The organism is Herbaspirillum sp. CF444, assembly GCF_000282135.1.
Lineage (GTDB): Bacteria > Pseudomonadota > Gammaproteobacteria > Burkholderiales > Burkholderiaceae_D > Herbaspirillum.
The window spans coordinates 56,273-100,159 of sequence record NZ_AKJW01000065.1 but is presented as its reverse complement, the minus strand read 5'-3'; the positions used below and the strand labels follow the sequence as shown (position 1 = coordinate 100,159).

46 protein-coding genes (1 of these 46 running past the window's edge) are annotated in these 43,887 nt (G+C 58.9%); 22 read left to right on the top strand and 24 right to left on the bottom strand.

All coding sequences use genetic code 11. The features are described 5' to 3' along the window. Together PMI16_RS15130 and PMI16_RS15125 are read left to right on the top strand one after the other, a co-directional pair. Positions 1-203 (top strand): SRPBCC domain-containing protein (locus PMI16_RS15130; protein WP_007880982.1); only part of this gene is annotated, 203 nt, incomplete at its 5' end. Between the two features lie 49 nt (positions 204-252). Further along, positions 253-657: an SRPBCC family protein gene (locus tag PMI16_RS15125; RefSeq protein WP_007880981.1), complete on the top strand. Its 405-nt coding sequence runs from the start codon at positions 253-255 to the stop codon at positions 655-657. A 166-nt stretch (positions 658-823) separates the two neighbouring features. Here PMI16_RS15125 and PMI16_RS15120 read toward each other — a convergent pair whose 3' ends face one another. Further along, on the bottom strand, positions 824-1,300 hold the full coding sequence (locus PMI16_RS15120; protein WP_007880979.1) for a TIGR02594 family protein: 477 nt from the start codon (positions 1,298-1,300) through the stop codon (positions 824-826). A gap of 65 nt (positions 1,301-1,365) precedes the next feature. Between PMI16_RS15120 and PMI16_RS15115 the strand changes: the two genes are divergently transcribed. From PMI16_RS15115 to arsH, 7 genes are all read left to right on the top strand, one after another. Next, positions 1,366-3,108 (top strand): HAMP domain-containing methyl-accepting chemotaxis protein, encoded by a 1,743-nt coding sequence (locus PMI16_RS15115; RefSeq protein ID WP_237719871.1) that lies wholly within the window; start codon positions 1,366-1,368, stop codon positions 3,106-3,108. Positions 3,109-3,177: 69 nt separating this feature from the next. Then, a complete protein-coding gene (locus tag PMI16_RS25955) occupies positions 3,178-3,315 on the top strand; it encodes a hypothetical protein (RefSeq protein ID WP_157212654.1) in 138 nt (45 codons plus the stop codon). Positions 3,316-3,395: 80 nt separating this feature from the next. After that, positions 3,396-3,764 carry a hypothetical protein gene (locus tag PMI16_RS15110; protein ID WP_157212653.1) on the top strand — a complete coding sequence of 123 codons (369 nt, stop codon included), beginning with the start codon at positions 3,396-3,398 and terminating at the stop codon, positions 3,762-3,764. A gap of 159 nt (positions 3,765-3,923) precedes the next feature. After that, positions 3,924-4,220, top strand: coding sequence for an ArsR/SmtB family transcription factor (locus PMI16_RS15105; protein WP_007880972.1), 297 nt, complete (start codon positions 3,924-3,926; stop codon positions 4,218-4,220). A gap of 25 nt (positions 4,221-4,245) precedes the next feature. Further along, the gene (gene arsB / locus PMI16_RS15100) at positions 4,246-5,316 is read left to right on the top strand and encodes an ACR3 family arsenite efflux transporter (protein ID WP_007880971.1); all 1,071 of its coding nucleotides are present in this window, start codon (positions 4,246-4,248) and stop codon (positions 5,314-5,316) included. A 96-nt stretch (positions 5,317-5,412) separates the two neighbouring features. Next, positions 5,413-5,844, top strand: coding sequence for an arsenate reductase (glutaredoxin) (arsC, locus tag PMI16_RS15095; RefSeq protein ID WP_007880970.1), 432 nt, complete (start codon positions 5,413-5,415; stop codon positions 5,842-5,844). Beyond that, entirely contained in the window at positions 5,825-6,547 is a 723-nt protein-coding gene (gene arsH, locus PMI16_RS15090; protein ID WP_007880969.1) for an arsenical resistance protein ArsH, read from the top strand. The genes arsC and arsH overlap by 20 nt, the downstream gene beginning before the upstream one ends. 41 nt (positions 6,548-6,588) lie before the next feature. On the opposite strand, the gene PMI16_RS15085 is transcribed toward arsH, so the two are convergent. Next, the gene (locus PMI16_RS15085) at positions 6,589-7,530 is read right to left on the bottom strand and encodes a LysR family transcriptional regulator (RefSeq protein ID WP_007880964.1); all 942 of its coding nucleotides are present in this window, start codon (positions 7,528-7,530) and stop codon (positions 6,589-6,591) included. 100 nt (positions 7,531-7,630) lie between these two features. Here PMI16_RS15085 and PMI16_RS15080 point away from each other — a divergent pair, with 100 nt between their 5' ends. Then, positions 7,631-8,647 carry an aldo/keto reductase gene (locus tag PMI16_RS15080; RefSeq protein WP_007880963.1) on the top strand — a complete coding sequence of 339 codons (1,017 nt, stop codon included), beginning with the start codon at positions 7,631-7,633 and terminating at the stop codon, positions 8,645-8,647. Positions 8,648-8,715: 68 nt separating this feature from the next. Here PMI16_RS15080 and PMI16_RS25345 read toward each other — a convergent pair whose 3' ends face one another. Both PMI16_RS25345 and PMI16_RS15070 read right to left on the bottom strand, forming a co-directional pair. Continuing rightward, the gene (locus PMI16_RS25345) at positions 8,716-9,486 is read right to left on the bottom strand and encodes a type 1 glutamine amidotransferase (protein ID WP_007880960.1); all 771 of its coding nucleotides are present in this window, start codon (positions 9,484-9,486) and stop codon (positions 8,716-8,718) included. A gap of 244 nt (positions 9,487-9,730) precedes the next feature. Beyond that, complete coding sequence (locus tag PMI16_RS15070) at positions 9,731-10,417, bottom strand: glutathione S-transferase (protein ID WP_007880959.1); 687 nt, start codon at positions 10,415-10,417, stop codon at positions 9,731-9,733. A gap of 115 nt (positions 10,418-10,532) precedes the next feature. Between PMI16_RS15070 and PMI16_RS15065 the strand changes: the two genes are divergently transcribed. Then, on the top strand, positions 10,533-11,102 hold the full coding sequence (locus PMI16_RS15065; protein WP_007880958.1) for a TetR/AcrR family transcriptional regulator: 570 nt from the start codon (positions 10,533-10,535) through the stop codon (positions 11,100-11,102). A gap of 412 nt (positions 11,103-11,514) precedes the next feature. On the opposite strand, the gene PMI16_RS15060 is transcribed toward PMI16_RS15065, so the two are convergent. The 6 genes from PMI16_RS15060 to PMI16_RS15035 form a co-directional block, all read right to left on the bottom strand. Next, positions 11,515-12,648: a serine hydrolase domain-containing protein gene (locus tag PMI16_RS15060; RefSeq protein ID WP_051994658.1), complete on the bottom strand. Its 1,134-nt coding sequence runs from the start codon at positions 12,646-12,648 to the stop codon at positions 11,515-11,517. Between the two features lie 133 nt (positions 12,649-12,781). Beyond that, entirely contained in the window at positions 12,782-13,192 is a 411-nt protein-coding gene (locus PMI16_RS15055; protein ID WP_007880956.1) for a GNAT family N-acetyltransferase, read from the bottom strand. 746 nt (positions 13,193-13,938) lie between these two features. Beyond that, positions 13,939-14,250, bottom strand: coding sequence for a DUF2628 domain-containing protein (locus PMI16_RS15050; RefSeq protein ID WP_034380749.1), 312 nt, complete (start codon positions 14,248-14,250; stop codon positions 13,939-13,941). Positions 14,251-14,355: 105 nt separating this feature from the next. Continuing rightward, on the bottom strand, positions 14,356-15,258 hold the full coding sequence (locus tag PMI16_RS15045; protein ID WP_007880952.1) for an NAD-dependent epimerase/dehydratase family protein: 903 nt from the start codon (positions 15,256-15,258) through the stop codon (positions 14,356-14,358). Positions 15,259-15,268: 10 nt separating this feature from the next. Next, positions 15,269-16,246 (bottom strand): prolyl aminopeptidase, encoded by a 978-nt coding sequence (pip, locus tag PMI16_RS15040; RefSeq protein ID WP_007880951.1) that lies wholly within the window; start codon positions 16,244-16,246, stop codon positions 15,269-15,271. 51 nt (positions 16,247-16,297) lie between these two features. Then, on the bottom strand, positions 16,298-17,263 hold the full coding sequence (locus tag PMI16_RS15035) for a threo-3-hydroxy-L-aspartate ammonia-lyase (RefSeq protein ID WP_007880950.1): 966 nt from the start codon (positions 17,261-17,263) through the stop codon (positions 16,298-16,300). Between the two features lie 238 nt (positions 17,264-17,501). Between PMI16_RS15035 and PMI16_RS15030 the strand changes: the two genes are divergently transcribed. Further along, entirely contained in the window at positions 17,502-17,969 is a 468-nt protein-coding gene (locus tag PMI16_RS15030; protein ID WP_007880948.1) for a PAS domain-containing protein, read from the top strand. A gap of 155 nt (positions 17,970-18,124) precedes the next feature. Here the strand turns inward: PMI16_RS15030 and PMI16_RS15025 are convergent, their stop codons facing one another. From PMI16_RS15025 to PMI16_RS15005, 5 genes are all read right to left on the bottom strand, one after another. Beyond that, positions 18,125-18,931 (bottom strand): transporter substrate-binding domain-containing protein, encoded by an 807-nt coding sequence (locus PMI16_RS15025; protein WP_007880947.1) that lies wholly within the window; start codon positions 18,929-18,931, stop codon positions 18,125-18,127. 51 nt (positions 18,932-18,982) lie between these two features. After that, on the bottom strand, positions 18,983-19,738 hold the full coding sequence (locus PMI16_RS15020) for an amino acid ABC transporter ATP-binding protein (RefSeq protein WP_007880946.1): 756 nt from the start codon (positions 19,736-19,738) through the stop codon (positions 18,983-18,985). Continuing rightward, entirely contained in the window at positions 19,722-20,375 is a 654-nt protein-coding gene (locus PMI16_RS15015) for an amino acid ABC transporter permease (protein ID WP_007880945.1), read from the bottom strand. The genes PMI16_RS15020 and PMI16_RS15015 overlap by 17 nt, the downstream gene beginning before the upstream one ends. Further along, positions 20,372-21,154 (bottom strand): amino acid ABC transporter permease, encoded by a 783-nt coding sequence (locus PMI16_RS15010; RefSeq protein ID WP_007880944.1) that lies wholly within the window; start codon positions 21,152-21,154, stop codon positions 20,372-20,374. Before PMI16_RS15010 ends, PMI16_RS15015 begins: the two co-directional genes overlap by 4 nt. 468 nt (positions 21,155-21,622) lie before the next feature. After that, complete coding sequence (locus tag PMI16_RS15005) at positions 21,623-22,501, bottom strand: NAD-dependent epimerase/dehydratase family protein (RefSeq protein ID WP_007880943.1); 879 nt, start codon at positions 22,499-22,501, stop codon at positions 21,623-21,625. A 537-nt stretch (positions 22,502-23,038) separates the two neighbouring features. On the opposite strand from PMI16_RS15005, the gene kdgD reads away from it, so the two are divergent. Both kdgD and PMI16_RS14995 read left to right on the top strand, forming a co-directional pair. After that, on the top strand, positions 23,039-23,950 hold the full coding sequence (kdgD, locus tag PMI16_RS15000) for a 5-dehydro-4-deoxyglucarate dehydratase (RefSeq protein WP_034380740.1): 912 nt from the start codon (positions 23,039-23,041) through the stop codon (positions 23,948-23,950). Between the two features lie 48 nt (positions 23,951-23,998). After that, on the top strand, positions 23,999-24,457 hold the full coding sequence (locus tag PMI16_RS14995) for a nuclear transport factor 2 family protein (RefSeq protein WP_007880941.1): 459 nt from the start codon (positions 23,999-24,001) through the stop codon (positions 24,455-24,457). A 173-nt stretch (positions 24,458-24,630) separates the two neighbouring features. Here the strand turns inward: PMI16_RS14995 and PMI16_RS14990 are convergent, their stop codons facing one another. Beyond that, positions 24,631-26,226, bottom strand: a complete 1,596-nt coding sequence (locus PMI16_RS14990; RefSeq protein ID WP_034380737.1) for a hypothetical protein — start codon at positions 26,224-26,226, stop codon at positions 24,631-24,633. Positions 26,227-26,526: 300 nt separating this feature from the next. Between PMI16_RS14990 and fnr the strand changes: the two genes are divergently transcribed. Beyond that, on the top strand, positions 26,527-27,240 hold the full coding sequence (gene fnr, locus PMI16_RS14985) for a fumarate/nitrate reduction transcriptional regulator Fnr (RefSeq protein ID WP_081493427.1): 714 nt from the start codon (positions 26,527-26,529) through the stop codon (positions 27,238-27,240). Between the two features lie 109 nt (positions 27,241-27,349). Here fnr and hemN read toward each other — a convergent pair whose 3' ends face one another. Beyond that, positions 27,350-28,780 (bottom strand): oxygen-independent coproporphyrinogen III oxidase, encoded by a 1,431-nt coding sequence (gene hemN / locus PMI16_RS14980; protein WP_007880936.1) that lies wholly within the window; start codon positions 28,778-28,780, stop codon positions 27,350-27,352. A gap of 309 nt (positions 28,781-29,089) precedes the next feature. Here hemN and PMI16_RS14975 point away from each other — a divergent pair, with 309 nt between their 5' ends. Both PMI16_RS14975 and PMI16_RS14970 read left to right on the top strand, forming a co-directional pair. Beyond that, positions 29,090-29,704, top strand: coding sequence for an OmpW/AlkL family protein (locus PMI16_RS14975; RefSeq protein ID WP_007880935.1), 615 nt, complete (start codon positions 29,090-29,092; stop codon positions 29,702-29,704). Positions 29,705-29,954: 250 nt separating this feature from the next. Beyond that, the gene (locus PMI16_RS14970; RefSeq protein WP_007880934.1) at positions 29,955-31,073 is read left to right on the top strand and encodes a fatty acid desaturase; all 1,119 of its coding nucleotides are present in this window, start codon (positions 29,955-29,957) and stop codon (positions 31,071-31,073) included. On the opposite strand, the gene PMI16_RS14965 is transcribed toward PMI16_RS14970, so the two are convergent. Next, a complete protein-coding gene (locus PMI16_RS14965) occupies positions 31,070-33,502 on the bottom strand; it encodes a DUF3141 domain-containing protein (protein ID WP_007880933.1) in 2,433 nt (810 codons plus the stop codon). The two genes, PMI16_RS14970 and PMI16_RS14965, sit on opposite strands and share 4 nt — an antisense overlap. A gap of 187 nt (positions 33,503-33,689) precedes the next feature. Between PMI16_RS14965 and PMI16_RS14960 the strand changes: the two genes are divergently transcribed. From PMI16_RS14960 to PMI16_RS14945, 4 genes are all read left to right on the top strand, one after another. Further along, a complete protein-coding gene (locus PMI16_RS14960) occupies positions 33,690-34,550 on the top strand; it encodes an HDOD domain-containing protein (RefSeq protein ID WP_007880932.1) in 861 nt (286 codons plus the stop codon). A 263-nt stretch (positions 34,551-34,813) separates the two neighbouring features. Further along, positions 34,814-35,521, top strand: coding sequence for an N-formylglutamate amidohydrolase (locus PMI16_RS14955; protein WP_034380693.1), 708 nt, complete (start codon positions 34,814-34,816; stop codon positions 35,519-35,521). A 97-nt stretch (positions 35,522-35,618) separates the two neighbouring features. Beyond that, positions 35,619-36,428, top strand: a complete 810-nt coding sequence (locus PMI16_RS14950; RefSeq protein WP_007880928.1) for a transglutaminase-like domain-containing protein — start codon at positions 35,619-35,621, stop codon at positions 36,426-36,428. Between the two features lie 213 nt (positions 36,429-36,641). Beyond that, a complete protein-coding gene (locus tag PMI16_RS14945; protein WP_007880926.1) occupies positions 36,642-37,070 on the top strand; it encodes a response regulator in 429 nt (142 codons plus the stop codon). Between the two features lie 90 nt (positions 37,071-37,160). Here PMI16_RS14945 and PMI16_RS14940 read toward each other — a convergent pair whose 3' ends face one another. The 6 genes from PMI16_RS14940 to PMI16_RS14920 all read right to left on the bottom strand — a co-directional run bounded on the left by PMI16_RS14940 (position 37,161) and on the right by PMI16_RS14920 (position 43,520). Further along, positions 37,161-38,474 carry a PepSY-associated TM helix domain-containing protein gene (locus PMI16_RS14940; RefSeq protein ID WP_007880924.1) on the bottom strand — a complete coding sequence of 438 codons (1,314 nt, stop codon included), beginning with the start codon at positions 38,472-38,474 and terminating at the stop codon, positions 37,161-37,163. A 101-nt stretch (positions 38,475-38,575) separates the two neighbouring features. After that, entirely contained in the window at positions 38,576-41,035 is a 2,460-nt protein-coding gene (locus PMI16_RS14935) for a TonB-dependent siderophore receptor (protein ID WP_007880922.1), read from the bottom strand. 85 nt (positions 41,036-41,120) lie between these two features. Next, positions 41,121-42,221, bottom strand: coding sequence for a FecR family protein (locus PMI16_RS14930; protein ID WP_007880920.1), 1,101 nt, complete (start codon positions 42,219-42,221; stop codon positions 41,121-41,123). Further along, on the bottom strand, positions 42,218-42,700 hold the full coding sequence (locus PMI16_RS14925; protein ID WP_007880919.1) for a sigma-70 family RNA polymerase sigma factor: 483 nt from the start codon (positions 42,698-42,700) through the stop codon (positions 42,218-42,220). The genes PMI16_RS14930 and PMI16_RS14925 overlap by 4 nt, the downstream gene beginning before the upstream one ends. Positions 42,701-42,757: 57 nt before the next feature. Then, on the bottom strand, positions 42,758-42,910 hold the full coding sequence (locus PMI16_RS25950; RefSeq protein ID WP_157212652.1) for a hypothetical protein: 153 nt from the start codon (positions 42,908-42,910) through the stop codon (positions 42,758-42,760). Positions 42,911-42,929: 19 nt separating this feature from the next. Then, entirely contained in the window at positions 42,930-43,520 is a 591-nt protein-coding gene (locus PMI16_RS14920) for an NUDIX domain-containing protein (protein ID WP_007880917.1), read from the bottom strand. A 200-nt stretch (positions 43,521-43,720) separates the two neighbouring features. On the opposite strand from PMI16_RS14920, the gene PMI16_RS14915 reads away from it, so the two are divergent. Beyond that, a protein-coding gene (locus PMI16_RS14915) for a DeoR/GlpR family DNA-binding transcription regulator (RefSeq protein WP_007880915.1) crosses the window boundary here: on the top strand, positions 43,721-43,887 show its start. 589 nt of this gene lie beyond the right edge of the window; the window shows 167 of its 756 coding nt (coding positions 1-167); it begins with the start codon at positions 43,721-43,723; its stop codon lies beyond the right edge, outside the window.

The window sequence follows — 43,887 nt, the reverse complement described above, 5'->3', positions numbered from 1 at the left end:
CCGGCGGCTGGCGCCCCGCCACGCCATGGCTGGGCTTCACGGCCATCATCACGATGACCGACGAAGGCGCGGGAAGCCGTTATATCGCCACCGTCATGCACCCGGACGAGGCCACGCGTGAACGACATGAACAGATGGGCTTCTTCGACGGCTGGGACACCGTCATCACCCAACTCGACGACTTCGCATCCGCATTGCGCTGACTGCCCCCTGCCCCTTCTTCCCCTCATCAAAGACGAAAGGAAAGCCTTCATGAAAATCACTGTGGAAACCACCATCTCCGCCCCTGCAGGAAAAGTCTGGCACGCCTATACGACGCCGGCAGACATCAAACAATGGAATGCCGCGTCCGATGACTGGCACACGACCGCCGCCGCGGTGGATTTGCGCGTCGGCGGCGCCTTCTCCTCGCGGATGGAGGCCAAGGACGGCAGCATGGGATTCGATTTCGCGGGGACCTATACAAAAGTCGTGGAGAACCAGCTGATCGAATACGCTTTCGGCGATCGCACCGCGCAGGTTGAATTCACCGATACGTCGGACGGCGTCAAGATCAGCGTGAGCTTCGAAGCCGAGACGCAATATCCGGTCGAGCAACAACGACAAGGATGGCAAAGCATCCTGAATAACTTCAAGAAGTACGTTGAAGCAAAATAAGCCTCCGCCCGCAACCCAAAACAGCCCTCGCTCAGAGGGCTGTTTTCGTTTCAACCGAACGGATAGTCACAAGGGGCACGACGCGTATTGCCGATCTTGTCAGCGGAGAAAAAACGCACAGGCCGGAAGCTTGCCGTCCGGCCTGTTTCCGGCCGATTGCAGGCACCTACACTTCAGGCCAACGATAGCCAAGCAAGGACGCCAAGGGGTAGCCGTTTTCACAAACCTTCCCTAATTGGTTGCCGCCCAGAAGATAGATATATTCTTCATCTGCCCGCAAGAAGAATCCGACATGTCCTTTCCAACCGGAAGGATCGTCGCGGGACAGAATGGCGATGCATCCCAATTCAGGAGTGTCCAACGTTTTTCCCCATTCCAGCCATGATCGGGCAAGCGCCGATCCGGTACCCGCGATGCCGGCCTGAACCAGGCTCCAATTGACAAACGACGAGCACCAGGATGCTTTGTCGTCGTATCCGCGAATGTTGGTATCGTGATGGTATTCCGTAATTCTCGGATTACTTTCGCCATCCGGATACTGCGCAACACCCACTTCAGAACGCGCTATCGTCAGCCATTCCGGCGCCCCTGCATCGACTTGGCACGCTTGAGACTCTTCCATGCTTCCATTCTGTATTTTCATCGCCCGCTCCTGGCCGGCTGCAGTGAAACTTCTTTAATACGCCGGTCATAGTCCCGGCGTAACCTTTGATCATCAAAGAGCGCTGTCATTGCTCCCTTGAAATATTCTTTCCGACGCCAATGCCTGATGCCGGAGAGATCAAATGCTCCCAACAAAACCCATTAAAGATACCAGCATCTTTAAAAATGAGAGAAAAAATGCTTCACAAAATGACGGTAGGCGCGCGTCTGGGCATTCTGATTGCACTCATGTCCGTGGCGCTCGTATTTGTCGGGGTCCAGAGCATGTTTGGAATGCGCTATAGCAACGAACGGCTCAAATCGGTATATGAAGATCGCACGATTTGTCTGGTCCAGTTATCGCGTGTCATGGACTTCAGCTATCGCATCCGCAATAGCCTGAACGACGCCGTGAATGCCAACTCCCCTCCCGATGCGGCCAGGCGCCTCCAGGAAATGGAGGTCTTTGAAAAGAAATTCGAAGAACAATGGCGAGCATATCGGGAGAGCTATCTGACCACCGAGGAGCGTCGCCTGGGCGACAGCTTCGCCAAATCGTGGCAGACCTATTCGGAGAGCAGGTCTCATATTGCAGCACTGATCAAGGCCGGCGATTTGTGGGATGCGGGAAAAGAGATGGTCGTCGCCGATGAACAGCTAAGGCTGCCGCACGATATACTCAGCCAGCTGAACGACATCCAGGCAAAGATCGCCAGAGAAGAATACGAAAAGGCCGTCGAAACGAGTGCGCGCATCTTGAACACCAACCTTGTTTCCGTCGTGGCAAGCATACTGTTCGGCGTATTGTGTTCTGCGTTGATCGCCCGCGGACTGATATCGCAATTGGGCGGAGAACCGACTTACGCAGCAGAGATCGTGCGTCAGGTCGCGGAAGGCAACCTGGCCGTCGACATCCGCCAGAGAAAGGCCGGCGAAGTCAGCCTGCTGGCCGACGTGAAAAAAATGACGGAAAAATTGTCTCACGTGATCGATGAGATCATTTCCCATGCAGAGGCTTTGGCCAGTTCCTCCGGTCAGGTCAGCGCAGCGGCGCAATCGCTGTCCCAGGCCGCCAGCGAACAAGCCGTCGGCATAGAGGAGACGAGCTCCTCTCTCGATCAGATCAGCCTCACCATCGCTTCCAATGCAAAAAACGCCAAAGTGACCGACACCGTTGCGCTCGTTGCCGCCGAAAGCGCCGCGGAAGGCAATCGCAAGGTGTGTTCGACGCTGACGGCGATGAACTCGATTGCAAAACGCATCGCCATCATCGACGACATTGCCTATCAAACCAATTTGCTGGCATTGAACGCGGCCATCGAAGCCGCCCGGGCCGGAGAGCATGGCAGAGGATTTTCCGTCGTTGCCTCGGAAATACGCAAGCTTGCGGAACACAGCCAGGTCGCCGCGCACGAGGTCACCGAACTGGTCGACAACAGCGTCAAACTGGCGGAAGACGCCAGCCAGTTGATCGAACAGGCCGTCCCGGCCATTCAGCGCACGGCGACGCTGGTGCAGCAGATATCGCGTTCCTCGGAAGAACAGTCGAGCGGCGTCGAGCAAATCAACTCCGTCATCAGCCAGTTGAGCGAGGCCACGCAGCACAACGCGGCGAACTCGGAACAACTCGCGGCGACCGCCGAAGAATTGAGTTTTCAGGCGGAAAAACTGACCAGGGGAATGTCTTTTTTCAAGACGAATCGTTCTGTTTCCACGCAGAACGGCGAGAACCTGCCGACCACGTTCAGTCGATTTTCATCCATCAAAAGAACCGTCGCCAACCTGATTCCTGTTTCCGGTCGCGGGTGAGCATGGGATGGCGGGATTTTTGCTGCCGGCTCATCGACAAAATGCACATCACAATCAAGCACCATTGCCATGGAGAAAAAGCATGACCGGCGCTTTCGCGCTATCCTCAAGATTCCTTGCAATGAAAAATTCTTTTATGCTTCTCTTTTATGCTTCTTCCTGATGCCGGCAGATGCCCTGGCGATCCACACAAAAAAAGCCCGCTGACCGGAAGGCCGGCGGGCTGAATCCATGTCTTCGATAGACCTGGAGGAGACACCGGCACGCTATCTGGTTTTTGTGACTTCATGATTACGCCTTGCCTTGCTGATCCTGCGCCTGCGCGCGGAATGGCGAGATCACCAGAGAAAGTTGTTATGGATAATTACGAATACTTCGGCATTCCGGAAACCAATCTGCAAGCTGCACACCAATTCCGAAAAAAACAGAAAAAACATGAATTCAACGTCGATGTGCCGAGCCGCAAGGATGTGGCGACGCTGTCGCCCCTGCAGATCAGGCAAGTGATGGTGGCCTGGATGTGCAACAGCGTGACGGAGATCATTCCAAGCCGCGCTCAGATCGCTGAAGCCAGACTGATCATGCTGGCCCGGGAAGACGCCGCGAGCTTGTCCGGATTGATCGAGATGTGCGATCACTATATTCGCGGCGAATGACCTCTCGCGCCATCGCCTGGCAATGCTGTTGTTCACCGTGAGTCGAAATCCCTGATGGCTGCCCCTGAGTAAGGCGGAACGCTGATTGTTGCCTTGCCTCTCGCATTAATCCAATATTTCAATTATTATTGAAATATTGGATTAATCAGGCGCATGACCATGGATACCAAAGAAACCATCTCGGCCCTTGCCGCCCTGGCGCAAGAATCGCGACTCGCCGTATTTCGCCTGCTGGTGCAGGCGGGTCCCGAAGGCATGGCCGCCAGCAAGATCGCCGAACGGATCTCGGCGACACCTTCCGCGCTGTCCTTTCACATGAAGGAGTTGTCGCATGCCGGGCTGGTGACGTCGCGGCAGGACGGCCGATTCGTGATCTACTCCGCCAACTTCGACACGATGAACGGCCTCATCGCTTTTCTTACTGAAAACTGCTGCAGCGGCAAAGCCTGCTGCTGACGAATGGCTTAAGAGGAGCGAATCCATGTCAATTCCCGTCGAGAGCGGCGCCGTTCGCGAAATGCCCGCGTCGCTCGGCACGTTCGAGCGCTATTTAACGCTGTGGGTGGGGCTTTGCATCGTCACCGGCGTATTGCTGGGACAAGCGTTCCCGGCCGTCGTGGAGACGATCAGCGGTCTTGAAGTCGCCAGGGTCAACTTGCCGGTTGGCCTGCTGATCTGGGTGATGATTATTCCCATGTTGCTGAAGGTCGACTTCGCCGCCTGGAAACGGATAAGAGGACACGTACGCGGCATTGGCGTCACGCTCTTTATCAACTGGGCCGTGAAGCCGTTTTCGATGGCTTTTCTCGGCTGGTTGTTCGTCCGGCATTGGTTCGCGCCCTATTTGCCGGCGGCGCAACTCGACTCCTATGTCGCCGGACTCATCCTGCTTGCCGCGGCGCCATGTACCGCAATGGTGTTCGTGTGGAGTCGCCTGACCGGCGGCGACCCTTATTTCACCCTGTCGCAGGTGGCCATGAACGATCTGATCATGGTGTTTGCCTTCGCACCGCTGGTCGCTTTATTGCTGGGCGTATCGAGCATCGCGGTTCCCTGGGCGACGCTGATCACTTCGGTCCTGCTCTACATCGTCGTGCCGGTCATCATTGCCCAGGTCTGGCGCACTGCCGTGTTGCGGCGCGGGCAACGCGTCTTCGACGAATTGATGGCGCGCATTCAGCCGTGGTCGATGGCGGCCTTGCTGTTGATGCTGGTGCTGCTGTTTGCATTTCAAGGAGGCGCGATCCTCAGGCAACCACTGATTATCGGCTTGCTGGCGGTGCCCATTCTGATTCAGGTGTTGTTCAATTCGGCCCTGGCTTATTGGCTCAATCGCGCCGTCGGAGAAAAGCACTCCGTAGCCTGTCCTTCGGCCTTGATCGGTGCATCCAATTTTTTCGAACTGGCCGTCGCTGCCGCCATCAGCCTGTTCGGCTTCGAATCGGGCGCCGCGCTGGCAACGGTCGTCGGCGTGCTGATCGAAGTGCCGTTGATGTTGCTCATCGTCGGCGTCGTCAATCGCACGCGCGGCTGGTATGAGGCGGGCCAATGACGGGAAGTGCTTCGCCGCATCCATTTGCATTTACCGCATTCATTTACATTTAATTTCGCAACGGCAGAGGCCGCTTTGCAACCATGAGGAGCTATCATGCCTATTCAGATTTATCACAACCCTGCATGCGGCACGTCCCGCAACACGCTGGCGATGATCCGCAACTCCGGCGACGAGCCGGAAATCATCGAATACCTCCGGCATCCTCCCTCACTGGAGACCTTGATCAAACTCATCCGCGACGCCGGCCTGACGGTGCGTGATGCGCTCCGTCAGAAAGGAACGCCTTACGCAGAACTTGGCCTCGACAATCCGCAGCTGAGCGACGACCTGTTGCTGGACGCCATGCTTGCGCATCCGGTTCTGATCAATCGTCCGTTCGTCGTGACGCCAAAAGGAACCCGCTTGTGCCGGCCGTCGGAACTGGTGCTGGATATCCTGCCGAATCCGCAAAGAGGTCCTTTCAGCAAAGAAGACGGAGAAGTCGTGATTGACGCGGAGGGCCGACGTGTCGCCGACGCTTCCTGACTTGCCCAATATCGCCCCGGGCTTGTTTCATCGGCCTGCTGCGACCGACTTTGCGAATGCCGACCGGGTCACGCATGCACCGCGTTTTTTGCTGTTGTACGGATCATTGCGCGAACGCTCTTACAGCCGCCTGTTGACGGAAGAAGCCGAACGACTCTTGCAGGCAATGGGCGCGGAAACGAGAATCTTCGATCCTCGCGGCCTGCCGCTACCCGATGCCGAACCGGACACGCATCCCAAAGTAGCCGAATTGCGCGAACTCGCCCAATGGTCGGAAGGCATGGTCTGGTGTTCCCCCGAACGCCACGGCGCCATGACGGGCATCATGAAGGCGCAGATCGACTGGATTCCGCTGGCCGCCGGCGCCTTGCGCCCGACCCAGGGAAAGACGCTGGCGGTGATGGAGGTATCCGGCGGGTCGCAATCGTTCAATGCCGTCAATCAGATGCGCATCCTGGGACGGTGGATGCGCATGCTCACCATTCCCAATCAGTCTTCCGTTGCAAAGGCCTTTCAGGAATTCGACGAGGCCGGACGCATGAAGCCGTCTCCGTACTATGACCGCGTCGTGGATGTGATGGAAGAGTTGTACAAGTTCACCCTCCTGACGCGCGACGCCACGGCATTTTTGACGGACCGCTATAGCGAACGGCGCGAAAGCAGAGCACTGCTGCAGCAGCGAGTACGTCAGGATGCGATCTGATGATCGGTTGATGTCGCATCTCGGGCATCCGTTCCAAGGCGTTAAACAAGAGCGGCAGATTTTGTTTTGGCGGCCCTGGCAATCGGGACGATCATCCGGGAGCGCTGAAGCAGCTCACGGAAATGCGTCACCAGCGGGCGCAAGGCCACCTTATGCCATGCCACCCACAGCGAAGCGCGATAGTTAAGCCAAGGAATGTCGTGTAGCACCACGCCCTCTGGCCCTTGCTGATGCAGGCTTTTCTGCACCATCGTCACGCCCAACCCTGCCGCCACCAAGCCCAGCGCGGCCAAGGGCTCGCTGACCTCCAGCGTGATGCTCGGCGCGAACCCCGCCTGCGCGCACGCAGCGATGAAATTGTCGTGCGTGCGGACGCTTTCCTTGTGGATGACGCCGATCCACTTCTGCGCCGCCAAGTCCTGCGGCGTGAATTTCCTTGCCTTGGCCAGAGGATGGCTGACCGGCAACGCCAGCAACATCGGGTCGCTCAAGACCTGATAGGACACCAGCTCCGGATCATCGGGGGAAACCGGTTCGCAGATAAGTCCGACGTCGAGGCTGCGTTGGCGCAGGCCTTCGAGCTGGGCCGTGTTCGAGTAGTTGTAGAGCGCGATGTGGATCGACGGCCGTTCGGCCAGCAGTTCACGCAGCGCGCCGTTCAGCACGCCCGAGTGCATGGCGTTTTCCAGGTAGCCGATGCACAAACCGCCGTCGTCGCCGCTGCCGAGCCGGCGCGCCATCGATTCCAGGCGTTTGGCGTGCGTCAGAAACGCCTGCGTCTCCGCCAGGAATGTCCGCCCATCCGCCGTCAGTCTGATGCGCTGCTGGCTGCGCTCGAACAGCGTCAGCCCGAGCCTGTCTTCGAGCTGGGCGATCTGGCGACTGAGCGGAGACTGCGAAATATGCAGGCGCTCAGCCGCGCGCCCGACGTGCTCCTCCTCCGCCACCGTGACGAAATAATGTAATTGCCGAATATCCAACATTTCAGACCTCCAAGGACTCAACCAGGTCATATTATGTCTTGGACAGACTCAATTAGCCACTCTAAACTCGCCTCACCTTAACCAATTTCAGGAGTTGATCATGAGCATCAAGGACAAACTTGCAGGCAGTGTTCTCGGATTCGGCACGGCACCGCTGGGCAACATGTTTCGCGACATCCCCGAGGCGGAAGCAGCCGCAACGGTGCGCGCCGCATGGGAACACGGCATCCGCTATTTCGACACCGCGCCCTTCTACGGCGCCGGCCTGGCGGAAATCCGCCTGGGCCAGGCCCTGGCCGAACACAAGCGCGACGACTACGTCATCAGCACCAAAGTCGGCCGCATCGTGCTCGATGAAATCGTGACGGGCCCCCAGGAGTTCGGCGAAAAGGGAACGGTGTTTGAGCACGGTCGCAAGAACAAGGTCATCAACGACTACTCGGCGGACGCCACCCTGCGCTCCATCGACGACAGCCTCAAACGCATGGGCACCGACCGCCTGGATATCGTCTGGGTGCATGACATCGCCCAGGACTTCTATGGCGACGAGTGGCTGGCGCGTTTCGAAGAGGCGCGCACGGGCGCATTCCGCGTCCTCACCCGCCTGCGCGACGAAGGCGTCATCAAGGCCTGGGGCCTGGGCGTGAACCGCGTCGAACCGGTGGAACTGACGATGGACTTGCAAGAAGCCAGGCCGGACGGCTTCCTCCTGGCCGGCCGTTATACCCTGCTCGACCACGAGCGCGCCTTGCAGCGCGTGATGCCGACCGCCGCAAAACTGGGCATGGAAATCGTCGTCGGCGGCCCCTATAGCTCAGGCATCCTCGCCGGCGGCGCCAACTTTGAATACCAACCGGCATCGGCGGAGATCATCGCCAAGGTTGCCCGCATCAAGGCGGCGGCCGGGCGTCACGGCGTGAGCATCAAAGCGGCGGCGCTGCAGTTCTCCCTCGCCAACCCCGCCGTTGCCGCAGTCATCCCCGGCGCCAGCAAACCGGAGCGCATCGCGGAAGACCGGCAGGCCTTGTCCGCATCCATTCCCGCGGACTTCTGGCATGAGCTGCGTGAGCAAGGGCTGGTGGCGCCGAATGCGCCGTTGCCGGGGGATGGTCGCTAAGGGCTGAAATATGGGTATCTGCGTCAGGCCGAGAGCGGATACCCGTTTTGTTCACGCTGAGCATTTCATCAGCGCAAACCAGCGCTCCGGATGATTGTTGTTCGGGCATATGAAGAAGCGGAGCCCAGTGCAACAAAGGCTGGTCTGTCCAACTGACAGGTCCAGGCTCGATAAGTTTGATCCGCTATCACGTGCAATGCCTCAATGCGATCATGCAATTCTTTCAGAATTTGCGTCTCGCCTTGCACGGCAGGTCCATGCGCGCGAAGGAGTTCGGCTCGCCCGGCTGCACACCAATTCCTGATGCTTTCTTCGGTCACTTCCAGATGACCTTGAAATGCCCAATGGCGACCACGGCTGAAACCCTTGTTCAGGCAATGACTGCCGTACATGGTGCGGACGGCGCCAACGGGAATTTCAAAAGTATCGTAATGCCAGTTGAAGATCGTCGCTTGCCTGGGCAGCCCCATAAGCTGTTGCGCGTGCGGGGTGATCCATATTTGGCTCCAGCCGATATTCGGACAGATATTGCGGCTGACCTTCGCGCCCATGGCGCGCGCAAGCATCTGCGCGCCAAAACAATGCCCGAGAACCGGAACGTCACGCCTTATGGCATCTTGCAGCAATGTCCGCTCGTCCTCGATCCACGGCAAAGTCTCATTAACGCAGTGATCGCTTCCCAACACGACAATGCCGCCAAACTTGCTTGCATCGACGGGCGCTTTTCCATCCGACGCAGGAGAAATGAGTCGGTACGGAATGCCGTTTTCATCTAAATGATCGCGCAGTACACCCGGCCCTTGCGTTGATTCGTGTTGAAGAATAGCGATTGGTCTCATAGAGTCGCGGCTTGCATCAACAAGCCTGTAGTGATGGAGACCTCAATTTAGAATCTTCAGCATAAAAACCGGATTCTATTTAATGTGATTTGCGTAAAAAATACGTAAATAATCTCCCTGTCTGATCGAAAGAGACCGGCATCTCAATCGCGAAAGAGATGCAGGAATGACGGTCCGCTTCTGGCCGATGGCGAACATGCTTTGGGCATGCCGCTTCGGCCAGGTTGCTTGTTCGCGCCGGTGCTCAGAATCCCAGGCGACGGAGATCCTCCGCTTCGAAATGCTGACCGCTACGGTTTTTGACCGCGGGAAGTTCGGAAACCTTGGCCCGCCAAGCCTTCAATGCAACCAGCTCCTCGGCGATAGGGATGCCCGCTGCGTCCGCGAATGCCAATCCGGCGAAAACCGTGATGTCGGCCATCGAGAAAATATCGCCGGCAACAAACGCTCGATCACGCAATACCTCGTCAAAATAGCGCATGCCTTTTATCGCTTTATCGCCTTCGCGCTCTCCCCATTCCTTTCGATGCTCCCATTCCGGGCTCTTGTGTTTCTGCAATTCCGAACCTAAGCCAGGCGTAGCGTGATGGAAATAGATCCCCACGGCGTCCAGCAATTCGCTTTCGGCACGGCGCTGCATCATGTGAATCAGCCCTTTCTCCTTGGGCGTCTTGCCGGTCAGAACGGGATTTCCATCGAGGTTATCGAGATATTCGGTGATGGCGGTGCTCTCCGCGATTAGGGTGCCATCGTCCAACTCCAGCAATGGCAATACTCCTGAGGGATTCTTGGCAAGAAAGGCGTCCCCTTTGTGCTGGGCGCCAATCAGATCCACGGATTCAAAGGCGATGTCGGAATCCAGCCCTTTTTGCGCAAGGACAATGCGAATCCTGGTCGGATTGGGAAAACCTGGGCGATCATAAATCTTCAATTTAAAACTCCTGTTCATTTATTGGACATCGATTTGCAAACTGACCTATCGATAGATAGACAATAGTCGGGTATAATCTCATTGTCAACAACTATCTATCGATAGAGAGATTTTCATGAGCGCTGCCGATACCAGGGAAAACATAATGAGTGCCGCCCGCAAGACGGTGCAGGCGCGAGGCTACAACGCTTTGAGCTTCAGGGATTTGGCCGCAGAAGTGGGCATAAAGAGCGCGAGCGTGCATTACCATTTCCCGACGAAAGGAGATCTGGGGGCCGCCCTTGCACGACGCTACTCGGAGGATGGAAGCGAGTGCCTCGCCGCGATCAAGGCAAGCAGCAGGAGTGCGCGAGCAGCGATGCAGCAGTACACCGCTATCTTCCGATCGGCGTTGTTGGACGATAACCGGATGTGCCTGTGCGGAATCATGTCAGCCGAGCACGATGATCTACCGGGAGAAGTACGCGCGGAGATTCATCGCTTTAATCAAGTGAATGTTGATTGGTTGAGCGAATTGCTTGCAGGCGGCAGCAATGACGCCAGGGAACTCAAACAAACGAAAAACCGTGCGCTTGCCATTTTTGCCGCGATCGAAGGTGCTCAGCTGATTGCACGCGGTCAGGGAGATATTGCTGTCTACGACCAGATCATCGAGGGCTATCGCCAAGCGGGACTGTTTCCTTGATGCTTTCAAAATGAGAAGAATCCGCTTCAGTAAAATTTGCTCCTTCCTGACCGGCAAGGGTGATAGCGAACATCGCGAAACTGTCTCTCAAGGCGCCTGGATCCTGTTGAGGCCAGGAGAATTGCCCGATATGCGGGCGGTGATGAGATGCATGCATCTGTGAACACGTCTCCTGAATCCTGTGGGATTGAGAAACGTCAGCATGTGGCCGATGGCGGGCATCCCTGGAAACTGACAGAGCCACCTCTCCATCCGTATTCGCGGCGGAAAATCCATCTGCAATTCCACAGCTTCTACACTTCCCAAACGTGGCTCTCAAACATCGGCACGTTGGCCTTGATTTCAAGAACGGATACTTGCGCTACTTGAGACTCGATTCATGCCAGCCCAAGTAAAACGGCTATTCTGCCATCTAGTTCTGCTGAGTTGGCGTAACCGATAAATCGATGCGACCTGGCTCCGAACCGATATCGGGGACACCCGCTGCATGCTCAACCAGCCACATCAGCTCTTCCATTTGCGATTGCCCCATGTGCTTGGATGTCAATCGCGCGTCAACCAAATTGACCACCACGAGGTCAAGCGACGGAACCACCACCGCATATTGACCTAGATGCCCGTCGGCCCAGAAGGTCGGCCGCAGCAATGCCATCTTTTTTGTTCTCTGGCCGTGTGCAGGCATGCTTGTCCACCACATGTAACCATACCCTCCGGTTGATGTGTCGGAATAAGGACGAGTCGATTCATCCACCCAGTTCGCCGGCACGATTTGCTGGTCTCGCCAGCGCCCACGGTGCAGGTAAAGCAATGCAAAGCGGGCCAGATCACGGGCGCTCATATTAAATGGATATGCCGGGTAACGCGTGGTAAAGCCTCCGCCAACATATCGACCATCGGATGGCAGGTAGTCTTGCATATTGAGCGGATCGGCAAGCAGGACCTTGATCGCATCAAAGATACGCTCGCCAGTCGCCTTCTCATAGATTGCCCCGATGGTGTTGAAGTCCCAGTTGTTGTAGTACCAAAAGGTACCTGGATCATGGCTGTATCGCTGTGGCCTGGAAGCTTTCATTCCAGCTGTTTCGTAAACGGTGGGATGATAGATCCCAGATCGTGCCTGCAAGAGCATGCGCACCGTTGCTTGTTTTTCCGTTGAAGTCAGCGATGGCGTCTCATCATCGATGCCGAGTTCTTGCAACGTTGCATCCAGGCTGAGTTGCCCTCGCGAAACGGCGATACCAACCAAAGCGCTCATGAAGCTTTTGCGCGCCGAATGGAGATTGGACTTGCGCGCTATATCGCCCCATTCGGCCATCACCAAGCCATGCACGATGACCAGTCCTGCTGTCGAACCTTCATTCTTGGCGTAAGCGAGTGCACGATCTATTCCTGGCTGAGAAAAGCCCTGTGACTCAGGACTGGCACGGCTCCAATCTTTTCCCGGAAAAGATTGCTCCTCATGGTTGCGCTCGGCAGGAAGTGCCACTGACGGAGACGGAATGGGAGACAACATCAATGTTGCGCCCACCAGGGCAAGCACTATCATGCACGACTTTTTCATTTATTCAGGGCTTCCAGTCAGTACTGAACGACGATCCTTTGTTAAGCAACGAGTCAAAATTAACCTGCGTGGCCATGCCCGCTCCTGGCCGGTTGCGGGCTTCCTTGCCGACAAGATATTAAACAATGCGTAGAAACATGCCAGCTTTTTGGGGTGGTAGCGAGACTTCAAAACCATATTTCTTGTAGAAGTCTGGCGTGCCGTGATCTGCCATCAGGCTAACGTAAGCGGTTGGCAACGCATTTTCATGGATAAACTGCATGAGGCGCTCCATGATCAGCTGGCCCAGCCCCTTCTTTTGATGCTCCGGCAGGACTGCTATGTCGACGATCTCAAAGAAACAGCCACTATCGCCAATGATTCTTCCAATACCCACCGGGGTTTCGTCTGCATAGACGACAACACTGAACAGCCCATTTTTCAATCCAATCGTGGCCGCTTCGGTGGATTTTCTACTAAGACCTGCGCCCAGCCTGATGTCGATATAGTCCAGTATCCGTGGTACTTCTTCTTTGATCTGATAATGCATGGGTGATGGTAGCGTCTGGAGATTGGATTTTTGTATTTTATATGACCGTTCCGGCCAGTTGCGGACTATCGCGAAAATCGCTTGCACGCGGCTGATGACGCGGCCTCCGTCGCAGTCACCGTTCCCGCTGAGTATGAAAGTCGCAAAGGGGTGACTGTGGAATAACTCCCCACCTTGGCATGGTCGACAAAACAAACATATAAATGCTCATTGTCCCGAATTTCTTTTCCCGGCTCAGTAATCTGCAAACTATAGAACCAATCATCGCTGTCAAATTCGACTATGTCGCTTGTTAGACGGCTTGGCGTCAGTGCAAGGTCAGAAAATGTCACAGAAGAACGAGTGCCGTCCATTCGAGGGCGTAGTGAGTTGGGAAATGATCTCAGATTCAAGTTCTTTGCGACGAAGGCCGGAATATCCGTTTTAGGGAACGAGGCGCCTTGTGCATGGTTTGTGAAACTGAGGATTAGGCAGGCTAGGAAGCCGGTGGAATATCTCATTGCGGTTAGCACATTGATTTCATTTGATTTTGTATCGCTCACTTCTGGCCGGTTGCAGAAAATCGAGAGGTGTTACTTTGGGCGCGATCTTTGCATTTCTGATATTCAGCAGTGAGCTTGACTGTCTCTGCGGCGAAGTCGGGAAACTGGCTCATGACCAGCACAGCGAAAGATAAGAGTGCCGTTTTTTTAATTTCATATCGAAGGATTAAGACTCTTGGCAATCAAACAGATTTTTCTTTGGCGTCAATTGACAACCACGTATCCACGCTTCAAGAGTGCCTTCATCAGCCATCTGTTTCCATATATCCCGCAAACAAGCATATAGGTCAACGAGATGCCGATATCTAAAAATAGAGAGAACAGGCTTTCGGTGGAAAGTGCATAGTAGGTCGCGAAATTGACCATTTTGAGCACCAGTATCAGCGCAAGAAAATGCCACCAGAGCCGCTTGACAAACGCCCACAAGGGACCAAGCAGAAAGGCCGGCCAACTGAAGCCGACCTTGACGTGCGCTACTTTTCGGGATGGATGCATCAGGACGATTATTTTTTTCATTTTTATCATTTTTCACATGCGGGCAACTACGGATATTACCGTCAATCTCGTTCTGGTTTGATCCGCGTTATCCGCATAATGCCGCAACCACACTGCAACAAGCTCTTAAACCACCATCTCCCGCTCAATCCACCCAATCGCCGAAGCATGCCCCGGCTGCCAGCCCAGTTCCTTCCTGGCCCGGACTGCGCGGATGCGGCTATTGGAGCCCAGCGAATAACGCGCGCGGCCTAGTCCCCAGACTGCGATCGCCTGTTCTTCGGTCAACCCTTCTATCTTTGATATGCCCAGGCGCTTGCCGATCGCTACGGCGATATCAGCGAGCGATGATTCGCCGTTCTCGGCAAAATAGAAGGAACCGCCTGGCGCCTTTTCCAATGCCAGCTGATACAGCGCGCAGACGTCGTCGATGTGCACCGTCGCCCAGCGATTGAGGCCGGGGCCGACGATCCGGACGATGCCGCAAGCGCGCGCGTGGTCGACCAGCACGGGGATTTGCACGCTGTCCGGATGCAGGCCTTTGCCGGTGCCGTAAATCAGGGTGTTGCAGATGATGACGGTGCGGATGCCCATGGCGCCGGCGGCGTCGATGATGCGGCGGTCGAGTTCGTAGCGGGCTTGCTTGCCTTCGGCGACGATCATGGGCGTGTCTTCGTCGAAGATCTTGTCGCTCAATACTTCGCCGGCGACGGCGTCGCCGACGGTACTTGAACCGCTGGTATGCAGCAAGGGCTTGCCGCTTCCGGCCAGGCCTTCCAGCAACGCCTCGATCGCGGGACGATGATCGCTGCTGGCGCAGTTGATGACGGCGTCGGCGTTGCGCGCCTCGCGCATCAGCAGCTCCTTGTCGTCGAGATCGCCGAGGACGGGCGCTATGCCGAGTGCGCGCAGCCGCTCGGCTTTTGCGGCGTCTCGCACCAGGCCGCGGATGCGATGGCCCGATTTCATCAGATGCAGGGCAACCGAGCCGCCGATGTAACCGCCGGCGCCGGTGACGAAGATGTTCATGCAGCTTCCTTTATCGGTCGGCAAAGGCGTCGGTCGCACCGATCAGTTTATCGAGGATGCCCGGCTCGTTGTAGGCATGGCCGGCCGCCTCGACCAGATGGAATTGCGCGGCCGGCCAGGCTTTGTGCAGCTCCCAGGCCGATTTCGCCGGGGTGGCGAGGTCGTATCGACCTTGCACGATGACGCCGGGGATATCTTTCAGGCGTCCGACGTTGGCCAGCAACTGCCCTTCTTCCATGAAACCCTTGTGCACGAAATAGTGGTTCTCGATGCGCGCAAAGGCCAGGGCGAAGTGCGCATCGCTGAATTTGTCGATCATGCCGTAGTCCGGCAGCAAGGTGATGGTGCCGGCTTCCCAGCGGCTCCAGGCGCGCGCCGCTTCGAGCCTGGCGGCGTCATCCGTTCCGGTCAGGCGCTTGTGGTAGGCGGTGACGAGATCGCCGCGTTCGGCTGCGGGAATCGGCGCCAGGAATTCTTCCCAGCGGTCCGGACTCAGCCACGACGCGCCCTCCTGGTAGTACCAGTCGAGCTCGCGCTGGCGCAGCAGGAAGATGCCGCGCAAGATGATTTCGGTGACGCGTTCGGGATGGGTTTCGGCATAGGCGATGGCCAGCGTGCTGCCCCATGATCCGCCGAAGACCTGCCATTTGTCGATGCCGAGCATGACGCGCAGGCGCTCGATGTCGGCCACCAGATCCCAGGTGGTGTTGGCGTCCAGGTTGGCGTGCGGCAGCGAACGGCCGCAGCCGCGCTGGTCGAACAGGACGATGCGGTATTTTTCCGGATTGAACAGCTGCCGGTGCGACGGACCGCAACCGCCGCCGGGACCGCCGTGCAAAAACACCACCGGCTTGCCTTCGGGATTGCCGCAAACTTCCCAATACACCTGATGACCGTCGCCGACGTCGAGCATGCCGCTGTCATGGGGATTGATAGGCGGATAGAGCGTGCGCAAGGTCTGGGTAGCGGTTGTGGTCGAACTTGTCATTGATGCGTTTCCTTATGTTTCATTGGTACGTTGCGTTCTTGCGGGGTGATTTCATGCGTTGGCAAAATAGCCGGCCAGTTTCGCCAGGTCGACGTTGCCGCCGCTGACGACGACGCCGACGCGCTTGCCCTTGAGCTGGTCCTTCATCTTGCGCACGGCGGCGTAGCTCAGGCAGCCGGTCGGCTCGACGATCATCTTCATGCGTTCGGCATAGAAGCGCATGCAGGCGATCAGCTCCTCGTCGCTGACGGTGAGGATGTCTTCGACGTCGCGCCTGATGATCTCGAAGGTGTACTGCCCGAGATGCTGGGTCTGGGCGCCGTCGGCGATGGTGCGCGGCGTGTCGATATGGATGATCTTGCCGGCGCGCAGCGATTGCCGGGCGTCGTCGCCGGCTTCCGGCTCCACGCCGTAAGTCTTGCAGTCCGGCGCCAGCGCCTTGGCCGACAGCAGCGAGCCGGACAACAGGCCGCCGCCGCCGAGGCAGACGAACAAGGCGTCGAGCGGACCGGTTTCTTCCAGCAATTCCTTGACGGCGGTGCCCTGCCCGCTGATCACGTCCGGGTGATCGTAAGGCGGGATCATGGTGAGACCGTGCTTTTCCGCCAGGCCGGCGCAGATCTCTTCGCGGTTTTCGGTATAGCGGTCAAAGCGCACTACTTTGCCGCCATAGCTCTTGGTGGCGGCGACCTTGGCTTCCGGCGCGTCCTCCGGCATGACGATGGTGGCGGGCATGCCGAGCACCCTGGCGGCCAGCGCGATGGCCTGGGCATGGTTGCCCGATGAAAAAGTGACGACGCCGTCGGCGCGTTGCCGGGGCGTGAAGCGCGCGAGCGCGTTCATGGCGCCACGAAACTTGAAGGCGCCCATGCGCTGGTAGTTTTCGCATTTGAAGAAGATTTCCGCGCCGATCTCGTCGTCGGCGGTGCGCGAAGTCAGCACCGGCGTCTTGTTGGCGTGCCCGTCGATGCGTTGGGCCGCGGCGACGACGTCGCCGTATTCGGGAAGCGTGAGCATGAATTCTCCGTTGTTGTTCCGTTGCTGTTTCGTTGCGATCCGAGGATATGTTGCATTCCAGATAGTAAATTATTTTGCCGACTCGGGTATCGGAGCCGATCCCGGTTCCTTCCCGTTCCATCGATTTCTTCAGGAAATCCCCGATACAAACGCATCGCATCGCCGCGTATTATTTTCACATGGCACCGACCGGCGCCGCGACTGCTCGCAACCGACTGCATGCAAAGGATGACAATCCATGAAATCCAACTTATGTGAGCCCGTATCCGCTGCCCGCACCTTTGGCGGCATGCAGCACCGGCGACCACCGAAGCAGCGCCTCAAACCGCTGCAACTGTTCACTCCGACCGTCCCGGACGAGCGTTACGAAGCGATCGTCAACTCTTCCGGCGACGCCATCATCAGCAATACGCTGACCGGCATCATCACCAGCTGGAACCCGGGCGCCGAAGCCATTTTCGGCTATACCGAAAGAGAAATGATCGGCCAGCCGATGCTGCGCCTGTTCCCGATCGAGCGCTTGGACGAGGAGTATTACATTGTCGAAAATATCCTCGCCGGCGAGCGCGTCGCCCATTTTGAAACCGTGCGCATCCACAAGAACGGCAAGCCCGTCAATCTTTCCGTCAGCATCTCGCCGGTGCGCGACAAGGACGGCAATATCGTAGGCACCGCCAAGATCGCCCGCGACATCACCGCCAGGTAGCACCGGAAAGCGCCGTCCGGACAAAGCCGCAGGCGTGATGTCCCTGTCCGGGCAATAAAAAAGCCGCTCCGAGGAGCGGCTTTCAGTTCGTCCCCGCCAACGCAGGAACGATGCAAGAACTGTTTTTGTTGGTTATGCGGCGCAGTTATGCAACATTATTGCTTGGTGATGGCTGCCGGCAGGTGACGGCCGTGGAATTTGACGTAGATCGCGTCCAGCTTGCCGTTGCGGTGATTCGACACCACCCAGTTGTTGATCCATTCCTTCAGGCGCGGCTGGTTCTGGTTGAAGGCGATGCCCAGGTCGAAGTCCTTTTGGGCAAATTTCAATTCCAGGTTCTTGCCCGGTGCGCGCTTGATCATTTCAGCGAGGTTGGACGGCGTGCTGGAGAAGATTTCGACCTGACCGGTCACCATCGAGGTGATCAGCGTCGCGTCGTCTTCATAGCGCACGATTTCGGCGCCCTTGGCTTGCGCCGTCGTCAGGGTGTCGTTGACGGTGGCGCGGGTCAGACCGATGCGCTTGCCGTTGAGGTCGTTGTAATCCTTGATCTGGACGCTCTTGGGACCACCGACGATGATGGTGATGACGGCGTACGGGACCGAGAAATCGACGACCTTGGCGCGCTCAGGCGTGATCGACAAGTCGGCGATGACGACGTCGGCGCGGTTGGCTTGCAGTGTCGGGATGCGCGCGGCGTTGGTGACCGGCACGATTTCCAGCTTCACGCCCAGGTCCTTGGCGAATTGCTCGGCGGTTTCGACGTCGGAACCGGCCGGTTGGAGGTTGGCGTCGGCGAAGCTGAACAGCGGCGTACCCATGGCGATCGCCACGCGGACCTTGCCGGCCTTCTTGATGTCGTCGAGCTGGTCGGCCATGGCGACGTGCGCCAGACCGGCGGTCAGCAATGCGGCGACGCAGCTACGGGCAAAGGTGCGGACGAAGAGTGGGTTCAGTTTCATGCAGGTCTCCTTGGTTTGATTGTGTTGCAATGAAAAAATAAGGATGTCGGATTACAGGCCGTTGTTGAGGAAGGCTTGCAGTTCCGGCGTCTTGGGGCTGTCCAGCATTTCACCCGGGCCGACTTCCCATACTGTGCCCTGGTGCATGTAAATGATGCGATCGGCCACGCGCTTGGCGAAGGCCATTTCGTGGGTCACCAGCAACATGGTCATGCCGCCGGCCGCCAGGTCTTCCATCACGCGCAGCACTTCGCCGGTCAGTTGCGGGTCGAGCGCCGAGGTGACTTCGTCGAACAGCATGACCTTGGGCGCCATTGCCAGCGAACGGGCGATCGCCACGCGCTGTTGCTGGCCGCCCGATAACTGCTCGGGATAGGCGTCGGCCTTGTTGCCCAGGCCGACCTGTTCCAGCGCGGCCATCGACACGGTCAAGGCCTGCGCTTTCGACTGCTGCTTGACGTGGCGCAGCGCCAGCATGATGTTTTCCTGCACGGTCAGGTGCGGGAACAGGTTGTAGCTCTGGAACACGATGCCGACTTCCTGGCGCAGCTTGTGCAGGTCGATATGCGGATCGTCGACGCGCATGCCGCAGACTTCGATGGTGCCCGAGTCGACCTTTTCCAGACGGTCGATGCAGCGCAACGCGGTGCTCTTGCCGGAGCCGCTGGCGCCGATGATGGCGATCATCTCGCCCTTTTGCACCTCGAAGGAAACGCCCTTCAATACCTGGTTCGAGCCGAAGCTCTTGTAGATCTGGTCGAGCCTGACGATAGGATTGGTCACGGCGGTATTAACGGTTGCTGACATTGAGCTTGTTCTCCATCGATTCACTCCAGCGCGAGAGCGGGTAGCACAGTACAAAATAGAACACCCCTACCAGACTGAAAATCAGGAAAGGCTGAAAAATTGAGTTGTTGATAATCTGACCGGCGCGGGTCAGTTCGATAAAGCCGATCACCGACGCCAGCGAAGTCATCTTGATGACCTGCACCAGGAAACCCACGGTCGGCGGCAGCGACAGGCGGAAAGCCTGCGGAATGATCACCAGGCGCAGCGTCTGCCAGCGCGTCAGCGACAGGCACTCGGCGGCTTCCCATTGCGGACGCGGCATGGCTTCGACGCAACCGCGCCAGATGTCGCCCAGATAGGCGCTGGTATAGACCATCATCGCCAGCCCGGCCGCAACCAGCGCCGGCAAGGCGAAGCCGTACACCGACAAACCGAAGTAGACGATGAACAGCAGGATCAGCAGCGGAATGCCCTGGATGCACTCGATGTACACCAGCGTCGGCATCCATAGCCATCGGCGCGGAGAAATGCGCGCCAGCATGACGGCAAAACCGCCGATGCTGCCGAGGACGAAGGCCAGGCCGGACAGCACCAGCGTCCACCAGATCGACTGCACCAGATAAAGGAAATGTCCCCAGGAGAAACTGCCGATCATGATGCGCTCCCGTTGGTGTTGCTTGTGTTGGCAGCTGCGGCGGCAACCTTGGCCTGGAACGGCGGGATTGCAGGCGGGCGGCGGCGGGTGGCCTCCAGTGCGGCGCGGCGGATGACGCGGCGGCGCTTGAACAGGTATTCGCCGAAACCCCAGGCCAGCAGCTTGACCAGGATCGACAGCGCCAGGTACATGAAGGCGACCACGATATAGGTTTCCAGCGAACGGAAGGTGTCCGATTGCACGGTGTTGGCGATCGCGGTCAGTTCTTCCGCCGAGATCTGCGAAGCCATGGCCGAAGCCTGCATCATCAGCAGGAACTGGCTGGTCAGCGCCGGATAGACGCGCTCGATCGACGGTTGCAGCATGACGTGCCACGCGATGCGCCAGCGCGACAGGCCGAGGCATTCCGCCGCTTCGATCTGGCCGCGTGGTACCGATTCCAGACCGGCGCGTATGATTTCCGCAGCGTAGGCGGCGATATTGATGATCATCGCCAGCACGGCCGCGGCAAACGTCGGCATGTGGATGCCGAGGCTGGCCAGGCCGAAATACAGCAGGAAGATCTGCACCAGGAAAGGCGTATTGCGGACCGCCTCGATATAGGCGGAACAGGCCTTGGAAATATAGCGATTGCTGCCGCGCTTGAGGAAAGCGATCAGCGTGCCGACCGACACGCCGACGACGATCGCGACCGTGGTCATCTTCAGCGTCAGCCAGGCGCCGGTCAGGAAGACCGGCCAGTACGGCGCCAGAGGACCAAAATTAAGTGAAAAATCCATGCCGATGATGCCCTTTATACGTGGCTACTTTGTTCGGCGATGTAATGACAGTGGAGGACACGAGGAACAGAACAACAAGGCGATCCACCGTGAAACGAAAAACTCGATTTTCCCTGAGCTCGCGACCTTGCCGACCGGATCCGTGCTGCCGACCCCGAAGCCGTGTCGCTTGCCTGCGGTGTGTGCGTTGTTGTTATTGGTTACTGTCGCTCACCGTCACTACTACCGTCCGCTACTCCTCGTTCATGACCGGCAACATTGCGTTGTCTCCTGCCGGATACTGAACCAGGTTGGCTATCTTGCTACCCCACCCTTGCTTGCTGCTTTTGCCTCAAGCGGAGCAAAGATAGCATGGATGTACGATAACATACAATCAAAAAATGTGCATATTCACCTATCGTCGTCAACGCGCTTGTTTCGCCGTGATCTGCACGCTTTCAGGTGCAATTTCAGATGCAATAGATGCAATTATTGCGGATCGAAAGGTCCGGTCGCCGTGAACACGCCGCCCTGGTAGACGCGCACCGGGTCATCCGCAGCCGGCATCGGCTGCGCTTCGATTTTGGCCCGGAACGCCTCGGAGCTGTCGCGCGCCTGGAAGCCCAGGTGGGCGGCGTAGCGATTGCTCCACCAGGTCGAGGGATTATCAGACATCCCATATACGACGGTATGACCGACGCGGGGCGTGAACAGGCAGCAGCGCAGCAACTCGGTCAGGTCGTCATAGCTGAGCCAACTGGCCAGCGAGCGGCGATCCTTTGGCTCCGGGAACGACCAGCCGATGCGGATGCTGACGGTCTCGATGCCGTAACGGTCGAAGTTGAACTGCGCCATGTCTTCGCCGTACGACTTCGACAGGCCGTAATAGCCATCGGGACGGCGCAGGTCGCGCACGTCGATTTTCTCGTCCTGACGATAGAAACCCGTCACATGGTTCGAGCTGGCGAACACCACGCGCTTGACGCCGTGACGGCGCGCCGCTTCGTAGACATGGAAGATGCCTTTAATATTGGCTTCCAGGATTTCTTCAAACGGCCGTTCAACCGATACGCCGCCCAGATGGACGATGGCATCGCAGCCGGCGATCAGCGCGTCCATCGCCGCGCGGTCGGCCAGATTGCAGGGCATCACTTCTTCATGCGCCGCCGGCTCGCCCGTCAAGGCTGCCTCCAGATCGGACACGCGCAGCACGTCGGCAAACGCCGCCAGTCGCGGCCGCAAGACCTTGCCGAGGCCGCCGCCGGCGCCCGTCAATAACAGGCGACCGAATTTGGATTGCTGCGGCTCTTGTGCTTCCTTGCTTGAATCTGCTTCATGCGCTGTTTCATGCGCTGCTTGGTCTGCCATGTTCAATACTTCCAGTTTTGGGGTGTCTCGGGTCATGCCTGGATCGTCGCCGGTCGCGTCTGTCGCTTATATTGACCGGCCTTGCGCGCCTGGTCCGCGCTGGCGTTATCTGTTTACGTGTTACGTTGTCTTATAACGCAAGCAAGGATTATCAGTCTCGCTGTAATTCCTTGTCAAACAAAGTCCGCGTCACCATCAAAATAATATCGCATTGCGACGCATCAATCCGGATGAGCAAACAAGATGGGCCGGCGCCCCGACATGAGAAATTACATTAACTTTAAATTGTTTAAAATAACTAATAAATACATAAACTTAAAATACAAATTTAAAGTAAATTAACACCATATGCAGGGCATCTGCAATGGCACTGAATGCACCGCAATAATCCTTCCACGACGCCCTCCTTGCGCTACCTGCACTATCAAAAAATCGCATAACGCCATTGGCAAATGCTGAAATCGCATTGTATGATGACTGATAACAAATAAAATGAAATCCAAGCGAGACTATTCTTCCAGCCACTCCTACGCCATCATGACGCCACAAGAACTTAAATCCATCATGGGCTCCGGCCTGCTTTCGTTTCCCCTGACCGACTTCGACGCCAACGGCGACTTCAATCGCCGCGGCTACATCGAGCGCCTGGAATGGCTGGCTCCCTACGGCGCCAGCGCGCTGTTCGCCGCCGGCGGCACCGGCGAGTTCTTCTCGCTGACCGGCCAGGAATACCCGACCATCATCCAGACGGCGGTGGAAACCTGCCGCGGCAAGGTGCCGATCATCGCCGGCGCCGGCGGCCCGACCCGCTACGCCATCGAATGCGCGCAAGCCGCTGAAAAAGCCGGCGCGCACGGCATCCTGCTGCTGCCCCACTACCTGACCGAAGCCGATCAGGACGGTCTGGCGGCGCACGTGGAAGCTGTCTGCAAGAGCGTCAAGTTCGGCGTCATCGTCTACAACCGCGGCCAGTGCCGCCTGATGCCCGCCACCCTGGCCCGTCTGGCCGAGCGCTGCCCCAACCTGGTCGGTTTCAAGGACGGCATCGGCGATATCGAACTGATGTCTTCGATCTACATGAAGATGGGCGACCGCTTCGCCTACCTCGGCGGCCTGCCGACCGCCGAAGTCTATGCCGCCGCCTACAAGGCACTGGGCACGCCGGTGTATTCCTCGGCGGTGTTCAACTTCATCCCGAAAACCGCGATGGAGTTCTATCACGCCGTCGCCAACGACGACATGACCACCCAGCATCGCCTGTTGCGCGAGTTCTTCATGCCCTACCTGGAGATCCGCAACCGCATGCAGGGCTACGCGGTCAGCATCGTCAAGGCCGGCGCCCGCCTGGTCGGCCACGATGCCGGTCCGGTGCGTCCGCCGCTGACAGATCTGAACACCGCGGAGTCCGATGCACTCGGCGCCTTGATCGCCAAGCTGGGTCCGCAATAAGAATTACCGCTGGAATGACGCACCACCACAAAAAACCAAGGAGACAAGATGTTCAAGAAATGGATGTATCTCTGCAGCGCCATGGCATGCTCGATGGTCATCGCTCAAGGCGCGGCCGCCGCGCCGACCGCCGACGAACAAGCCGTTGCGACCGCCGTTGAAAAACTGCGCGCCGCCATGACTTCGCCGATCGACCGCGCTGCGCTGGAACAACTGGTGGACAACCACCTGAGCTACGGCCACTCCAGTGGCGTCGTGCAGACCAAGGCCGAATTCATCGGCCAACTGGTCAGCGGCGAATCGACTTTCGTCAGCATCACGTTGTCCGACCAGACCGTGAACGTACAGCAAGACGTGGCGGTCGTGCGCCACACGCTGACGGCGGCAACCAACGACTCCGGCAAGCCGGGCAACGTGTCGCTCAAGATCCTCATGGTCTGGAAGAAAACCGGCGGTCAGTGGCATCTGCTGGCGCGCCAGGCCGTACGATTTGCGGCGCCGACCTGATTCAGGCCTGTTGCCGTAAAACAAAAAACCGAAGCTCGGGCTTCGGTTTTTTTATGGGCACCGCAGCATTCCGACCGGGCGCTGGCGGCGATTGCCGAGAACGTCGGCTATGAATCGGAAACCGCTTTCAACAAGGCCCTTCAAGCGCTGGAGCGTACAGACTGCGTGAAAGATTACTGCGATGACGTGGACTTGCGGCCGCTCAGTTGCGCCGGGTCCACCTGAAAAACCACCATGCTGTTGATCGATGCCAGCGTTTGTTCCCAGCCATAGGCATCCAGCGACGTACGCTTGTTGTCGCCGCTCTGCGCGGCCTTGAACTGCTTGAGGTAATCCATCACCCACGTCGAAGACGACGGCGTCGTCACATCCGATTCCAGATTCCCCATGACATATTTCTGAACGCGCGTCGACTGGCTGGCCGACTGCGTCAGCGAGGCCCTGGTGAGCGCACCCAGGCTGTAGGCGATGTTGGCTTCGCTGCTGGCGCGGTCGTCGATCTGGGTATAGCGGTAGTTTTGCGAATTCTTGTCCGTCGTCAGCCGCAACGGCAGGCCCGGGATCAGCGACTCGTGATAGCTGGCGCTCAGGTGCGACTGCTGGCGCTGCGTGATGGCGCGGTTCAGTTGGCCGTTCCCCTTGACGGTGCTGTTTTGCGAGACATCATAGGCGAAGCTGTCGGACTCGTTTCCGTGCATCGGGTTGGTGAACTGGGAATTCTGCGTCACCGATGCCGTGAAATCGGCCAGGCCGGTGAGCACGCTGTGGTCTTCGGCGTTGAGCTTGAAGACGCCCGGCATGCCGGCCTGCTGTTGCGTCGCCGGATAGTTGCTGTTCATTTCTGAAAACGCGTCCTTGAACATCGCCATCAGCGAAGGATCGCCATGCCCGCGCGTCTGTTCATAGTCGAACTGTTTCAGGTAACCGGCGATGGCCTGGGCCTGCTGCCTGGCGTTGCCGAGGATCGCCGGATTGCTCATGTCGACGGCCACCTTCATGGCCCCCATCGGTCCGCTGGAATTGACCGACCTCGACTTGCTGTCGGCGTGGAAATCGATCACCTGGCTGTCGCCGCCGACCTTCACGCTGGCGTGCAGGTCCACCGAAGCCAGCACCGTCGTATCGAACTGGGTCAGGCCCGCCAGGTCCATGTGCGGCGGATTGGCTGCCAGCCCGTCGATGGCCTTCTGGAAAGCGCCGGACAGCTTGGACAGCGCCGCGCGATCGCCGTCGCTGAGCGCGCCCTTGGCGACCTTCACGTCGACGGCCAGGCCGGTGTCGGTGCTGCCCAGCGTCAATTCGACCTGCGCGCCGCCGACGGTCTGGATGTTCAGGGTGATCTGATTGTCCGGCGTTTTGTGCAATTGCGACTGCATCGTCGTTTCCATCAGATTGCCGGGCGCCATGCCTGCCGCGAACTGCATCACCGACTGCGAGAAATTGCTCGCCTCGGTGTCGAAACGCCCCAGCAAAGCCGCGCCGAGGTCTTTGAAGCGCAAGGCCAGCGGCAAGGCGTTGTTGTTCCCCGCCATCAATTTGCTGACGGCGTCCGTCGAGGTCTTTTCCCAGACCGGCGGCGGTGGCGGCTTGACGGCAGGCAGCGTATAGATTTGCGCGCTGCCCGCCCCCGACTGGCCGAGCGTTACCGTGGTGACGGACTGCGTTGTATTCTGCCCGGAAGAATTGCTCGCCGGCGTTGTTGCTTTATCCGTCGGTACGGACGACGAGACGGCGGGGCTCGATACGCCCAGCGAAGACACGTTTGTCATAGTGGCAATCTGATGGACGACAAGCACATCGCTCATCGTTAGCTGCTTTACGGTTATTTTCCCGAAATCTTTACAATTCCTTCCAGATTGAACTCGCACTCACGACGCCAATGCTTGCTGAGACGCGCTCTCTTGATCCAGATCAAAGACCCGCCAGATACCCTCGTCCGCGGCATCCATCGCCCTCCCGTCTGCGCTATATTGGACAAAACAACCATCCGCGCGGGTGTTTGCACGCCCTCGCGCTTCCACGCCATGAGCAAGCTTCAGCCGATCCAGCGATCACCCACTTTTTCTCCCATGAAAACCAGCTGCGCGAACTGCAGCATGCACCAGTTGTGTTTGCCGATGGGACTCGACAATGCCGATATGGATCGTCTCGACCAGATCATCGGTCGCCGTCGCCGCGTGGCCCGCGGTGAAAGCCTGTATCGCATGGATGACCCGTTCGGCAGCCTGTACGCGATCCGTCTCGGTCACTTCAAGACTTACCAGCTCAACCCCGCCGGCGAACAGCAGATCACCGGCTTTCAGATGGCGGGCGAACTGATGGGCATGGACGCCATCGGCACCGACAAGCATCACTGCAACGTTGCCGCGCTGGAAGACAGCGAGGTATGCGAGATTCCGTTTCAGCGGCTGGAAGAGTTGTTCGGCGTCATCCCGATGCTGCTGCGCCATTTCCATCGCATCATGAGCCAGGAAATCACGCGCGAGCAAAACGCCATGCTCCTGCTCGGCAACATGCGCGCGGAGCAACGCTTCGCCGCCTTCCTCGTCAATCTGTCCTCGCGTTACGCGGCGCGCGGCTATTCGCCGACCCGCTTCCAGCTGCGCATGTCGCGCGAGGATATCGGCAACTACCTCGGCCTGACGATAGAGAGCATCAGCCGCCTGGTGTCGCGCTTTCGCAAACTGGGCTGGCTCGGCGTCGACAAGCGCGAAATCCAGCTGCTCGCCCCGGATCGCCTCAAGGCGCTGGCGGCCGGGGCGGAAGCCTGCCCTGTGGCTTAAATCACCGTCGTCCTGACGAAAGTCAGGTCCCGGCGTCGTATCGACCTTCTTCACGACACTGGGTCCCAGCGTGCGCTGGGACGACGACAATAAAAATATCCTGCTCCGCTCAGATCGTGCGGGAATACCGCTGCGGCTGAATCTGCCGCTGCCGCGCGCTCCGCAAGTGGCGGTCAAACACCATGCAGATATTGCGGATCAGCAGGCGTCCTTTGGTCGTGACGGTGATCCACTCGTCGTCGATCGTCACTAGGCCGTCCTGTGCCAGCCGGTGCAGGCTCTCCAGCTCGCTCCCGAAATAGTCGCCGAAGGTGATCGGATAAGCCGTCTCGACGGAAGCAATCGACAATTCGAAATTGCACATCAGGCGCTGGATGATCAGGCGCCGCAGCACATCGTCCATGCTCAACTGCATGCCGCGCACGATGGGCAGTTCGTTCCCGTCGATGGCGTCGTAGTACGCGTCCAGCGTCTTGACGTTCTGGCTGTAGGTCGAAGCGACGGCGCTGATGGCCGAGACCCCGCAGGCCACCATGTCCGACTCCGCATGCGTGGAATAGCCCTGGAAATTGCGATGCAAACGCCCTTGCTGCTGGGCGATCGCCAGATCGTCATCGGGCAGCGCGAAATGATCCATGCCGATATAGACGTAGCCGGCGTCGGTCAGGCGGCGTATGCCCAGCGCCAGCATGTCCAGCCGTGCCTCCGCCCCAGGCAATGCTTGTTCGTCGATGCGGCGCTGCGGTTTGAACAGATGCGGCAGATGCGCGTAGTTGTAGAGCGAGATGCGGTCGGGCGCGGCGCGAATCACCTTGTTCAGCGTCTGCGCCATGCCGATCACGTTCTGCCCCGGCAGGCCGTAGATCAGGTCGATGCTGACGGAGCGATAGTCGGCGTCGCGCGCGGCGCGGATGATGTCCAGCGTCAGGTGCTCGGGCTGCAGACGGTTGACGGCCTTCTGCACCACCGTGTCGAAATCCTGCACGCCCAGGCTGAGCCGGTTGAAACCTTGCCTGCGCAGGCTGGCGACGCGTTCGGCGGAGACCGTGCGCGGATCGACCTCGATGGAATATTCTCCCGCTTCATCGCCGGCAAAGCGGAACCAGCGCTGCAAATGCGCCATCAGGTCCGCCATTTGCGCGTCGGAGATATACGTCGGCGTGCCGCCGCCCAGATGCAGCTGCTCGACCTGGTTCATGCCGTCGAACAGCTTGCCCTGCATTTCGATCTCGTGCTTGAGGTAACTCAGGTAGGTCGCCGCCTTGTCGCGGTTCCTGGTGATGATCTTGTTGCAGGCGCAGTAGTAGCAGATGTTTTCGCAGAACGGGATGTGCACATAGAGCGACAAGGGATTGCGGCTGCCGCGCGTGCGCAGCCCCGACACCGCCTGCAGGTAATCGCGATAGCCGAAAGCGTCGCTGAAGCGGTCGGCGGTCGGATAGGACGTATATCTCGGGCCGGACTGGCTCAGCTTGCGCACCAGTTGCGCGTCGAATTCGACGGATGGTTCGGCGACCATCGGCATTGCGGATACCACCATGTTTTTAGCTCCAGATGCGACCGTGCAGTGTTGCCATGCCGAAGTGGCAAGGCATGCGATGCCGATCACCGCAAGTCTAATGAGGTCGGCCTTCACCCATGTTGACCTACATCAAAAGGGCCGAAAACACGGATGAAATCGCCTGTCGGAGAGGTCCGGCGAGGCGTTCTTTGCTGCTGTGCCGGCGGCTTCTTTTTCTTTTTTGATCAACATCAAATCCCCGTTCCGGCATCACGCGTACATTTCGCTGCGTCGCAACTTGATTCACAACAAGGCGCTTTCATCGAGAGGAGGCGCGAGGAAACCATCATGAAAAAGACCGCAATGCTGTTGGCGCTGACTAGCGCCATGACTGCCTCGTCCTTCGCTGCCGCACAGGAAGGTTCTTGGCTGGTGCGAGTACGCGCCGTCAACATCAGCCCGGACAACAAGTCCGATCCGGTCGGCGGCGTCGGCGCGTCCGACCGTCTGAGCGTCAGCTCCAAGACCATTCCCGAAGTCGACATCAGCTACTTCCTCACGCCCAACTGGGCCGCCGAGCTGATCCTGACCTATCCGCAAAAACACGACGTGCGCCTGGACGGCCAGAACATCGGCAGCTTCAAGCACCTGCCGCCGACCTTGCTGGCGCAATACCATTTCACGCCCTCGTCGACCGTCAGCCCCTATGTCGGCGCCGGCATCAACTACACCCGCATTTCCGACGTCAACCTGCTCAACGGCGGCGCGCGCCTGGAAAACCACAGCATCGGCGGCGCCTTGCAGGCCGGCGTCGATTTCAAGCTGGATAGCCACTGGCTGATCAACGTCGACGTGAAAAAAGTGCAAATCCGCAGCGACGTGCTGGCCGCCGACGGCAGCAAGCTGAGCACGGTGAAGATCGATCCATGGCTGATCGGCGTCGGCGTGGGCTATCGGTTCTGATCGATGCTCAAACGATGGCTGATTGACGCCACTGGGTCCCAGCGTTCGCTGGGACGACAGAGGAAAATTTCGGCTATTCGGATGAATAACTGCCAGCAATGGCTTACGCACCCTGTTCAATTCTTTGCTCAATCGCCCTGACGACATCAAAGACATAACCCGTCGTCCCAGCGCACGCTGGGACCCAGTGTCGTACGCACTCGCATGATTTGAAAAACAACACCAGCACAAGCTTCCAAGGTTTTATCCCATGCCGCATCTTGCTTCCAAATTGACACCCATCTCTCCCTATGCGCCCATGCCGCACCGCAAGATAATCCGCTCCTGGCTGGAACCCATCGTCGCGCGCAGCACGCCGCTGGCCATTACGCTGGTGCTGCTGGATTTTTGCCTGTTCGGTTTGTCGCTGGCGGCGACCGTGTGGGTGTACAACCCGATCGCCAAGCTGCTGCTGGGCATGCTGACCGGCTTCATCATCGGCCGCCTGTTCATCCTCGGACATGACGCCTGCCACCAGAGCTTTACCGCCAATCGCCGCCTCAACGCCTGGCTCGGCCGGCTGGTCTTCATGCCGTCGCTGACGCCCTACAGCCTGTGGGCGATCGGTCATAACGTCGTGCATCACGGCTACACCAACCTCAAGGGTTTCGACTTCGTCTGGCAGCCGCATTCGCTGCAGGAATTCCAGGCGCTGCCGCGCTGGCGCCGCAGGCTGGAACGCCTCTATCGCAGCGGCTGGGCGCCGTGGCTGTATTACACCGTGGACATGTGGTGGAAGAAAATGTACTTCCCCTCGCGCAAGCAAATGCCGACGCGCCGCGCCGAGTTCGTCTGGGACGGCGTGCTGGTCAGCGCCGCGGCGGCGATCTGGATTGCCGGATTGGGATGGGCGGCGCAGGCGACGGGCCAGTCGTTCTGGACCTTGCTGCTGACGGCCTTCGTGGCGCCGCTGCTGTTCTGGAAGGCGATGATCGGCTTCGTCGTCTACGTGCATCACACCCACGTCGAGGTCGCCTGGTATCGGGACAAGGCGGAATGGGCCGCCGCCCAGCCCTTCGTCTCGACCACCGTGCACCTGAGCTTCCGCCACGGCATCGGCGCCGCCTTGCATCACATCATGGAACACACCGCCCACCACGTCGACATGAGCGTGCCGCTGTACCGCCTGAAGCAGGCGCAAAAGATGCTGGAAACCATGCTGCCCGGCCGCATCGTGATCCAGAAGTTTTCCTGGCGCTGGTACTTCGACACGGCGCGGCGCTGCAAGCTATATGACTTCGACCGCCTGTGCTGGACCGACTTCAAGGGTCGTCCGACCAGCACCCCGTTAAGAGTAGTTGTGGAAGCGGCTTGGCAACCGAAGGCCTAAGCCGCCTTTGCTGCCGTCTTGCTCCTTGTTGCAGGTGTTGTCGCGGGCTTGGCGGCAGCTTTTTTAACCGGCGCCGGTTTTGCCTTCGCTGCGGCAGGTTTCCTGACTGCAGGTTTGGCAGCCGTCCTGGTTGGCGCCTTGGCTGCCGGCTTCGCCGCGGGCCTGGCGGCCCCCTTCGCCACCTTCGGCTCCGGCTTCTCCAGCGCATCGGTCAGCTTGCGCGCCAGGCCGATCACGCGTTGCGGATCGACGCCCAGCGTGCCGATCAGGAATTCGATGATTTCCGAACGCGGATTGGCCAGCGTCGGCTCGATCATCATCACGGCCGCCGACACCGCCAGCGCGCGCTCGCGTGTCCCGGTATCGGGCAGCAGTTGCTCCAGCGCATTCAGGGCCTCGATCGGCGCCACCGCCGTGATGCGCGCCTGTTCCTTCAACAGTTGCACCCAGTTGGTCTTGGCCGACACGCTGGCATGCATGCTCGGCAATTGTGCCAGCAGGCGCGCCAGGCGCAGGCTGCGGCGTTCGAAGGCGCCGATGGAAATCATCCCGGCGACCACGATGCGGCATACCGCTTCGGCGAAACCGCCCTCGGCAATGCGACCCAGCGCCGACTCGCGATAGCTTTCCAGCTCGCGCAAGGCGCGCTCATGCGCGATGACGGCATCCGGTTCCTGCGGCTTGAGCCAGGCGCCCAAGCCTTCCGGACCGAAGATCTGGCGCGTCATCTTCACCGTGCGTGCGTCGCGGCGATCGCGGTAGGCGTTGAGCTCGTCGGTGATCTGTTCGGCGATCTTCTTTTCCCATTGCCTGAGCGGGTGATCGTCGCCGACCGTGACGCGATTGGCGCGCGCTTCCGCGGCCTTCTGCCGGATGAACGGCGCCAGCATGAAGGTATCGGAAAACAGTTGCCGCTGCATGCGCAAGGGATTGAGCTTGACCATGGTGTTGGCGACTTCGCGCGTGGCGGTCATCTTCACCCAGGGACGTACATAGGTCTTGTACAGATTGGCGTTGAACTCCGACCATTGCGCGATGGTGGAAAACATCGCCTCTTCCTCGCGGCCTTCCGGATTGATCTTGCGGATGTCTTCCATGGTGCGATGCTCGTAATGCACCGTGTAGTCGCCCGGCTCCAGCTCGTCCCAGCGTTGCTCCTCTTTGCCCGCCTTGGCTTCCAGCTTCATCTCATACAAGCCTGGCGGCAGGCTTTCGATGACGTCCAGCGACGTCACCAACTGGTCGTGCTCCTTCAGCGCAATCGAGCCGCCGACGAAGATGCCGAGATGACCGACGCTCTCGTGCAGCACATAGATGATGGTGCGGCCCGCGGCGGTGATCGCGCGCTCGTCGCCCCAGGTGTCGATGATCCAGTTCAGCGCCTGCGGCGGCGGCGTGATGTTGTCGCCCCACGAGGCGAACACCACGATCGGCGAGGTGATGTTGCGCAAGTCGATGGGCTTGTCGCCGGCCATCATGGTGCCGCGCGCGAGCTTGTTGCCGACGAACAGGTTCTCGACAATCGACTCGATCTCGCTGCCGGTCATGCGGAAATAGCCGCCCCACCAGCGCTCGAATTCGAGGAAGCGCTCGGCTTCGGTGTCGACGCCGGACCAGAGGTTGTAGTACTTGTTCCACCAGGTATTGGCGGGATTGAGCTTCTCGAAATTCTCGACCAGATAGGCGCCGTCGAAACGGTCCGCGCCCAGGTCGCTGGTCATCGACGCCAGCCACGAGCCGCCCAGCGATGCGCCGCTGTAGCGCATGGGATTGAGTTGCGAGCTGCCAGCCCAGTAAGACACCGGTGCCCCGACGATCATCAGCGGGCCGAACAAATCGGGACGGCGCGCATTCAACGCCATCATCGCCCAGCCGGCCTGGCAATTGCCGATCACCACCGGCTTGGCCGTGCATTGCGGATGGCGCCTGATGACTTCCTCCAGAAACAACGCCTCGGTGTCCATCACGGTCAACAGCGTCTGGCCGTCTTCCGGCTCGGGCCGGAAGGTCACGAAATACACCGTGTGCCCGGCGCGCATGGCCATGCCCACTTCCGAATCGAACTTGAAGCCGCCGATGCCGGGACCATGCCCGGCGCGCGGATCCACCACCATCACCGGACGTGCATCGGCCTTGACCGGCATGCTGGCCGGCGGCTGCAGGCGCAGCAAGGCGTAATTGCAGGGATTGGGCAGGTCGTGGCCGTCCATCACCACCTCATGCTCGAACTTCAGCAGCGGCGGCGTGCCTTGGTCGAGATGTTCGAGATAGTTGTTGCCGCGATCGAGCAAGGTGTCGAGGAACAGATAGGTACGCTGCACGGCGTCCGTCATGTACGCACCGACGTCGCCCAATTGCGGAAAAACCAAAGCTGGAGCGGTTTGTGGCGCGCTTTCCTCGGTTTGACCAGGTTTCTTACGCGTTGCCATGGTGCCACTCCTTCGATGGTGGTGCGACGATTTATACAACGATCCGGAACATCATACCGAGAAAGACGTGATTAAATTCTCTGATCTCTGCGACAATAAAACCGCAATTCTTTGAATTGAGTGTACGCAAAATTTGTGAAGTCAGAGTTACTGAATTGATGCAACGTTGACACAGAGGGAACACCGCATGGAACTGAAGAGCCTGGTCGATCAGCCGAACAAGCTGCCCACCGTCCCCAAAGTCGTACAGCAGCTTATTGAAAGCTTCAATTCCGAAGACATTTCCGCCAACGAAATCGCCCACCTGATCGCCAGCGATCCGGCCCTGAGCGCCAAATTGTTGCGCCTGGCCAATTCGGCCTACTTCCACGTCTCGCGCACGGTCGGCACGGTCGACGACGCGCTGCGCATGCTCGGCTTCGTGATGGTGCGCAACCTGGTGCTGGGCAACGGCATGGTCGCCGCCTTCAAGAACACCAAGGGCATGGATCTGCAGCAGTTCTGGCGCTACAACCTCTACACCGCCTGCGCCGCGCGCTGGCTGGCGCACGAAGGTGGAGACAACGGCGACACCGTCTTCACGCTGGGCATGATGCACGGCATCGGCCAGTTGCAACTGCACGCCGTTGCGCCCACCGACATGGCGCCGCTGGACAAGCAAATGAACGTCCTCGACGCCGGCCGCGCCGCACTCGAAAAGGAAAAACTCGGTTTCCACTACGCCGACGTTTCCGCCGAACTGGCGAAGATCTGGAATTTCCCCGAATCGCTGAGCACCGCGCTGCAAGACGTGCCTGATCCGCTGTCACCGAATCCGTTCAACAAAGCCGCCGCCTGGGTCCACCTCGGCGCCTGGCGCGCCCGCGCCGAAGTGCTGGAACTGAGCGATGAAGAAATGGTGGAAAGCTATCCTGTCGCCATCGCGAAGAAACTCGGCGTCGACGCCAGTTGGGCGCCAGCATTGATCGCGCATGCGAAGGACCGGGCGGACCGGGCGATGCCGCCGTTGAAGGAGTTGACTGAGGGCTTGGATGCGATGCTGGAATAAGCCAATCGGCGGGCCCCGGCGTGACGGCGGCTCCTTATTCCGTGCAGGATTCTTTGCCGGGTATCGAACACTGCCGGGCTAGCTGTCTCAGATACAAGCGTCTCTCCGCGCATACGTGTTACTGTGTGTTCGTGCGTATCGGCGCCCCTGCTTTCGCTGTTTTACAGAACCGCCAAAACAGTCAATCTCACCCCCTTCCAGTCGGCACAGCGTAGTAACGGTGTTTCGTCGGGCATCTGAACACATAGTGCGAAGGGGTCTCGATTTATTCTTTCATCATCACCTGCGAACACGGCGGCAATTGCATCCCCGCGCCCTACGACGTCCTGTTCCGGGACGAGCAGGCTTTGCTCGATTCTCACCGCGGCTACGATGCCGGAGCACTGCTGATGGCGCAGAAGCTGGCGACGGCCTTCGACGGTGCGCTTGTGACTGCCACCGTGAGCCGTTTGCTGGTTGACCTCAATCGTTCGATTGGTCATCCGCGACTCTTCTCGACGACAACGCGTCGTTTATTACCGGCAACGCGCAAAGAAATCCTGGCGCAATACTATCGCCCTTACCGCGAGCAAGTCGAAGGCCTTGTCAGGCAAGCAGTGTCTGAGGGAAAGCGCGTGATACACATTTCTTCCCACAGTTTTACGCCTGAACTGAATGGCAAAGTGCGACGCGCCGACGTTGGTTTGCTGTATCACCCCGCGCGGGATGGCGAAGTCAGATTATGCGCACACTGGCAGGCAAGCCTGGCCGCACTTGCGCCGACGCTGCGTGTACGCCGCAACTACCCTTATGCCGGCAAAGGCGACGGTTTGACCGCCTACCTGCGCTTGCGCTTCGCATCGTCCGCCTATATCGGGATCGAAGTGGAGGTCAATCAGCATATCGTGCAGCAGGAAGCTGCTCGGTGGACAGAGCTGGGCATCATGCTGCCGGACAGCTTGCGCGCGGCATGCGCCATGGCTATTCCGTAACAGGCGCACTTCATTGCAAACGATCTTATTACCTCCCGCAGCTTAACCTCAGCCGTTTTTCATGCTTATGTAAGGCGGCTGAACACCGGAACCTGTCATGAAAATCCATATCGGTTTTGAAATGATTTACGATTGCCCGCAACCCACTCCCATGATTTTCAACCTGAACGTCCACTTCACGCGGGTATCGGATCTGGTCAGCCGCGACGATCTGATGTTCGATCCGCCGGTTCCGAGAATGGCTTACCGCGACAGTTTCGGCAACTGGTGTACGCGCATCATCGCCCCGCAAGGCCGCATCCGCATTTCTGCCGACGCCATCGTCAACGATAGCGGCATTCCCGATGTGCTCTCTCCGCAGGCTCGACAGCTTGCCGTGCAAGATCTGCCGGAAGAGCCGCTGCTGTTTCTGCTCGGCAGCCGCTACTGCGAAACGGACCGCCTGTCGGAAACCGCGTGGCAACTCTTTGAGCATGCCCCCACCGGCTGGGGCCGTGTGCAGGCAATCTGCGATTACGTCCATCACCATATTACTTTCGGCTATGAAAACGCACGCATGACGCGCACGGCGCTGGAAGCGTTTCAGGAAAAAGTCGGCGTCTGCCGCGATTACACCCATCTGGCGGTCGCTTTTTGCCGCTGCATGAACATCCCGGCGCGTTATTGCACCGGCTATCTGGGCGACATCGGCACACCGCCGCCGCATGGCACGATGGATTTTGCTGCGTGGTTCGAGGTTTTTCTGGACGGCAACTGGCATACCTTCGATGCTCGCAACAACACGCCACGCATAGGCAGAGTCTTGATCGCCCGGGGGCGCGACGCCGCCGATGTTGCACTCAACAATACCTTCGGCCCCAATACGTTGAGCAGATTCAAGGTGTGGACGGATGAAGTCAGACATTAATGGCCGGCTCGCTCAAAAAACCTACTCATCAGTATTTAATCAGGAATCCCCCGATAGTCTTTCTGCACGGACATGCCAAAATGAACTCATGAACACTCGCTAAGCGAAACGCAATATCCGGACCGTGTTGTGTCGTCGGGGCGTTCATGGGCTCATTCGCAAGATCGGGCTCGCTGTCGTTATCAGGGCCCCATTTTTGTGAAGGCGATGAGCATGCAACAATCCGATATCCTGCTGGTGGACGACAGCTCGGAAGTGGCTGAACTGACCAAATATGCGATTCTTCGCAAGAAACTCACAGAAAAATGGAAGTGGTTCAGCGATGCCGAGCATGCATCCGATTTTCTGTTCCGTCATGAGTACACGGCGCGGCGCGACCTGCATCCGCGCCTGATCCTGATGGATTTGCACATGCCGCGTCTGAGCGGCCACGACTTGCTGCGCATGCTCAAGGGCAACAAGGCGACCTCGCATATTCCGGTGGTGATGTTCTCGACCTCGACCGATCGCGAAGACATACGCAGGAGTTACGAACTGGGCGCCAATGGTTATCTGGTGAAGTCGACTGACGCGGACAAGTTGATGGATACCGTGGTTGACACCGTGTCGTACTGGACCACGCGCAACCTGTCGGTGCGGTAAGAATTTGTTTGCGATTGCTCGCGATGAAGAATGCGAAAAGAGCCGCTCAACCAGGTTGATGCGGCTCTTTTCTATGGGTGTTGGTTGTGCTCAGGACAGCGAGGCGCTTTCCCTGCCCTCCACGTTCGCGCCTGCTTTGGCGGCGGCAGGTTTGACGCCGGAGGGCGTGCTTCCCGATGCGGCGTCCTGCGCTCTTTCCCTGATCTTCTGACTCTTCTGGCGAATGCGCGCCTGGCGTTTGCGGAACCAGATGATCACGCCGGTGACGCACAGCATGGCAACCAGCGCGCCCATGAACGAAATCAGGATGCGGCCCGGCAAACCGAGGATGCGGCCGGAATGCAGCGGAAATTGCGCCTGGACGAACAGATCGCCGGCGCTGCCGGTGCCGGGGATGCGCGCGCCTTCCGGCTTGCCGGTGGCGGCGTCGAAATAGAGCCAGGCGTTGCCCAGGCCGACATCGCCGTGATCGTTGCCGGGGATGAAAAAACCGACGCCGTACAGTCCGAACATCGATGAATAGAACACACCGCCGGCCGGCACGTCGAAGCCGCGGCGCTTGCCTTCTTCAACGGCCAGTCGGGTGACTTGCTCGCGCGTGATCTTCGGTTCCACCACCTTGTCGGGAGCGACCGGCGTGCGCGTTTCGAAGGCGGTCGGCGTGACCGTCGAGAACACCTTGATGATCGGCTGCATGACCTGCATGTTCAGATTCATGGAAACCGAGGTGACCGCCAGCACCAGCAACAGCCCCCATACCCACACGCCGCCGGAGCGATGCAGGTCGAAGTTGAGCTTGTGGCCGCCGTCTTTCCAGCGGAAGGCGAAGGACTTGCGCCAGCTCTTCCAGTTGGGAAAAGACAGCCACAGCGCGATGAAGCAATCCAGTGCCCAGACGATGCCGATGATGCCCATGAGCCAGACGCCGGTGTCGAAGCCGCCGATCTCGGGCAGGTGCATGGTGTAGTGCAGCTTGTAAAGGAAAGGCAGCAGGTTCTCGCGGCTGACCGAAACGGCGCCCCACATGCGGCGCCCCTGGATGTCGGCGGTGACGGGGTCGACGGCGATCTGGTTGTAGTCGAGCGCGTACGGTTTGCCGGTGGCGGGATCGAGGCGCGGTTCGACCATCATGGGGATGGTATGGCCCGGTTCGGCTTCGTTCAGGACATAGGTGACGCGCAGCCTGGGTTCTTTTGCTTCGACGATATTGGCCAGTTCAAGCCCGGATTTGACGGGGGCGACCACGCCTTGTTCTGCGCTGTTGGCGTGGAACAGCGTCGGGTTGAGCATGGCGTCGAGTTCATGGTCCCAGGAAATGATCGCGCCGGTAGCGCCCGAGATGAACAGGAACACCGCGACGCCGAGGCCGAACCAGCGATGTAGGAGAACGAGAACTGCACGCATAAAGTCACTTCAAAAAACGCCGAGGCGGTCTTGCCCGTGTCGAGGCAAGACCGCCGGCAGGTTCAGCTCATAGTGAGCAATTCAGAGCAAATTCAAAGCAATCAAAAATCCACTTTGGCGCTGAGGCTGAAGGTACGAGGATCGCCGGGCTTGATCCAGTTTTCGTACTGGTATTCCCAGTAATGCTTGTCTGTCAGATTGTTGATGGCCGCGCGGAAAGTCGTATCGTACTTGCCGATGCGGGTCGTGTAATTGGCGCCGACGTTGAGCAGCGTATAGCCGGCCAGTTTGATGTCGTTGGCGGCGCGCAGCATGGTGGCGCCGGTGTACTTGGCGTCGGCCGACAGTTTCAGTCCGCTCAGCTGAGGCACCTGGTAGGCCACCTGGCCGGCGGCGACAAAGTCGGGCGCGCCGGCAACACGGTTGCCATTGTAGGTGAGTCCCCGGCTGTATTTGGCGTCGAGAAACATCATGTTGCCCGACACCAGCCAGTCGCGGTCCGGCCTGACGGCGGCCCCCAGTTCCAGGCCCTGATAGGTGGAACGGCCGTCCTGCACCAGCGCCTGCGTGGTCTGATTGGTATATTCCGACGCGCGCTCGATGCGGAACAGCGCGGCCGTGGCGCTCCAGCGGCCCTGATCGGTTTTGACGCCGAATTCGTATTGCTTGCTGGTCAGCGGATTGAGCGTGGTGCCGTAGTTGGAGTTGGTGATGGTCGCTGCGCCGCCCTGCTCCAGCGACTCGACATAGCTGGTGTAGATGGTCGTGCCCGGCTCGGGTTTGAACATCAGCGCCACGGTCGGCGTGATGACGCCATCCTTCTTGTATTGTGCGGTGCGCGCGCCGGCGACGCTATAGGTGTTCTGTTCAAAGTTGGTGTAACGGGCGCCGGCCAGCAGCGACCATTGATCCGAGAACTTCAGCGTATCGCTGGCAAACAGCGCCTGCTGCGTGATGTCGCCGGCGTGATAGGTGTTCAGATAGGTCGCGCTGTAGTAGTTGTTCTGATTTTGCTGATAAATATTGCCGCTTCCCAGCGACTGGTAAAAGCTCGCCACGGTGTAATCGTTGACCTGCTTTTGCCAGGACGCGCCGAACACCAGTTGGTGTCCGATGAAACCGGTCCTGGCCTTGCCTTCGACCAGCGCTTGCCATTGGTCGAAGGTGTGTCCTTCGCGCGTATCCGAGCGATAGTCGTTGGCGTAATCGCCGGCCAGGTTGCTCAAATAGAGCGCCGATTCGTTGCGACTGCGTTTGGAAATGCTGTGGCTGTAGTAGGTGCTGACTTTCCAGTCCGGATTGATGGCGTAGTTGAGGCCGGTGGAATACATCTGGAAATTGGTGTTCAGATGCTGGCCCTGCCCCAGCAGTTTCTGGTTGTCGCTGCTGGGCACGCTGGGCAGTTGCGAGAGCGTGTAGCTGCCGGCGTAGATCGACGGCGTCTGGTTTTCGGAATTGCGATTCTGGTAGAACGCCTGGAAGTCCCAGGTCAGCTCGCGCGTCAGGCGCGCATCCAGCGCCAGCGAGACGGAATCGCGCTTGATATGGCCGTCGTTGAAGGTCTGGCCTTGCTCATGCGTGGCGTTCAGACGGTAGCCGAACATCTTGTCGTTGCCGAAACGCCCGCCCAGGTCGACGTGCTCGCTCCAGATGTTGTTGGATTTGTAGCCGACCTCGATGCTCCGTACCGGTTCTTCGGTCGGACGCTTGGTGACATAGTTGATCAGGCCGCCCGGCGAGCCGAAACCGTACATGTAGCCGGACGAACCTTTCAGCAATTCGATCTGTTCGAAATGCTCGTACGGCAAGGTGATGGCATAGGTCAGAAAAGGCTTGCCGTCGATGCGGTAGGCGTTTTGCCAGTCCAGCGGCAGGCCGCGCACGGTAAGGTAGCTGGCCCAACTGCTGTAGCCGCCGCTATTGTCGGTCACCGAGGCGTCGAGGGCAAAGACGTCGCCCAGCTTGGTGACCTGACGCTCGGCCAGATCTTCGGATTTAACCACCGCCATCGAGAATGGCGTGTCCAGCTGCGAACGGGTGCCGAGCGCGCCGCTGGCGACGCGTTCGTTCAGGTGCAGCGTGTTGTCGGCGGCAGCCGTCACGCTGACCGCAGGCAAGGAGCCCGCTTCGCTGCGGCCGTCTTGCTGAACGGGCGCGACGAGGATGTAGCCGGCGTCAGTTTTGCGCATGTCCAACCCCGTATCGCGCAACAGCACACGGAAGCCTTCGTCCACGCCGTAGGAACCTTGCAGCCCCCGGGTGCGTTTGCCCTGCACCTTGCTTGCATCGATCGCGATGGAAATGCCCGATTGCTGGGCATAGCGGTTCAGGGCCTCGCCCAGCGGACCGGCGGGAATATCGTAGGAGACGGCTTGCGCCGCAACCTGCGCACAGGCCTGGCTGCCGATGCCGCCGAGCACGGCCGCGGACAGCGTCAGCCGGACGGCAAACGCCAGCGGTTTCAGATTGAGGCGGCGGGAGGCCGAAGCCACTGAAGCGATCGGCACTGCATGATTGGAACGTCGGGACTGCATGATGAAGACTTTCTTTTCGTTGGTCATACTCCCTTGACGCACGACGAACGAAAAGCCGAACCGTTTTTTGAAAATATTGTTGCGACATGGCCGACATCTGTTGCAAAGCCGATCAAGGTCCCGCCGGCGCATCCACGCGCACCAGATACGGCGACAGCGTGCGAATGCGCAGCCTCGGGAAACTGCTGTTAAGCAATTGCAAGGCGCGTCCGGTATCGTCCAGCGGCAGGACGGCCGACACCTTGATGCCCTCCAGCGCGGCGCGGTCATAGCTGATCACGCCAGGGCGATGCCGGTCCAGTGCGTCGAGCACCTGCGGCAGGCTCTGGTCATGCACCACCAGTTGATGGAACTTCCAGGCGTCGGCGATGCTGCGAGCGTCGATCCGCTCAATGGCGCCAATGCCTCCGGCGGTCATGCGCACACGCTGGCTTGCGCTGACGATCGTCGCGCCATCATCATTGACAGCCTGTTTCGCCGAACGCACTTCCACGCGCGACTCCAGCATGCTCAGGACGGTGGCGTCCGCCTCGCGACCGACGACAAAACGCGTACCGAGGGCGCGGATGCTGCCTTGCGCCGTTTCCACGATGAACGGTCTGCCGGGATCCTTGGCGACATCGAGCAGAATTTCTCCCTGCACCAGTTCCAGCGCGCGCCGTCCGGCATCGTAATGCAGGTTCACCGCGCTGGCGCTGTTCAGCGTTATCCGGGTACCGTCTTCGAGGACGCGTGTTTCCCATTGGCCGGTGGCGCTGCACACGTCGGCCATCAGATAGTGCAGCGGATACATTTTGGTCGCCAGCCATGCCGGAACGGCGACCGACAAGGCAAGCATCATTGTCGCGACGATACGTTTGGCGCGGTGGCTGCCGGTACGCTGGCGACGCTTTCCCGGTGCGGAAAAAACGGCATCCAGCGCGGCGCGCGCCGGCCGGGCATTATTTTTGTCGTCATCGGCGCCGCGCATGCGACGGACCCGCCCGACAAAGCTTTCCAGGCGCTCAGCCATGGCGGCGTGGCGCGGATCGGCTTGCTTCCATGCATCGAAGCCGCGCTGTGCCGCTTCGCGCCTATCCGTGTCATCAGCGCTCAGTTGCACGATCCACTGCGCGGCTTGCTCGACAATGGCGGCATCAACCGAGATGTCACCCTGGGCATCGACCGAGGCTTCGGTCGATGCCGCCCCGGCGTTTGCCGACTGCAGCTTCATGCTTGCGCAAGCCGGCATTTGACCAGCGCCTGCACCAGATATTTCTGCACCATGCGCATCGATACGCCGAGCCGGGCTGCGACTTGCGCATGCGTCCGACCGTCAAGGTAATGCAGCAGGAAAGCGTTGCGCGCGTTGTCGGAGACGACCTGCAAGGCGTAACTGATCTGCTCCAGCGCTTCGACGGCAAGCAGGATCTCCGCCGGATCGGGATAGCTGCCGACGGTCTCTGCCGCGCTGGCCAGTTCCGCCAGATAAGCTTGCTCGATCAGTTGCCGGCGTGCGCGATCGAGCATCAGGCGTTTTGCCGTGGTGGTCAGATAGGCGCGCGGCTCCTGCATCCCGATCAATGCATCGCGCGAGGCGATGATCCGCAAGAAAGTATCCTGGGCCAAATCCGCCGCATTGTCCGAACAGCCCAGCTTTTTGCGCAGCCAGCCGAACAGCCAGCCGTGATGGCTGCTGTAAAACGTGTGCATGTCGTGCTGAAGCGCGGTTTGGGCCACGGCGGGAATTTAGTTTAATAAGAATGCTTATCATTCTAATTCACGAAGCATCGCCGCACAATCCCTGATAGTGTAAAGAGTCGCCACCAGCGCCATTTTCAGGGTGATTTCTGCTTTCTTCTTGTTATAAATCAATTGTTGCAAATGGATTAATTGAAATGACGTTCTTCTTTGGATCGTCATTTGCCTTCGCCGTGTCCTGTCAATTCGGCCCTGCGCCGAACAAATGCAATTGTGCATACTGCAGCAGCATGATGGTCTTGCCGTCCGCGATCTCCCCCTCGGCGATCATCATCAGCGCTTGCTGGATCGGCACCTCCATCACTTCGATATCCTCGCCCTCCGCGATATTGCCGCCGCCCTCGCCCGCGCGGTCGCCGCCGGCATATTCGCCGACAAAGAAATGCAGCTTCTCGGTCACCGAACCGGGACTCATGAACACTTCAAAGACCTTGCGCACGTCGCCGACGCGGTAGCCGGTTTCTTCCTCCACTTCTTCACGGATGCGTTGTTCCGGGCTGGCGTTGTCCAGCAGCCCCGCCGGCGTTTCGACCAGGAAGCCGTCATGGCCGTCGCGATACGTCGGAAAACGGAATTGCCGGATCAGGATCACGGTGCGCTTGTGCAGGTTGTACAACAGGATGGTGGCGCCGTTGCCGCGGTCGTAGGTTTCGCGGTTGAGGGTCTGCCAGACGCCGTCGGCGCGGCGATAGTCGAAGGTGGTTTTTTTCAGCAGATACCAATCGTCGGACAAGACCTCGACATTGCGGATGCGGACGCGCTCGTTTTCCATCTGTTTGCTCCTGTGCAGTGAATACGTGAACGCAGGCCTTGCGTGAACATGCCTGCTTTATTTAAATTATCATGCAATATCGTGAAATATCAAGAATATTCGTGCAATAATTCATGAAAATATTCACGGTATTGCACGAACCTGCACGCAATCTTGTTCGCTGCTTGTACACTGACGCCTCTTGTTCATCGGAAAAATCCATGCTGACCAGCCAACGGAAAAAACATCTGCTCGACCTCCTGAGCCAGGACGGGCGCATCGTCGCCAAACCGGTGAGCGAGCAACTGGAGGTGTCCGAGGACACCATCAGGAGGGATTTGCGTGAACTGGCAAAAGAAGGCTTATTGCGGCGCGTGCATGGCGGCGC

What these genes read in the sequence shown, in the direction of transcription:
- PMI16_RS15125 (WP_007880981.1), top strand. Translation starts at nt 253, where the DNA reads ATGAAAATCACTGTGGAAACCACCATCTCCGCCCCTGCAGGAAAAGTC.
- PMI16_RS15120 (WP_007880979.1), bottom strand. Translation starts at nt 1,300, where the DNA reads ATGAAAATACAGAATGGAAGCATGGAAGAGTCTCAAGCGTGCCAAGTC.
- PMI16_RS25955 (WP_157212654.1), top strand. Translation starts at nt 3,178, where the DNA reads ATGGAGAAAAAGCATGACCGGCGCTTTCGCGCTATCCTCAAGATTCCT.
- PMI16_RS15110 (WP_157212653.1), top strand. Translation starts at nt 3,396, where the DNA reads ATGATTACGCCTTGCCTTGCTGATCCTGCGCCTGCGCGCGGAATGGCG.
- PMI16_RS15105 (WP_007880972.1), top strand. Translation starts at nt 3,924, where the DNA reads ATGGATACCAAAGAAACCATCTCGGCCCTTGCCGCCCTGGCGCAAGAA.
- arsB (WP_007880971.1), top strand. Translation starts at nt 4,246, where the DNA reads ATGTCAATTCCCGTCGAGAGCGGCGCCGTTCGCGAAATGCCCGCGTCG.
- arsC (WP_007880970.1), top strand. Translation starts at nt 5,413, where the DNA reads ATGCCTATTCAGATTTATCACAACCCTGCATGCGGCACGTCCCGCAAC.
- PMI16_RS15085 (WP_007880964.1), bottom strand. Translation starts at nt 7,530, where the DNA reads ATGTTGGATATTCGGCAATTACATTATTTCGTCACGGTGGCGGAGGAG.
- PMI16_RS15080 (WP_007880963.1), top strand. Translation starts at nt 7,631, where the DNA reads ATGAGCATCAAGGACAAACTTGCAGGCAGTGTTCTCGGATTCGGCACG.
- PMI16_RS25345 (WP_007880960.1), bottom strand. Translation starts at nt 9,486, where the DNA reads ATGAGACCAATCGCTATTCTTCAACACGAATCAACGCAAGGGCCGGGT.
- PMI16_RS15065 (WP_007880958.1), top strand. Translation starts at nt 10,533, where the DNA reads ATGAGCGCTGCCGATACCAGGGAAAACATAATGAGTGCCGCCCGCAAG.
- PMI16_RS15060 (WP_051994658.1), bottom strand. Translation starts at nt 12,648, where the DNA reads ATGATAGTGCTTGCCCTGGTGGGCGCAACATTGATGTTGTCTCCCATT.
- PMI16_RS15055 (WP_007880956.1), bottom strand. Translation starts at nt 13,192, where the DNA reads ATGCATTATCAGATCAAAGAAGAAGTACCACGGATACTGGACTATATC.
- PMI16_RS15050 (WP_034380749.1), bottom strand. Translation starts at nt 14,250, where the DNA reads ATGAAAAAAATAATCGTCCTGATGCATCCATCCCGAAAAGTAGCGCAC.
- PMI16_RS15045 (WP_007880952.1), bottom strand. Translation starts at nt 15,258, where the DNA reads ATGAACATCTTCGTCACCGGCGCCGGCGGTTACATCGGCGGCTCGGTT.
- pip (WP_007880951.1), bottom strand. Translation starts at nt 16,246, where the DNA reads ATGACAAGTTCGACCACAACCGCTACCCAGACCTTGCGCACGCTCTAT.
- PMI16_RS15035 (WP_007880950.1), bottom strand. Translation starts at nt 17,263, where the DNA reads ATGCTCACGCTTCCCGAATACGGCGACGTCGTCGCCGCGGCCCAACGC.
- PMI16_RS15030 (WP_007880948.1), top strand. Translation starts at nt 17,502, where the DNA reads ATGAAATCCAACTTATGTGAGCCCGTATCCGCTGCCCGCACCTTTGGC.
- PMI16_RS15025 (WP_007880947.1), bottom strand. Translation starts at nt 18,931, where the DNA reads ATGAAACTGAACCCACTCTTCGTCCGCACCTTTGCCCGTAGCTGCGTC.
- PMI16_RS15020 (WP_007880946.1), bottom strand. Translation starts at nt 19,738, where the DNA reads ATGTCAGCAACCGTTAATACCGCCGTGACCAATCCTATCGTCAGGCTC.
- PMI16_RS15015 (WP_007880945.1), bottom strand. Translation starts at nt 20,375, where the DNA reads ATGATCGGCAGTTTCTCCTGGGGACATTTCCTTTATCTGGTGCAGTCG.
- PMI16_RS15010 (WP_007880944.1), bottom strand. Translation starts at nt 21,154, where the DNA reads ATGGATTTTTCACTTAATTTTGGTCCTCTGGCGCCGTACTGGCCGGTC.
- PMI16_RS15005 (WP_007880943.1), bottom strand. Translation starts at nt 22,501, where the DNA reads ATGGCAGACCAAGCAGCGCATGAAACAGCGCATGAAGCAGATTCAAGC.
- kdgD (WP_034380740.1), top strand. Translation starts at nt 23,039, where the DNA reads ATGACGCCACAAGAACTTAAATCCATCATGGGCTCCGGCCTGCTTTCG.
- PMI16_RS14995 (WP_007880941.1), top strand. Translation starts at nt 23,999, where the DNA reads ATGTTCAAGAAATGGATGTATCTCTGCAGCGCCATGGCATGCTCGATG.
- PMI16_RS14990 (WP_034380737.1), bottom strand. Translation starts at nt 26,226, where the DNA reads ATGACAAACGTGTCTTCGCTGGGCGTATCGAGCCCCGCCGTCTCGTCG.
- fnr (WP_081493427.1), top strand. Translation starts at nt 26,527, where the DNA reads ATGAAAACCAGCTGCGCGAACTGCAGCATGCACCAGTTGTGTTTGCCG.
- hemN (WP_007880936.1), bottom strand. Translation starts at nt 28,780, where the DNA reads ATGGTGGTATCCGCAATGCCGATGGTCGCCGAACCATCCGTCGAATTC.
- PMI16_RS14975 (WP_007880935.1), top strand. Translation starts at nt 29,090, where the DNA reads ATGAAAAAGACCGCAATGCTGTTGGCGCTGACTAGCGCCATGACTGCC.
- PMI16_RS14970 (WP_007880934.1), top strand. Translation starts at nt 29,955, where the DNA reads ATGCCGCATCTTGCTTCCAAATTGACACCCATCTCTCCCTATGCGCCC.
- PMI16_RS14965 (WP_007880933.1), bottom strand. Translation starts at nt 33,502, where the DNA reads ATGGCAACGCGTAAGAAACCTGGTCAAACCGAGGAAAGCGCGCCACAA.
- PMI16_RS14960 (WP_007880932.1), top strand. Translation starts at nt 33,690, where the DNA reads ATGGAACTGAAGAGCCTGGTCGATCAGCCGAACAAGCTGCCCACCGTC.
- PMI16_RS14950 (WP_007880928.1), top strand. Translation starts at nt 35,619, where the DNA reads ATGAAAATCCATATCGGTTTTGAAATGATTTACGATTGCCCGCAACCC.
- PMI16_RS14945 (WP_007880926.1), top strand. Translation starts at nt 36,642, where the DNA reads ATGCAACAATCCGATATCCTGCTGGTGGACGACAGCTCGGAAGTGGCT.
- PMI16_RS14940 (WP_007880924.1), bottom strand. Translation starts at nt 38,474, where the DNA reads ATGCGTGCAGTTCTCGTTCTCCTACATCGCTGGTTCGGCCTCGGCGTC.
- PMI16_RS14935 (WP_007880922.1), bottom strand. Translation starts at nt 41,035, where the DNA reads ATGACCAACGAAAAGAAAGTCTTCATCATGCAGTCCCGACGTTCCAAT.
- PMI16_RS14930 (WP_007880920.1), bottom strand. Translation starts at nt 42,221, where the DNA reads ATGAAGCTGCAGTCGGCAAACGCCGGGGCGGCATCGACCGAAGCCTCG.
- PMI16_RS14925 (WP_007880919.1), bottom strand. Translation starts at nt 42,700, where the DNA reads ATGCACACGTTTTACAGCAGCCATCACGGCTGGCTGTTCGGCTGGCTG.
- PMI16_RS25950 (WP_157212652.1), bottom strand. Translation starts at nt 42,910, where the DNA reads ATGACGATCCAAAGAAGAACGTCATTTCAATTAATCCATTTGCAACAA.
- PMI16_RS14920 (WP_007880917.1), bottom strand. Translation starts at nt 43,520, where the DNA reads ATGGAAAACGAGCGCGTCCGCATCCGCAATGTCGAGGTCTTGTCCGAC.